The 56,529-nt window shown below is 41.7% G+C and carries 70 protein-coding genes (1 of these 70 only partly in view); 32 read left to right on the top strand and 38 right to left on the bottom strand.

Annotation, left to right across the window (positions count from 1 at the left end):
- Nucleotides 1-551: the 3' portion of a replication-relaxation family protein gene (locus tag BLU58_RS08615; protein ID WP_093291824.1), read on the top strand. The gene continues 388 nt to the left of window position 1, outside the view; the window shows 551 of its 939 coding nt (coding positions 389-939); the start codon falls outside the window, past its left edge; it ends in the stop codon at nt 549-551.
- A 184-nt stretch (nt 552-735) separates the two neighbouring features.
- Entirely contained in the window at nt 736-1,164 is a 429-nt protein-coding gene (locus tag BLU58_RS08610; protein ID WP_093291823.1) for a hypothetical protein, read from the top strand.
- A gap of 708 nt (nt 1,165-1,872) precedes the next feature.
- Here the strand turns inward: BLU58_RS08610 and BLU58_RS08600 are convergent.
- From BLU58_RS08600 to BLU58_RS08505, 21 genes are all read right to left on the bottom strand, one after another.
- A complete protein-coding gene (locus tag BLU58_RS08600) occupies nt 1,873-2,880 on the bottom strand; it encodes a peptidoglycan recognition protein family protein (protein WP_093291821.1) in 1,008 nt (335 codons plus the stop codon).
- Between the two features lie 60 nt (nt 2,881-2,940).
- Complete coding sequence (locus BLU58_RS08595; protein WP_255404666.1) at nt 2,941-3,396, bottom strand: phage holin family protein; 456 nt, start codon at nt 3,394-3,396, stop codon at nt 2,941-2,943.
- Between the two features lie 93 nt (nt 3,397-3,489).
- Nucleotides 3,490-3,813, bottom strand: a complete 324-nt coding sequence (locus BLU58_RS08590; protein ID WP_255404659.1) for a transcriptional regulator — start codon at nt 3,811-3,813, stop codon at nt 3,490-3,492.
- A gap of 13 nt (nt 3,814-3,826) precedes the next feature.
- Entirely contained in the window at nt 3,827-6,280 is a 2,454-nt protein-coding gene (locus tag BLU58_RS08585) for a phage tail spike protein (protein ID WP_093291819.1), read from the bottom strand.
- Nucleotides 6,277-7,701 (bottom strand): distal tail protein Dit, encoded by a 1,425-nt coding sequence (locus BLU58_RS08580; RefSeq protein ID WP_093291818.1) that lies wholly within the window; start codon nt 7,699-7,701, stop codon nt 6,277-6,279. Before BLU58_RS08580 ends, BLU58_RS08585 begins: the two co-directional genes overlap by 4 nt.
- On the bottom strand, nt 7,691-11,173 hold the full coding sequence (locus BLU58_RS08575) for a phage tail tape measure protein (RefSeq protein WP_093291817.1): 3,483 nt from the start codon (nt 11,171-11,173) through the stop codon (nt 7,691-7,693). Before BLU58_RS08575 ends, BLU58_RS08580 begins: the two co-directional genes overlap by 11 nt.
- A gap of 186 nt (nt 11,174-11,359) precedes the next feature.
- The gene (gpG, locus tag BLU58_RS08570) at nt 11,360-11,728 is read right to left on the bottom strand and encodes a phage tail assembly chaperone G (protein WP_093291816.1); all 369 of its coding nucleotides are present in this window, start codon (nt 11,726-11,728) and stop codon (nt 11,360-11,362) included.
- Between the two features lie 65 nt (nt 11,729-11,793).
- Entirely contained in the window at nt 11,794-12,384 is a 591-nt protein-coding gene (locus BLU58_RS08565) for a major tail protein (protein ID WP_093291815.1), read from the bottom strand.
- The gene (locus BLU58_RS08560) at nt 12,384-12,749 is read right to left on the bottom strand and encodes a tail completion protein gp17 (protein ID WP_093291814.1); all 366 of its coding nucleotides are present in this window, start codon (nt 12,747-12,749) and stop codon (nt 12,384-12,386) included. Before BLU58_RS08560 ends, BLU58_RS08565 begins: the two co-directional genes overlap by 1 nt.
- Nucleotides 12,746-13,138, bottom strand: a complete 393-nt coding sequence (locus BLU58_RS08555) for an HK97-gp10 family putative phage morphogenesis protein (protein WP_093291813.1) — start codon at nt 13,136-13,138, stop codon at nt 12,746-12,748. The genes BLU58_RS08560 and BLU58_RS08555 overlap by 4 nt, the downstream gene beginning before the upstream one ends.
- Nucleotides 13,131-13,457: a phage head closure protein gene (locus BLU58_RS08550; RefSeq protein ID WP_093291812.1), complete on the bottom strand. Its 327-nt coding sequence runs from the start codon at nt 13,455-13,457 to the stop codon at nt 13,131-13,133. Before BLU58_RS08550 ends, BLU58_RS08555 begins: the two co-directional genes overlap by 8 nt.
- Entirely contained in the window at nt 13,450-13,725 is a 276-nt protein-coding gene (locus BLU58_RS08545) for a head-tail connector protein (RefSeq protein WP_093291811.1), read from the bottom strand. The genes BLU58_RS08550 and BLU58_RS08545 overlap by 8 nt, the downstream gene beginning before the upstream one ends.
- Nucleotides 13,726-13,788: 63 nt before the next feature.
- The gene (locus BLU58_RS08540) at nt 13,789-14,958 is read right to left on the bottom strand and encodes a phage major capsid protein (protein ID WP_093291810.1); all 1,170 of its coding nucleotides are present in this window, start codon (nt 14,956-14,958) and stop codon (nt 13,789-13,791) included.
- 37 nt (nt 14,959-14,995) lie between these two features.
- Complete coding sequence (locus tag BLU58_RS08535; protein ID WP_093291940.1) at nt 14,996-15,619, bottom strand: HK97 family phage prohead protease; 624 nt, start codon at nt 15,617-15,619, stop codon at nt 14,996-14,998.
- On the bottom strand, nt 15,612-16,874 hold the full coding sequence (locus BLU58_RS08530; protein WP_093291809.1) for a phage portal protein: 1,263 nt from the start codon (nt 16,872-16,874) through the stop codon (nt 15,612-15,614). Before BLU58_RS08530 ends, BLU58_RS08535 begins: the two co-directional genes overlap by 8 nt.
- Entirely contained in the window at nt 16,875-17,066 is a 192-nt protein-coding gene (locus tag BLU58_RS08525; RefSeq protein ID WP_093291808.1) for a hypothetical protein, read from the bottom strand. It lies immediately after the preceding gene.
- Nucleotides 17,063-17,239: a hypothetical protein gene (locus tag BLU58_RS16400; RefSeq protein ID WP_176786576.1), complete on the bottom strand. Its 177-nt coding sequence runs from the start codon at nt 17,237-17,239 to the stop codon at nt 17,063-17,065. Before BLU58_RS16400 ends, BLU58_RS08525 begins: the two co-directional genes overlap by 4 nt.
- A 509-nt stretch (nt 17,240-17,748) precedes the next feature.
- Nucleotides 17,749-18,132 (bottom strand): hypothetical protein, encoded by a 384-nt coding sequence (locus BLU58_RS08520; protein ID WP_093291807.1) that lies wholly within the window; start codon nt 18,130-18,132, stop codon nt 17,749-17,751.
- Nucleotides 18,133-18,491: 359 nt separating this feature from the next.
- The gene (locus tag BLU58_RS08515) at nt 18,492-18,713 is read right to left on the bottom strand and encodes a hypothetical protein (RefSeq protein WP_093291806.1); all 222 of its coding nucleotides are present in this window, start codon (nt 18,711-18,713) and stop codon (nt 18,492-18,494) included.
- Nucleotides 18,714-18,912: 199 nt separating this feature from the next.
- On the bottom strand, nt 18,913-19,218 hold the full coding sequence (locus tag BLU58_RS08510) for a hypothetical protein (RefSeq protein WP_093291805.1): 306 nt from the start codon (nt 19,216-19,218) through the stop codon (nt 18,913-18,915).
- Nucleotides 19,219-19,273: 55 nt separating this feature from the next.
- Nucleotides 19,274-19,825 carry a recombinase family protein gene (locus BLU58_RS08505; RefSeq protein ID WP_093291804.1) on the bottom strand — a complete coding sequence of 184 codons (552 nt, stop codon included), beginning with the start codon at nt 19,823-19,825 and terminating at the stop codon, nt 19,274-19,276.
- Nucleotides 19,826-20,044: 219 nt separating this feature from the next.
- On the opposite strand from BLU58_RS08505, the gene BLU58_RS08500 reads away from it, so the two are divergent.
- The 3 genes from BLU58_RS08500 (at nt 20,045) to BLU58_RS08490 (ending at nt 21,458) form a co-directional block, all read left to right on the top strand.
- Nucleotides 20,045-20,200, top strand: a complete 156-nt coding sequence (locus tag BLU58_RS08500) for an AbrB/MazE/SpoVT family DNA-binding domain-containing protein (protein ID WP_093291803.1) — start codon at nt 20,045-20,047, stop codon at nt 20,198-20,200.
- Nucleotides 20,201-20,242: 42 nt separating this feature from the next.
- Nucleotides 20,243-20,851: a type II toxin-antitoxin system PemK/MazF family toxin gene (locus BLU58_RS08495; RefSeq protein ID WP_093291802.1), complete on the top strand. Its 609-nt coding sequence runs from the start codon at nt 20,243-20,245 to the stop codon at nt 20,849-20,851.
- Nucleotides 20,852-21,224: 373 nt separating this feature from the next.
- Nucleotides 21,225-21,458, top strand: coding sequence for a hypothetical protein (locus BLU58_RS08490; protein ID WP_093291801.1), 234 nt, complete (start codon nt 21,225-21,227; stop codon nt 21,456-21,458).
- 48 nt (nt 21,459-21,506) lie between these two features.
- Here BLU58_RS08490 and BLU58_RS08485 read toward each other — a convergent pair whose 3' ends face one another.
- The 5 genes from BLU58_RS08485 to BLU58_RS16395 form a co-directional block, all read right to left on the bottom strand.
- Complete coding sequence (locus BLU58_RS08485; RefSeq protein ID WP_093291939.1) at nt 21,507-21,800, bottom strand: hypothetical protein; 294 nt, start codon at nt 21,798-21,800, stop codon at nt 21,507-21,509.
- Nucleotides 21,801-21,946: 146 nt separating this feature from the next.
- Nucleotides 21,947-22,150 (bottom strand): hypothetical protein, encoded by a 204-nt coding sequence (locus BLU58_RS08480; RefSeq protein WP_093291800.1) that lies wholly within the window; start codon nt 22,148-22,150, stop codon nt 21,947-21,949.
- A 132-nt stretch (nt 22,151-22,282) separates the two neighbouring features.
- Nucleotides 22,283-22,825 (bottom strand): endonuclease domain-containing protein, encoded by a 543-nt coding sequence (locus tag BLU58_RS08475; protein WP_176786575.1) that lies wholly within the window; start codon nt 22,823-22,825, stop codon nt 22,283-22,285.
- A 64-nt stretch (nt 22,826-22,889) separates the two neighbouring features.
- Complete coding sequence (locus BLU58_RS08470; protein WP_093291798.1) at nt 22,890-23,282, bottom strand: hypothetical protein; 393 nt, start codon at nt 23,280-23,282, stop codon at nt 22,890-22,892.
- A 12-nt stretch (nt 23,283-23,294) separates the two neighbouring features.
- Nucleotides 23,295-23,447 (bottom strand): hypothetical protein, encoded by a 153-nt coding sequence (locus tag BLU58_RS16395; protein WP_176786574.1) that lies wholly within the window; start codon nt 23,445-23,447, stop codon nt 23,295-23,297.
- A 166-nt stretch (nt 23,448-23,613) separates the two neighbouring features.
- On the opposite strand from BLU58_RS16395, the gene BLU58_RS08465 reads away from it, so the two are divergent.
- The 5 genes from BLU58_RS08465 (at nt 23,614) to BLU58_RS08450 (ending at nt 27,195) form a co-directional block, all read left to right on the top strand.
- Complete coding sequence (locus BLU58_RS08465) at nt 23,614-25,119, top strand: TcaA 3rd/4th domain-containing protein (RefSeq protein WP_093291797.1); 1,506 nt, start codon at nt 23,614-23,616, stop codon at nt 25,117-25,119.
- A gap of 91 nt (nt 25,120-25,210) precedes the next feature.
- Nucleotides 25,211-25,579 carry a VanZ family protein gene (locus tag BLU58_RS17305; protein ID WP_143123744.1) on the top strand — a complete coding sequence of 123 codons (369 nt, stop codon included), beginning with the start codon at nt 25,211-25,213 and terminating at the stop codon, nt 25,577-25,579.
- Nucleotides 25,525-25,755 carry a VanZ family protein gene (locus tag BLU58_RS17300; protein ID WP_143123743.1) on the top strand — a complete coding sequence of 77 codons (231 nt, stop codon included), beginning with the start codon at nt 25,525-25,527 and terminating at the stop codon, nt 25,753-25,755. Before BLU58_RS17305 ends, BLU58_RS17300 begins: the two co-directional genes overlap by 55 nt.
- A 116-nt stretch (nt 25,756-25,871) precedes the next feature.
- The gene (locus BLU58_RS08455) at nt 25,872-26,876 is read left to right on the top strand and encodes an amidase domain-containing protein (RefSeq protein ID WP_093291795.1); all 1,005 of its coding nucleotides are present in this window, start codon (nt 25,872-25,874) and stop codon (nt 26,874-26,876) included.
- Between the two features lie 31 nt (nt 26,877-26,907).
- Entirely contained in the window at nt 26,908-27,195 is a 288-nt protein-coding gene (locus BLU58_RS08450; RefSeq protein ID WP_093291794.1) for a hypothetical protein, read from the top strand.
- A gap of 71 nt (nt 27,196-27,266) precedes the next feature.
- On the opposite strand, the gene BLU58_RS08445 is transcribed toward BLU58_RS08450, so the two are convergent.
- From BLU58_RS08445 to BLU58_RS08415, 8 genes are all read right to left on the bottom strand, one after another.
- Complete coding sequence (locus BLU58_RS08445; protein ID WP_143123742.1) at nt 27,267-27,578, bottom strand: ParB N-terminal domain-containing protein; 312 nt, start codon at nt 27,576-27,578, stop codon at nt 27,267-27,269.
- Nucleotides 27,559-27,732, bottom strand: a complete 174-nt coding sequence (locus BLU58_RS16385; RefSeq protein WP_176786573.1) for a hypothetical protein — start codon at nt 27,730-27,732, stop codon at nt 27,559-27,561. Before BLU58_RS16385 ends, BLU58_RS08445 begins: the two co-directional genes overlap by 20 nt.
- A gap of 23 nt (nt 27,733-27,755) precedes the next feature.
- Nucleotides 27,756-28,166 carry a NucA/NucB deoxyribonuclease domain-containing protein gene (locus BLU58_RS08440; protein WP_093291792.1) on the bottom strand — a complete coding sequence of 137 codons (411 nt, stop codon included), beginning with the start codon at nt 28,164-28,166 and terminating at the stop codon, nt 27,756-27,758.
- Nucleotides 28,167-28,316: 150 nt separating this feature from the next.
- Nucleotides 28,317-29,198 (bottom strand): replicative DNA helicase, encoded by an 882-nt coding sequence (locus tag BLU58_RS08435; protein WP_093291791.1) that lies wholly within the window; start codon nt 29,196-29,198, stop codon nt 28,317-28,319.
- A 70-nt stretch (nt 29,199-29,268) separates the two neighbouring features.
- Complete coding sequence (gene dnaB / locus BLU58_RS08430) at nt 29,269-30,618, bottom strand: replicative DNA helicase (protein WP_093291790.1); 1,350 nt, start codon at nt 30,616-30,618, stop codon at nt 29,269-29,271.
- On the bottom strand, nt 30,618-31,541 hold the full coding sequence (locus BLU58_RS08425) for a helix-turn-helix domain-containing protein (RefSeq protein ID WP_093291789.1): 924 nt from the start codon (nt 31,539-31,541) through the stop codon (nt 30,618-30,620). Before BLU58_RS08425 ends, dnaB begins: the two co-directional genes overlap by 1 nt.
- Before the next feature lie 544 nt (nt 31,542-32,085).
- The gene (locus tag BLU58_RS08420; protein ID WP_093291788.1) at nt 32,086-32,409 is read right to left on the bottom strand and encodes a hypothetical protein; all 324 of its coding nucleotides are present in this window, start codon (nt 32,407-32,409) and stop codon (nt 32,086-32,088) included.
- The gene (locus BLU58_RS08415; RefSeq protein WP_176786572.1) at nt 32,410-32,886 is read right to left on the bottom strand and encodes a helix-turn-helix domain-containing protein; all 477 of its coding nucleotides are present in this window, start codon (nt 32,884-32,886) and stop codon (nt 32,410-32,412) included.
- Nucleotides 32,887-33,030: 144 nt separating this feature from the next.
- On the opposite strand from BLU58_RS08415, the gene BLU58_RS16910 reads away from it, so the two are divergent.
- The 9 genes from BLU58_RS16910 (at nt 33,031) to BLU58_RS08380 (ending at nt 37,464) form a co-directional block, all read left to right on the top strand.
- Nucleotides 33,031-33,156 (top strand): hypothetical protein, encoded by a 126-nt coding sequence (locus BLU58_RS16910; RefSeq protein ID WP_255404658.1) that lies wholly within the window; start codon nt 33,031-33,033, stop codon nt 33,154-33,156.
- Between the two features lie 13 nt (nt 33,157-33,169).
- Nucleotides 33,170-33,517, top strand: coding sequence for a hypothetical protein (locus BLU58_RS08410; protein ID WP_093291786.1), 348 nt, complete (start codon nt 33,170-33,172; stop codon nt 33,515-33,517).
- Nucleotides 33,504-33,809, top strand: a complete 306-nt coding sequence (locus BLU58_RS08405) for a hypothetical protein (protein ID WP_093291785.1) — start codon at nt 33,504-33,506, stop codon at nt 33,807-33,809. The genes BLU58_RS08410 and BLU58_RS08405 overlap by 14 nt, the downstream gene beginning before the upstream one ends.
- Nucleotides 33,810-33,931: 122 nt before the next feature.
- A complete protein-coding gene (locus BLU58_RS16380; protein WP_176786571.1) occupies nt 33,932-34,105 on the top strand; it encodes a hypothetical protein in 174 nt (57 codons plus the stop codon).
- Nucleotides 34,102-34,347, top strand: coding sequence for a hypothetical protein (locus tag BLU58_RS08400; protein ID WP_093291784.1), 246 nt, complete (start codon nt 34,102-34,104; stop codon nt 34,345-34,347). Before BLU58_RS16380 ends, BLU58_RS08400 begins: the two co-directional genes overlap by 4 nt.
- A gap of 183 nt (nt 34,348-34,530) precedes the next feature.
- A complete protein-coding gene (locus BLU58_RS08395; RefSeq protein ID WP_093291783.1) occupies nt 34,531-35,091 on the top strand; it encodes an NUMOD4 domain-containing protein in 561 nt (186 codons plus the stop codon).
- Complete coding sequence (locus BLU58_RS08390) at nt 35,088-35,609, top strand: hypothetical protein (RefSeq protein ID WP_093291782.1); 522 nt, start codon at nt 35,088-35,090, stop codon at nt 35,607-35,609. The genes BLU58_RS08395 and BLU58_RS08390 overlap by 4 nt, the downstream gene beginning before the upstream one ends.
- Complete coding sequence (locus tag BLU58_RS08385; RefSeq protein ID WP_093291781.1) at nt 35,560-36,135, top strand: hypothetical protein; 576 nt, start codon at nt 35,560-35,562, stop codon at nt 36,133-36,135. The genes BLU58_RS08390 and BLU58_RS08385 overlap by 50 nt, the downstream gene beginning before the upstream one ends.
- A gap of 528 nt (nt 36,136-36,663) precedes the next feature.
- Entirely contained in the window at nt 36,664-37,464 is an 801-nt protein-coding gene (locus tag BLU58_RS08380) for a hypothetical protein (RefSeq protein WP_143123740.1), read from the top strand.
- 179 nt (nt 37,465-37,643) lie between these two features.
- Here the strand turns inward: BLU58_RS08380 and BLU58_RS08375 are convergent, their stop codons facing one another.
- Together BLU58_RS08375 and BLU58_RS08370 are read right to left on the bottom strand one after the other, a co-directional pair.
- Nucleotides 37,644-38,132 carry a hypothetical protein gene (locus tag BLU58_RS08375; protein WP_093291779.1) on the bottom strand — a complete coding sequence of 163 codons (489 nt, stop codon included), beginning with the start codon at nt 38,130-38,132 and terminating at the stop codon, nt 37,644-37,646.
- Complete coding sequence (locus BLU58_RS08370) at nt 38,104-38,889, bottom strand: ParA family protein (RefSeq protein WP_093291778.1); 786 nt, start codon at nt 38,887-38,889, stop codon at nt 38,104-38,106. Before BLU58_RS08370 ends, BLU58_RS08375 begins: the two co-directional genes overlap by 29 nt.
- Nucleotides 38,890-39,293: 404 nt before the next feature.
- Between BLU58_RS08370 and BLU58_RS08365 the strand changes: the two genes are divergently transcribed.
- The 12 genes from BLU58_RS08365 to BLU58_RS08310 all read left to right on the top strand — a co-directional run bounded on the left by BLU58_RS08365 (nt 39,294) and on the right by BLU58_RS08310 (nt 52,662).
- Complete coding sequence (locus BLU58_RS08365; RefSeq protein ID WP_093291777.1) at nt 39,294-39,761, top strand: hypothetical protein; 468 nt, start codon at nt 39,294-39,296, stop codon at nt 39,759-39,761.
- Between the two features lie 337 nt (nt 39,762-40,098).
- Nucleotides 40,099-40,914 carry a LysM peptidoglycan-binding domain-containing protein gene (locus BLU58_RS08360; protein ID WP_093291776.1) on the top strand — a complete coding sequence of 272 codons (816 nt, stop codon included), beginning with the start codon at nt 40,099-40,101 and terminating at the stop codon, nt 40,912-40,914.
- Between the two features lie 69 nt (nt 40,915-40,983).
- On the top strand, nt 40,984-41,787 hold the full coding sequence (locus BLU58_RS08355) for a conjugal transfer protein (protein WP_093291775.1): 804 nt from the start codon (nt 40,984-40,986) through the stop codon (nt 41,785-41,787).
- Between the two features lie 12 nt (nt 41,788-41,799).
- Nucleotides 41,800-42,060 (top strand): hypothetical protein, encoded by a 261-nt coding sequence (locus BLU58_RS08350; protein ID WP_093291774.1) that lies wholly within the window; start codon nt 41,800-41,802, stop codon nt 42,058-42,060.
- A gap of 9 nt (nt 42,061-42,069) precedes the next feature.
- A complete protein-coding gene (locus tag BLU58_RS08345; protein WP_093291773.1) occupies nt 42,070-42,432 on the top strand; it encodes a TcpE family conjugal transfer membrane protein in 363 nt (120 codons plus the stop codon).
- A gap of 3 nt (nt 42,433-42,435) precedes the next feature.
- The gene (locus BLU58_RS08340) at nt 42,436-45,048 is read left to right on the top strand and encodes an ATP-binding protein (RefSeq protein WP_093291772.1); all 2,613 of its coding nucleotides are present in this window, start codon (nt 42,436-42,438) and stop codon (nt 45,046-45,048) included.
- Between the two features lie 4 nt (nt 45,049-45,052).
- Complete coding sequence (locus BLU58_RS08335; RefSeq protein WP_093291771.1) at nt 45,053-45,502, top strand: hypothetical protein; 450 nt, start codon at nt 45,053-45,055, stop codon at nt 45,500-45,502.
- On the top strand, nt 45,499-47,346 hold the full coding sequence (locus tag BLU58_RS08330; protein ID WP_093291770.1) for a hypothetical protein: 1,848 nt from the start codon (nt 45,499-45,501) through the stop codon (nt 47,344-47,346). Before BLU58_RS08335 ends, BLU58_RS08330 begins: the two co-directional genes overlap by 4 nt.
- A gap of 4 nt (nt 47,347-47,350) precedes the next feature.
- Nucleotides 47,351-47,911, top strand: coding sequence for a hypothetical protein (locus BLU58_RS08325; RefSeq protein WP_093291769.1), 561 nt, complete (start codon nt 47,351-47,353; stop codon nt 47,909-47,911).
- Entirely contained in the window at nt 47,892-48,971 is a 1,080-nt protein-coding gene (locus BLU58_RS08320; protein WP_093291768.1) for a peptidoglycan DD-metalloendopeptidase family protein, read from the top strand. The genes BLU58_RS08325 and BLU58_RS08320 overlap by 20 nt, the downstream gene beginning before the upstream one ends.
- Nucleotides 48,972-48,989: 18 nt before the next feature.
- On the top strand, nt 48,990-51,716 hold the full coding sequence (locus BLU58_RS08315; RefSeq protein ID WP_093291767.1) for a type IV secretory system conjugative DNA transfer family protein: 2,727 nt from the start codon (nt 48,990-48,992) through the stop codon (nt 51,714-51,716).
- A gap of 4 nt (nt 51,717-51,720) precedes the next feature.
- Nucleotides 51,721-52,662 (top strand): hypothetical protein, encoded by a 942-nt coding sequence (locus BLU58_RS08310; protein WP_093291766.1) that lies wholly within the window; start codon nt 51,721-51,723, stop codon nt 52,660-52,662.
- 875 nt (nt 52,663-53,537) lie between these two features.
- Here the strand turns inward: BLU58_RS08310 and mobQ are convergent.
- Complete coding sequence (mobQ, locus tag BLU58_RS08305) at nt 53,538-55,553, bottom strand: MobQ family relaxase (protein WP_093291765.1); 2,016 nt, start codon at nt 55,551-55,553, stop codon at nt 53,538-53,540.
- Between the two features lie 333 nt (nt 55,554-55,886).
- Here mobQ and BLU58_RS16375 point away from each other — a divergent pair, with 333 nt between their 5' ends.
- A complete protein-coding gene (locus tag BLU58_RS16375; RefSeq protein WP_176786570.1) occupies nt 55,887-56,060 on the top strand; it encodes a hypothetical protein in 174 nt (57 codons plus the stop codon).
- A 26-nt stretch (nt 56,061-56,086) separates the two neighbouring features.
- Here the strand turns inward: BLU58_RS16375 and BLU58_RS08300 are convergent, their stop codons facing one another.
- Nucleotides 56,087-56,404: a hypothetical protein gene (locus tag BLU58_RS08300; RefSeq protein WP_093291764.1), complete on the bottom strand. Its 318-nt coding sequence runs from the start codon at nt 56,402-56,404 to the stop codon at nt 56,087-56,089.
- Nucleotides 56,405-56,529: the final 125 nt, after the last annotated feature.

Below are 56,529 nucleotides of genomic sequence, written 5' to 3'. Positions count from 1 at the left end.
GCATCCGTTACGAAGATGGAAAGCCCGTTTTATCTCAAAAAGTCCACCATATCATTCAAGTGAACAATATGGAAATTGTTATTCGGGAGGTCGCAAAGGAATTAGGTTGGAGCATCGCGAAAACTCCAGAGGGTGAAGAACTTTGGTTCTGCGAAGCGGGGAACAGAATTGTTCGACATGAAAACAAACTAAACCCCGATGTATACGCGATCTTTCAGAATGACCGTACAGGGGATCTAGTTCATACATTTTTTGAGTATGATACCGGAAGCGAAGATCGTGGCTATCGGCACACCTTCCCTAAGCTATCTAAGAAGTTTGATATGTATAAAGAGGTAAAGGAATGGAAGGATTGGTATAAGAATCCGATTACTAATTATGTAAAGAATCCCTTTCCAGATATCTTCTTTGTGACCGAAGAAAAGAAAAGATTTCCAGAGTTTCCAAGGGTGTTAAAATCAAAAAAACTAGATGTAACATGCTGTTTAAAAAAGGATTTCGAAACCAACATAAGAGAATATTTTAAACAGATGGAGGTGAGCGATCATTAGAAATCATCAAGGGTTCGTTAAACATTTTCTAGCTTGGATCGACCACGAAAAAAAGAATCTGAAACAACTAGGGATTACTCTAAAGTCGCTAAATTTCTTTAGGCAAAAACATACCAAGCTTGTAAGCGATTCTTTAGTCGACATTGATGACCAGATTTTTTCTAACCAAGATATCCTAAAGCTGGTGTATTATCAAAATGATTGTCCATTAAATCAACCGGATCTCACACCAGAACAGAAAAAGGAATTAGAACCACGGATAATAGGAAGTCAGCGACCAATCAAAAAGCGTAACCAAGAAGTGGAACTGAGGTACTACTTCACGGAGGTTCGAGAGGATAATATTATTAGTTACGACGCTGTTTTGAACATTGATATCTATGTACCAGAGGATTTACTTCGCGTCTATGTACCGCATGTTTCCTTTTTTGGGCTGGTAACTGGTGAAAAAAAAGCATATCGGAATTATGTCATTGGTGATTACATCGAGAAGTCCTTGACACTGTTAGGATACCGAAACATAGGTAAGCCCAAGTTAGATCGCTCTGACCAGCGAAAAGGCGAGGAGATGGCTAAAATAACCATCACCGCCAAAGTAGATATAGTAAAGTAAAAAACCTATCGCGCGATAGGTTTTTTGTATTTTCAGTTATCTATCGTTTGAAAAATGTGATCATCCGTAAAATCATTATAAGTAAGAAGATAGGAACAATAAATTTCATAAATACGATTACGGTGGGAATTAAGACCCCTAGTAATGTAACAAGGATTCCGCATATAAGCAAGTAAACCGAACTATAGAATGCCCATTTGTGAGATCTGGTTATGTTTGTTGTCGGCTTCGTATTGTAACCCAAAACTATTACAGACTGTTTCGATAATTGAATCGCTTGTTGTCTGGTTCCATCTAGCCATGTAAAAACAAAGAGCAGAACAACAACGTACAAGTGAACACGAAACAGAATAACAGCCGATAGAATTGATACAAAGCCCCACTGTGTACCCATTGATAATACATGATTTAGAAACAAATCTGAGAAGATATACTCTAGGAACCCACCTTTGTATTCTGTTGACCTAAAAGAACATCTAGCTAGAACAAATCCGATTAAGACAGAAAGGAAACAAATTTTCACAAATTTACTTTTAATGCCCTTGATACGATCACCTCCTGCTAATCATAGTATACTCTATTTTGATATCAAAAACAATGTTTTGATATCAAATATGCATATTTGATATCAAATGCAGGTTTATCATATCAGTTTGAAATAAATAAAAAGCCACCTCGTAAGAGATAGCTTTTTATTTATTTTATGGTTTAAAACATCGCCGCCCAAGTCTTCGGGCCAACCTTACCATCGACAGATAGTCCTTTTCTACGTTGAAAACTTTTAACAGCGGCTTCAGTTTTCGGGCCAAATATTCCGTCTGCCCGTACACCTAGTTTAGACTGGATCATCTTTACATACCCACCCCTAGAACCTTCTTTCAAGATGGTTCCGGGGTACTTTAGGGATGTTTTCTTCACACCATTAAGCGCGGCCCTCGTTCTAGCTCCAACAATACCATCAACCGCCAAACCTTTCGATCTTTGGAAATACCTTACTGCTTTATCGGTATCAGGACCGAAAAGACCATCCGCTTTAATACCTAGCAATTTTTGAAGCCTAACAACATCTTCGCCGCGCATCATAGGACTTTTATATCTAAGAGTACGGGGAGCAGATGATCCCGATGTAGTTGGAGTTGATGGTGATGTAGCTGGTATAGTGGTACCTGATCTACACAGTCCTACAAACCAATCATAATCTACACCTGTCCCGGGACAGGTTTTAGGTGCTTTTCCATTGATTGTACATTGACGATGGAAACGAATCCGCGCACCTTTGCCTAATAAATATCTACAAACCTCTACGGCTGATTGAAGCTGTGAACCTTGTAGTACATCGTGTCCCTTGTCAAAGTTTCCTACCATCTCGAACATAAACGGATGTTTGTTATCTGGATCAGAATCGTTGTAGCCTGTGGCACTAGCTGGTGGGATATTTGGATTCCGACCAGTCATGATATTACCATCTGGATAGATGGTAATATGTTGAGCTATATCAGAAAATCCTCTCACATTCATGTGATGACTTCTCATTGAATTCTGTCGGGCTAAATATGCGCCTGCACCATGTTTTTTTACATCACTATTCCAATTCGCATGATTAGGTGCGGCGGTGTGATGGACATGTGTCTCTGTGATAGTAGCTCTAAGATTATCGTTTAAGTATGATAAAAAATCGCTTGCTGAATTAAATAGTTTTCCATATGTCCATGCCATATGCTGTCACCTCTAGTTGATTTTTTGAACATAAAAGAGAGCCGAAATCGACTCCCTAGCCTAAGCAGATTTATTTTGATTCGTTGGTGGTTCCGTTGGCGGCGGTATATCTTCCTGCACTTTCTTTTCCCGGTTTTTCACGTTTTCAATCGTCCTAACGAGGATATCAGGCACAGGAATGCCCATCCGCGAAACATTTTCGATTATAGATATCAACTCATTCACAGCGTAAAAGACTATCGTCCCATCACGTAGGTATTTTCCGCCATCTCCCATAGCCAGCTTCCCAACCCAATAGGCCGCTCCAACCACTATGAAAATAACTACTTTTTTCATTATTCCTTTATAACCAGTATGAGAGTTTAATTTACCCTCATGGATGGATGCAGACATACCCGTTATATAATCAAACACAACTAGGACACCTAGAGCCTGCATGGACAAATCCCATCCACCAAGCAGGTATGAGCCTATCACACCGATAACAAATACAAAACCTGCGTAAAACTTATCCATTTCCAACACTATACTTCCTCCTGATAAACCAATCTAAGCTATAGGGGTAAAAATATCACCTTCCTTCTCGTTGAAACATTATAGGGAAATGAATTAAGAATGTTCAATCCGTTCTATTTCACTCCTAATATAATCTATTTGTTTCCAGTATTTATTTAATGCATGTAGTCCCTGTGGAGTAATGCGCACAGAGGTTTGAGCCTTCTTCTTTTGAATAAATGATTTTTCAATATGGACATATCCGGCTTTCTCCAATTTAGATAGATGACTTGATAAATTGCCGTAAGTCAGGTTTATTAATTCTCCCAAAAGCAAAAACTCCAGCATTGAATAGGATTTAAGACAACTCATAATCGCTAATCTAGCTGGTTCATGTATCAATCTATCTAATTGGATCATCTCATTGTAAGGCAACATAGGCGGATTCCCCTTATTTCTCATAAGTGATTCTCAATTTTACATCAGATCCACCACCGAAAACCATGTATGGTTTCCCATCCCCATCATAGACGGCTATTCCTTTCGCTTCGCCGTCTCGTATCCGTTCCCCCACACTTATTGGAGCAGAAAACCAATCTTTTTTGGTAACACCATATGAAGCCGCATTCGCTTTCACAATAGTCAATGAGGGATTAGTCGTACTCTTGCTAGTGGCATTATGTGTGTACAAATTTAGAGATTGAGGTGCAATTATCCCACCTTTTTCACGAGACAGATATATATCAACGGATTTGATGATTGATCCAGCTAGATCGTTTTTTATAGATGAATCAAAAAAGGCGACCCCTTTCCAATTCCCGAACCCGTACTCACCTTGACGCACACTATTATCATCGGTTCTCCAATAGTTTTTGTTTGTGTTCCATGATCCAGTAGAGGAAGCTGTCCACGTACTGGTATAGGTTTTTTTAACTGGTGGTTTTTCCGGCTCTACAACTGGTGGATCATCTGTTCTAAAGCTAACCCCACAATAACCGCCGTAGATAGTAGTAACACCCGGTTTAGGGCAGTACGATGTATTCATTCCGCCTAGCGTTGAACTAAAGGAAACTAACGCCCCGAATTTGCCGCCTGCTCCTTTTAGACCTTCCCTATAAAGGTCTCCTCGCGCCCCGTATTGCAAACACAATTGAGCTTCTGATCCGTTATAGCTTTCGGAATCCTCTATGCGTACATATGAAGATTGAACAAGAATCCCATACATCAGATTGCTTTTCGGCATAGAGTCAATAAATACATTCCGCATAAAGACGGAAGCCGCATTATAAATATTGAGCATCCCTTCGGCTTTGGCACTTTCAAAGACTGTTTGATTTTGATAGGTTATATCATTCAGATATAGTGTGTTTGTACAATTCCGAATGAACATACGACCCATAAGCTTATTACTTTTACCAACATCAATTTGGACCCTTCCGCCGCCCGATATCCCTTTAAGCTCTGGATTCTCATAGATGATTTGATTATCACCCAGTACCTGAACAGTTATAAAAGCATCGTTATATCTAGGTACGGCTTGAAACACCGCGGATAGTGTTCTTTTCGGCGCATGAATTCCATTATTGATGTCATCCCCATTTACGGGATCGACTTTAAATACAATATCCTCATCTCGATAGGAAACAACCGAAGGAGATATTACTTCGCCTACATAAAGTGTGCTAAATCCAGCCTGTGCAGCATCCATTTTATCGAAAGCCGATTGAGTGCTTTCACTTGCTTTTGTCCAAGCCTTTTCATTGCGCTGTATAATGGCTTTCAGCCGCTGGACTTCACTTTGATAGGATGCAGGAGACGTATTTATTACCTCTGACAAAGTAACGGTAGATTTCTTTTTATCCTGTAGGCTACGCGTCCACACGCTTACACGCGCTTGAGCTAGTATTCCATCTCCACGGGCGTCAATTCGAAGGGAATCCCCAAGGCGTACACGATGAGCTTCTAGCCCAGAAAGCTCTTCCAGTAAAAATACATTCAAGGTATACGAGTCTTTCGGTTTGCTAATTTTTTTCAATTCCTCTAAACCATTTATAAACAATTCGGCTTGAGATTGAGCCTTATCATCTCTGTAGATAAAGAACCTATGTTTCCCATTTAGATGATAGTTTTGGAAGGCTTCTAGACTCCCGATCCATTTATCTCGCTTCTCGTACCCGTCCTCAACATAGGTAGGGTTGTAAGTTTCCAATGTCATAGGCTTATTGGCCGAATCGCTTTTACCAATGGGGACAATAGCCGTAAACAAAGGAATAGAGTCCTCATTCACTTGAATTTCTTCTATGTCCTGTCCCACACGAAAAACCTTCCCGGTACTTTCGCCCCGTCTTTTCACCATATGGACTATTTTTCGATTGATATGTAAACCATCGAAAACTACCTCATACTCTATCTCCATTCCAAATGTTGTTGCCAGTTCTTGAATAGCTGCAAAGCAGTTAGGGTGATCGCTGAAATCAATGTCTCTGATCCCCGAATACTCAATCTTACCTACGGTCCAATCAGTCCGTGACAGAACCGTCTTTAAGCCATTTTCAAGAGATGTTGCGATAAGGTTAATAGGATCAACATAGCTACTGATTAGGTCGGTGGATTGCGCGCCTTCACACCATACATCCATCCTCTTCGTTTTCGTGTTCCGCTTCCTCTGTTTGATTCGAAAAAGAAATCGTTTCCCATCTTCCGCCGGAACAATAAGCAGATGTTCCTTTTGGATAATGGACGATTGCGCGTGGTCCATTGGAACGCTAAACGAAAAATCCATATAGCCAAATTCTAATTTTGTAGTAAGAACCTCGTCATAAAAACGAAGCCCATCTGTTAGGCGATTATCCATCACGCCTATAGCCTGCTCTTGTTTATCCAATACATATATCGTCGTTGTCACGATCTCCACCCCTCACGGTATCGGATATGTGCTTCTTTGACGATATCGGAAGGGGCTATCGTGAATTTATTTGAACCTTGCTTTAGTACTGGAAAGGTAGAAAAACTATCAAAAGTCCAAAAAGGATCATCATTTTTCGTAACAGTTCCATTCGTGGAATCGACTGTTAGCCGATCACCCGGAACAAAAATAATAGGAACTTGCTTAACAGGATCAATGTGGTTTTCTTCGAAAAAATAAACTGATTCGATACCACAAACATCTATAGGCTTTCTCTTTCCATACGCGCCTATGTGGACCTGTATGTAAGCTATAGGCTTCATGTTCTTACCATCAACATCGTAATAGGAATCGGATGTGCGCCCGTGTATTATGTTTCGCTCAACATCTCTTATTCCGATTTCGGCCCACCACTTCCGCCCAATCCGTTGTAGTGTTAGCCGACCATAGAAGCTAGGGGCGTATCTCCCTCTACGAACCTTCTGCGATGACTTCATGAATAGATTTGATCCGGCTCTCGCTTGAAAGACAGGATCATTTATATTGGTTTGCACATCAGATAGACCGATTTTTCCAACCCGGTTGTTTTTTTCATCAAAGAGATAAGCTTCAACACATCCCATTTGCTCATTGTGACCTGCGGCAAATGACACAAACATTTGAAAGGTGAAGTCCTGAATCTTTCTATCTCCAAGATTTTTCGTGAGGGCGGGGCCATGCCATCCGTCACTTTCTCCATAGGAATTAGCGCGAAATTGACCATTAGTAGAAATCATTGTACCCATTATATCTCCATCGATACTCCGCCCTTGTCCCCATCCATTTGTTGTATCCATCGTGTCCCCTACTATCAAAATTTGTTGCGGCTGAGGAACAATAGACCCCACTTCTTCCGGCTGTCCAAACACCATTTGATCGTCATCGGTTGCTATCGCAAAAATCGTGGAGGACTCCGAAAAGGTAAAGTCTATGATAGGACATGACGGTATATCACCGTTATTCGAAACAGTGTTATCAATCAAAAGGTCCTGTTTTTTCTCTAATGAATATACGTGTGGATCGGTACAAAGAAAATTAATTACTCCTTTACTTACACGGTTCCGATCTGCTTTCCCAGTATCTCCGGTGACTTTGGCAAGATAGATTTTACCCGGATCGTGGAGTAGTTCTAAAGGTTGGGCGGTCTCATAATAGAGCCACTTTCCGAACTCTCGACATTTGACAGCTAGATCATCTTTATCAGTATAGGTAATCCAATACTCAAAGGTTATAGGGAGATTCCCTAATGAATTCCCTGAATCAATGCTACCTGATTTCGCTGGAACTGTAGTAAGTGATTGAGTTATCGGTGGCAACAAAGGACGACTCACAGTCCCGCCTACAAACGAGGGTAAATCCTTATTCGCGAACTTAATAGCCAACGTTCACCACCCCCTGAGATCGAAGTTTTAAAGATTGTGCGCGTTCCACTTCCGCTACTAATTTTTGAATATCTTGTTCTTCCCGTATCACAGGATGATTAATCGTGATATGTGTACTTGGCTGTATAGTTGAAATAGGCGATGGTTGGGCGGAAGAGATAGAGGTTGTACTATTTCTCATCTCCATTGGTTCAGCTGCTTTCGATAAGGAAACCGCTGCGTTTTGGACTATGCCCACATTTCGAATCATCCCCAAGGCGAACCCTTCACTCACCCCTGCCCCGATTTTCATGAACTCCTTAGAAGGCGAGTTAATTCCTAGTACTGATTTCATCTTTGACAATGCACTTCTAGCTATATCAATCGCCGAATTGATGACGCTAGATCGACCGCTTGCAATGCCACCCGCCATACTTCTAGAGATGTTAGAACCAACACTTGACGCATCAAATGATAGATTAGCTTTAACATCTCTAGATAGTCCTAAAGTTAATCTATTTATAGCTGAGGAACCACTTTGTAGCCCACCTTGGTAGGTCCTCATTGTCTTCTGTCCTTCTGGTGTCAGCTGTAGATTAGCTTCGGTTTTCAATAATTTTTGGACACCGACTATAAAAGTGGACACTCCGATTTTTCCAGACTGTAGGCCCTCAACCAAAGATTGTACAGTATGTTTCCCCTCGCTACCCAAATCCACCTGAACGCCGCTTGAAATATCTAACCCTAATTGTGCGGCCACACTATTAACACTAACCGATCCAGCTTTTAGGCCGTTCGCAAATGACGTGGCTGTTCCCATTCCCTCAAGTGTAAGATCGACTTTTGCGGATTCCCGTAGGAGTAAACCTTTTTCGTTAAAGTCTGTCACCATAGAGTCATAGCTCTGTTTTGCGGCATCAGTAGATTCCTTTGTTTTGTTACGCATATCATCGAAATATGCACTCCATAGGGCCTTTCCTTCTGCCAATCTCTCCGCAGCAGGAACGGGAACAGCTTGATTCCCGTATTGTTTCCATGTTTCAAGCATCTCACCAGTTTTGACATTAACTAAAAGTGCTTCCTGCGACAATGACGATTCTAACGCGGTTAGACCTTCCGCTCGCACTTTCTGTACAGTCGCAATCCTTTGACGCTCCAAATACTCCACGGCTTTGAGTGAAGCTTCGCCATCACTTGGATTCATTGCCTTTGAAGATACAAGTTGCTCAATGGTTTTCCTCTGTTCAACGGCCCAATCTTGCGCGGCTTTTTTTGCGCCTTCATAAGTGGATTCGATATCCCTAACAAATTTCTTCGCACCATCAGCCGAAATCTTTCCAGACTGTTCCTGAATTTTCCCCATAAAACTATTGAGGTCGTCCATTTTTTGCACGAATACACGCGCGCCTTCGTTTAAGTCATTAAGGGCTTTTTTAAACTCTGCGGCGAAACTACTAGACATCTTTGATGTATCGCCCTGAAATTTATTTAATCCTTCATGTACTACTTTTAACGAATCTAGTATTTGTTTCGTTTGGGCATCTATAGTAAACTTGGCTCGTTTCTCAATGTTATCGATTGCCGGTTTTACTTCACCCGGTAATTCCGCCAATAAACCAGCCATTACACGCTGTAAATCTACTTTACTTTTATTAAGAGCATCAACAATCTTATTGCCCATCTGTGAAAATATGGCGACCGTTTCATCAACAACCTTTTTCGCTTCCGCTCCACTGGCTGAACGTAGTTGGGACAAATTGAAAATGGCCTGATCTCTAAGGACAAGGAATCCGTCAGCCGCTTTCCGTGTTCCTTCTGAGACACCGATTCCGAACCGTCTTGTATTTTCCTCCGTTTGCCGCATATCTTCGTTGGCTTTATGGAAAGTAGCCGCGATTCCTCCGACGGCAACACCAATTCCCACGACGGCCCCCACAAAGGGGTTTGCTATGGCTATGACCCCAGCAACAGCTGCACCGAAGCCCAACACCGCGGCCGTAGTTCCTACAAATACACCGATAGCTTCCTTAGTAGTAGGGGATAGCTTACCGAACCAATCTACTATACCCTTCATTCCTTGTGCTAGATTTCGGACCGTGGGTAGAAAAGCTGAACCCATTTGAATTTGAAGGGTTTCAAACGACCCCTTCAACTCTTCTATCGTCCCTTTTAAATTATCCATCTTGGTTTTTGATATTTGCGCGGCAGTCGTCTTGCTCAACTCTCGATTCATCGTACGCACACCCTCGGCTCCTGCCGTAAATGCAATATTTGCCGCACGAACGGCATCCGTTCCGAACATCGTCTTTAGTGCTAGGTTCCGCTGTTCATCGGTCAACTTCCCTAACTTTTTATGCAAAATCTCTGAGACATCCGCAAACGATTTTACATGCCCCTGTGCGTCAAAAAATAGGTTTCCATTCTTTTTTGTAATAAGACCTAGTTTACGCATTTCAGCCTCGGCTTCCTTGGAAGACGGGGTTAAATTTAGCAACATTGTTTTTAAGCTGGTTCCAGCATCGGACCCTTTGATTCCGTTCTGCGCAAATACCGCCAGTGCTGTTGCAGTGTCGCGAAAAGAAAGTCCCGCGGAAGCGGCAACAGCTGAAACCTGCGACAAACCTTGGCTCATCTCTTTTACGTCCGTAGCGGAAGCCGCGGCCGCACCTGCCAAGATATCCGCGGCTTCCGCTACGCTAAGATTATCTTTTCGAAAAGCATTCAAGACAGTAGATGCCACTTTTGCGGCCTCGGAAAGCTCTATTTCTCCAGCAGATGCAAGGGCTAACGCCCCGCTTAGACCACCATTTAATATTTGAGTAGTCGTTAATCCAGCCTTAGCTAATTCGGTTTGTGCTTCGGCTGCTTCGGAAGCTGAATACTTCGTTGCCGCGCCCATCTCTAGAGCTTGATTTCGTAGCTGTTCCATCTCATCAGCGGATGCATTGGTAACAGCTTTCAAGTTAGACAATTGTGATTCAAAATCAGCCGCCTTTACAATAGTGCTTCCGAATGCTACGGCAAGAGCCGCGGACATGACACCTAAGGCTATGCCTGCTTCGATGGCTTCGTCGTGAACTTGAAACAGTTCGCGATTAAATTTTTTTGCTGTGGCGGCGGTTCCATCTAATGCCTTTTGAGTACGCATGAGTGCGCCTTCCATTTCTGTTTGTGCCAATTTCGCCCTATGTAATTGAGTTGCAAGAAGTTCACTTTCCTTGGAGTGCCTCCCGGTCTGACCCGCAACTTCTTGGTAGCGTTGGGACAACATCTTTACTTTTTGTTCCTGTAAATCAAGTCGTCTATTTAAGGAATCCGCTTGAACATGAAGTTCATCTTGGCTTTTCCCAAACGCTTTAACCCTCGCCGCGCTTGAATCAAACTCACTTTTTGCTAAACGTAACTTGCGGTTAACCTCGTTCATGCCTTCCTTAAAATTATTTACATCAAGGACCACCTCGCCCCTGATTCGTCCTAATACTTGATCTGCCAATCAGTAGACCCCCCTTCTAAAAAACACCTATTTGATCTATGTAGACTGTTCCTGAGCTTTGTTTTTGCTTATTCGATTTCAACTCATGAGCGCGCAGCACCATGTAGTACTGAATGTCCATCTGATCTATCTCATGAAGTTTCCAGCCTTTTTCGATGAGAGAGAGATAGAGGTCGTGAAGGAATGCTAACGGCTCGTCAATGTCTTTTTTAAATCGTCTTCCTCACTGGCCAAGCTAGATAAAGGTTCCAATGTTTGCCCGATAATCCCATGAATGATAGACCACGATTGATCCGCTATTTTTCGGGCATCTGTGCCTTCCTCATACTGTTCGATACTAAATTGGTTATCAAACACCTGAGTGATCACTGAAAAGAGTTCTTTGACGATCTGGTCCTGTTCAACACGGTCTAATTCCTTATGTTCCAATGCTTTTTGCAAGAATTTATTCCGTCTGTCATCTAGCTCTAAAGATTTTCGAAACATCCGGCCCGATATAAAGTCAGTAGAAAAAGTTTTCCATTCTTTGTCTAAATACAATTTAATTTCCCACATATATAACTCTCCTATCTAGATAAGGAGGGACCTTAATCCAAATAGATCAAGGTCCCTCGATGAATTTAATTATCTCTTTTTTCTGGAGTTGGTGAATCCGTAACAGCCACAACTTGAACTTCTTGAAACCAGTTAGAAGCTTGCGTAAATCCGGTTTCATCTTCATCCCCGATTGCTTGCCAATGTCCATCAAAATCCCGTTTAACAAACGCCCCTTGAATGCTTGGTGTTTGGAAACTTGGTGAATCTTCTTTGGTTTGATATTCACTTTCAGGGGTTGTGAACTTCCCTTTGTACAACCAGATATAACGATAATGACCGTTTGATTTCATCGACTTAAATCCGATGGCAACATAAGGCGGTGTATCTTGCGCACTCTTAATCAAGATTCCGTTTTTCATTTTGTGTCCTAATAGTGATGCTTGGACAGAGAGAGGAAGGTCCGCCATATTTAACTCAACACTGATTTCACCTAGTGCTGTGGCCACTTCGGACGGTCCATCGTCAGCGTATAGAGTTTCGGTGTTACTTGAGGGGGAAATCTTCGCACTTATCGCGCCGCGTATTGGCACAGGTTTTTCGTATACAATCCCTGTTACATCATCTTTCGTTAGGATCGCGTAATGAACATCTTTTAATCCTACCTGAACAGCCATTATAAAACCTCCAATTTTCGATATCTCATAGGACGATGAAAAATCTGTGTATCTTCCTCGTAAAAATCAGTAGAAAAGATACGACTAAATCCCAGAGATTTCATAGATAAATCAATTTGATTCCCTAGTAAAGATAGGTGTTTTGCTTCGTCACTCCATATAGATATCTGGAACATGATGTGACTTGATATCGATTGATCGTCCGCAAAACCTGCATCACGATTTACTAGTTCAAAGTAGGTAATTCGTGGAAACTCTGTTTTGTTTGGAGCCGTCAATTGATAGATGCGATTCCCACCCAACAAAGAAACAAGCTCTTGATTTCGCTCAAGAGCTTGTTTTATCTGTGGCTTTAAATTAATCATGGTATTTTGATACCATCCCTTAGTTCATCCGCCATAATCTTTAAAACACGTTCCTTCGACTCATCAATAGATGGGCCGATAAATGGGTAGGGGGACATTTTGGATGTCCCGAATTCCAAGAAGTACGAATAAAATGAGCCTCTTCCCGGCCCCACCTCGACCAATTTTCCTCGCTCATCTTTTTTAACTCGCCCCATTTGGATATTATCAGGAAGATGAACTTCCCTTTTTTTGTTAGATGGACCCGGCGCATGATGTGACATTGATTCCCTTAGCTCTTCCCCTCCAGACCGGACCGCTTTATTTTCGGCTCGATCCGTCGAAATACCAAGAGCACGGATATTGTTTATCATTTCTCCTATGCCATCAAATCTCATATCACTACCCATTTACAACTTCCTTTACCGTAAGATGTAACTCTCTATGCTCTGAATTCCAATCAACCACAGACTGTATATCATACAATTTTTGATTAAACTGGACTCTCATATCCGTTGAGATATCAGCCCTATAACGAATACGAATTTTGACATCATTTTCAGATTGAACAGCAGCAGCCTGATAATATTCTCGGCCACTCAATGGATTAACTTCTGCCCAGAGAGTAACCTTGGTAGTCCAATCTTCGATTGGACTACCTTCATCATCTCGCGTAATAACCCGGTCTAGAATCCGGATGCGATGCCGCAAGTCATTCACATTAAGCATCTGTATCACCGCAGTATTGAAGTTGATAGATCATAGCCTTTAAGGAAAACGGAACTTCATTTACCCATCCATTAATAAATATATTTCGGTTATCAAACCAATGAGTGACTAACAACTTCAAGCATAGCTTGTACAACTCACTTGATTCGTTTACCTCTCCCGCTGCGTTTCGGATAAACTCCCGACCAGCCAATATCATTCCCTCAATTATTGCATCCTCGTCATCGTGATCGATTTTAAGGAACGTTTTCATATCTTTAATGTCCATTCGATCAACCTTTTTTGATTTTGTAACGTTATTTGAAATAAGGGTTAGAGTAAATACATTACCCTATTTATCCCTCAATGTAAGTTCTCCATAGACTGTTGCCGCGGAATCCCATAGCTTCACGTCTTCGCGTTGAATCACACGAATATCGGTTGAGTTCCGTTTGAACGAATCCCCGCCAACATTCGTTGATGTAACAGAGTACTGCTGACGATCAAACAAGGCGACCGTCTCATCTAGATTTCCAATGATAAACGGTGCTTTCGTCCCCACAGAAGGCAACCAACGATTAGCTAATACTACAATGCGATGTGATCCAAATAATAATTTTTGTGTTGGCTGCGTAACATCTGGTTGAATAAGCGGGCGACCGTTTCCGTCCATTTGCTCATCTAGCCACTGAAAAGCGTCTTGATTGGTAAAGATAGTGGCTGATGCAGATAAGGCCGGGTCTAAGTCAACGTTAATAACTTTTTTGACCGCCTTAATATCTGTCAGGCTCTTTTTCTCTAATGTTGCTAACACGTCAAGGATTAACTTGTTTCGTGTGAAGACAGATTTCCGGGCAATCCACTGAGCTACATAAGATAATAGATTTTGGTCTGTATCGGCTAGAAGTGTGTTAGAGATCGGCAAAATACCACCGCGTTCCTTAATCGTATAGCTAACCGGAACAAATTTCGGGTTATCCATATCAGGTATGTTGGTCATCTCTGCAAACTCAACAAATGGAGTCATGGTTGCTAGTTTCTCTAGCGTTCTTACCCCGGTACTTGTTGTTACATCTTCAACGTGAACAAACGGCTCTAATGATACATATTGCCGTTTCAACTCATTGATCTTGGTATCTAAATCTTTAGGAATGATATAACCGCCGTCCTCATTCGATCCCGAAGTCATGGCTCTTTTTTCCTCTAGCAAATCGAATTCATTTCCACTTAGAGTACGATTCCGTAGAGTTTTGAGGAATACACGATTATAATTCTCATCTGAGGAATCCGTTGCTTTTCGTTCTGTGATAATCGCCGGAGCAGACACCGAATTTGTATTATCCAAGGCCATACTACCTTCATACTCACTGAATTCCTCTAACAATGTAATCTTTCCACGTATTTCTTCGGCTTCTTGTTTACGTTGGTTGGCTTCCTCAAGCTTCCCATCAAAAGCAAGCTGTTTTCCTTCTTTGACTTTAGACTCCAGCTGCTGGCGTAATTCTCGTAATTCTGGACGCATATATAATTCCTCGCTTTCAATATAAAAAGGACCTTTTTCATACAGATAAAAGGTCCAGCTCCATTAATATCTTTTCTCTTTCAGTCGGTAGGCTTCGCTTTAATTCCAGCTCTTTTACTCGCTCTCTACTACGAGAACTAACTATAGCTTCCGTATCAGGATAAGCAGGATAGGTTACAACTGATATGTCATATAGATTTTTGATTTTATTTATTCGACGCTCATAGATTTCATCATTATCGTTGTATGTCCAAGTTTCCGCATCCTTTGAAGAATGGTCAATCGAAAAAGCAAATGAACACTGGTCAACAACTCCTGCCCGGACATTCTCCAACAAATCCCGTGCAAAAGTAGTGTTTGTTGGCGTCAGACGAAACTTTAAACCAATGTCATCCACTGTAAGCTCTAGTCGTCCATTCTCCCCTGATACAGTGCTACGCGCTAGAGGAAAGTCTTCCCGATGGTTAAACAGTGCCACCACATCAGCCATATTCGTATCAATCAACGAATCGCGACTAATGATCTCCCTAAAAGGCGTAAGGATTCCCATTCTCTCCGACCATTTTTCAAACTTGAGTGCGTATCCCTCTATATACTCACTTTCGCTTTGATCTGTACGAATCTCTACCTTGCTTTGCAAGTATCGGATTTCTTTACTCATCGGTTCCATTTTTGTTTTTCTCACCCCCTTTAAGTAGGCCCGCTCTCCCGGCTTGATACTGCTCAATCATATCTAAAGTCGTAAAGTTTAGGCTCATATAATGCTTATCCCCTACATCACCAATACGATCTAACTCTTCCAATGCTCGAACCTCATTAACTGTATAGACCCCAATAGATATCATTTCCCGGTAATATTGCGCCCTCGCCTGACTATCTCCACGCAATTCACTGGTAACATTGAACTTACAATAATATCGCTTCTGGTCCTGCAGCGTGAAGAGTTTATAATTTATCTCTTCCTCCCAATTAACTACAATGGGCTGGATAGTAGACTTGATGTAATCAAGGCTTTGTTGCTCGACATTATTATAGGTAGACTTATCAAGCTGACCTAATTTATGTGGTGGGATTTTATAAATTTTGGCGATCTCTGAAATGCCGAACTTCTGTGTCTGAATAAACTCGGCATCTTTCAATGGCATAACTAAATTTTGAAAATCCATCCCACCATCTAAAACAGCTACCTTTTGATAGTTGCTCAAGCCACTATTCAATTTTTGCCATTCCTCACGGACTTTTTCCTTCGCTTCTCTTTTTAATGGAACAGGTACTTTTACGACCCCAGAGGATGCGGTCCCATTCGCATAAAAAGAGCCTAGAAACTTGTCGGCGGCCTGTTGAATCCCGATCCTCTCCCGGATTGCTGCTATTGGACTAATCCCCTTAAGCCCACTTTTCGATAGCATTTTAATATGTAACATATCGTACCAAGGAATTTTTCGTTGCTCTCCGCCCGGCGTAGTTGTGACATACCAAAGCTCACCCGTAACCTGATCTAATCTAACATCAGTCAACGAGGGATCAAGTATCCAAAGTGCCTTCGGCTGTCCGTTCCAATCCCAGTCTATATAGGAATATGCGTTACCCCAACAAATACAGTGTACTTGCATCGTTTCTTTAAATGTGTAAGCCGACATATACGGATTCGGACGGCTTCCCAATAATTTCGCGACCGGATGGGATTCCTCATACTCAATTCCACTTTTTCGTTTGCGGAATGTTTGTATAGGGAATTTCCCAATGTCGCCCGCCAAAATATTAGCGCATGTATAGACATTGCTGTTAGTAATCGCTGAATCACTGGTGACGGACTCCCCGCTGGCGGTCGGCTGCCCTCCAAATAATCTTTTCAACCAAGATTGAGGATCGGATAGGTCCGACTCTTCTAAGCCAATCAAGCTCCGAAAGAACATCTATTTCCCTCCCTTTGCAGATCGGCGCGCAATCAGATATCCAATGAAACAAAGTACGATACCCATGACGTAATAGCCTGCGATCTCATGTAACATAAAGCTCGCCTTGATGATAAAAAAGAGTCCCAAACAGATTAAAAAATCCTCCGATAGTAATTGGAGGAATCGAACTATTTTTAGTCTTTTTTTCATAGTAATTTCTCTTTATTAGCAGAGACAAATCTCCTTGTATTTTCCGTTGCTTGTTCTAAAGCCCCTAGAATAAGGACCCACTCTTGTAAGTATGATTTATTTATGTTTGCTGTTTCTACGTGTGCCGTCATCGTTTGTGGATCAATAACGATCTGTACATACTTCTTATCCATTAGTTAGCTGACCCCCAACCATAAAATATGCAGAAAAGAACAACTAACCATTAGGCCTAAAAGGAGCGAAGGCTAATTTTGGGGACATCTAGGAAATATCTGGTGGTTCAGTACAGGAAAGTTCCTAGAATGTATGGAGTCGGCACTAATTCGTCTCGACTAGCACTTAAACACGATATATCTAAACTGACGAGAGCAAAAAAATTACTCAAGTTCCAATTTCATAGTGTTTATCGGTACTTTCCGTAACTCAATTTCCATTTTCTGTTCAGATGGCCCCAAAATCGCCGTTCGCTCCCTCTGCCCCCATTAGAGGGTTAGTTGCTCTACAGTACATATTTTTTTATTTATGGCATAAACAAAATCGTACTGATTTCGCTGGTTTCCTTCATTTTTTGATCATAGAAGCTGGTAACCCTTTCGTTTGCTGGTACTAGATCTGGATGGCAACCAAAAGCGAAATAAGGGGCCATATGCAAATTTATTCCAATTTTCATGTCCGATAAGGTCTATTCCGCTGTTCCGTTGCTCCCCATACCCCACATACGACTACAACGCGGGCATAATTTACGCCCGTCTTCCATGACCATATATAACTCCGTAAGTTTCGTGCATTTGTCACACGGTTCTCCTTGCTCCTGAATCATCTCTGGCAAAACGCCTGTGCTTTCGTAATCCGAATTCAACAACATATTTAGGGTAGAAATTGCCCTATCGATATCATGCTCGTTGATAATCCCACGATTATCAACAAAGATAGCCCATGAACCTTCAGGATAGCCGTATAAAACATCAATCACTTTATTTTCATAACACAATCGACGAGGATTTCCTCTTTTAGCTGAATTCAAAACATCGATTATGTATGCTTTGTTTACAACTACTTCTTTCATTTTTTATCCCCTTTAAGTCAAAATTCATTAATCCAAATATCGTAACAGTTAGAGCATGCGCGAAGTTCGTTGTTATATTCTGTTCTTATACCGCAGTATGAGCAAGGTATGATCTCAGGGGGTCTTTCTTTTAGCTTTTTCATTGTCTTGTTGCAATATTTGCATATGTGAGGGTCAGGTTCGAAAGTAAAGGTGTTTGTTGACTTATGTATTTCACAAGTCGGACAGTACCAATCAGTGAATGTATGTGGCATTTTAAACACGCTCCTGTGAGTGAATTAACTTACGTAGGGGTACAGTCCAATGTACGAAAATGAATCAAATCTTACAGTCACTAAGTCAGCTACTAAGGTCACTTATCATCCCTTAGTAGTGTAACGCACGTCAAACTTAACCATGCCAGCTAGATCTAGTTTTTCTCCACTCACCAAGTCCATGATGGGTAGGATTTCGTTATTTGAAATGAATGATAGGGCCATTCTTGCATCCTTATCTTCAAGGTGAGCGATTTGACCATTTTCAAAGTAAATTTTCATGAGGGTTACGCCTTTTCCAGCTAAATAAAGGTTGTTTGTATTCATTTTTCGTTCCTCCTAGTGTTTGTGTAGAAATCCGTTTTCACCTTCCAAAACATGCCCCTGCGAGCCTGTATGAAAGCTCATTTTTGATTCTGAGTGTCTTTGTATCAAAGAAGATAATAAATCCTACAAACAGGCTTGTATTCCGTCTCGTGCTACTTATCCAAATAGCGATAGACTGTTGGTCTTGATAGAGATATAGCTACTTTGTGCGTTTCATCTTTTCTTTCTCTCGATCCCATGCATCTTTAGCATCTATAAGCAAACTTCTTTCCGTAAAATCAAACGATTTAATCAATAGTTCCCTAAGGGGTTTCAACTCATCTTCTTCAATCTTCAGGTATTTTTCTTTTTCCTTGCTATCCTGATCAGAGTACGATATTTCTTGAAATCGATCATGTAGCTGGAGCAACATTTGTGCATCAACATAGCGCTTTAAAAACCTTTTATACAAAGCTTCTTCTATCAGCATGAGATCCTCATCCGAAAATTTAGGTGTGTTTGACATTTTTTCTTCCTCCTAAGTTTTGATGGCTATAATCGCCTTGATATCAAAAACATGACTATGTGTCTAAATAGCTATATACCGTGGTTCGTGATATATCCAGCATCTCGGCGATGTCTTTGATGGGTGTTCCATCCTTGGCAAGCGTTCGGAGCATATCTACCTCTTTGGGACTGAGCTTCTTAGGTCTGCCACCCATTCTACCCCTCGCTCGTGCGGCGGCTTGTCCAGCTGCTGTTCTCTCACGGATCAGATTCCGTTCAAACTCTGCGAACGAAGCGAACAAGTGAAACATGAGCTGGCCAGTAGCATTCGATCGATCCATCGTGATGTTTTCCTGAAGACTATGGAAGCTGATCCCTCGTTCATTTAGGCCGTTCACTATCTCGATGAGGTGACGCATAGTCCGTCCAAGCCGATCCAAACGCCACACCACTAAGGTATCCCCTTCCCGAACATACTCCAAAGCCTCATCCAGTCCCTTTCGCCTCTCCTTGGCTCCAGACACTTTGTCCTGGTAAATCTTTTCGCAACCATACTCCTTCAATGCATCAATCTGCAAATCCAAATTCTGGTCGACAGTTGATACTCTCGCATAACCTACCTTCATACTTATCACCAACACCAATTATTTTACACATCAACCTTTACATAGATATCTTAACACAGTTTATTTACACAACCAAGAGGAAATTCTGTCATTTTTGAATCTAATTTCGTGTGTTCAGAAACTGACACTTTTCTTTACACATAAAGAAGGAGCTATTGCCTGTTCATCGAATTAATAAATTATAAAATTATGAATCTAATACAAGGGTAGGTGATATGTATGTGGACCTCTCGTGTCTCTAAACAAGGACAAGCAAGCATCCCAAAGGAACTACGGAAGCTATTGAATATTGAGGAAGGAGATATCGTTGCTTTCACTCAAAAGGACGGGAACATCATCATTCAAAAGGCTACTGTTGTAGTGGAGAACAAATGAATTGAAAAAGCTCACACTCTCATACTGGAAGGATTGTCGTGATTGGATAACCAATGGAACCTTAGTGAAGCTCTTAACGAGGAAGACTTTTTAGAACTGATAAGCGATATTCAAAATGGGATCAACGATCTCTTACATAGTCGTCATCTTAAAGCTGCGACAAATGAAGATCCGTTTGATCTACTCAGACAACAAATTCACATGCTGGATCATTTGGATTGGCAACGACAGAAGATCGAGGTAAATAAAAGACCACAGCAGACTCAATTCCCTCTCATCCGGGGCGGAGTATACTGGGTTCTACTCGGTTACAATGTCGGTAGCGAGTACAATAAAAGGAGACCTGCTGTTGTTGTGTCTGCAAAGCCCGGCTCTCCTCTTTGTACGGTTATTCCTCTCACATCCAAGCGGAAAAACGATAATCTTTGGTTTCATATAGACTTAGAAGAGTATGAGACAACGGCTGCATGTGAGCATTTGCGGATTGTAAGTCGTTCGAGGATCCATGCGCCCTATCGTCTAAAGAATCAGGATGTAGGAAAGAAAGAGAAAGATGGAAAACGTAGTAAGCGGAACCGAATAGCTACGATCTCTGAGAGTGATAAGAAAAAAATTACCAAGGTACTCAACACACTTTACACCTTTGAATAGGCACGATATAATGAATGTACATTAAACGTCCCATAGCGATCGTCGCTATGTGTATGAATTTCAATTACGTCCCAAAAAGCAGTCTTCTTATGAGGATTGCTTTTTGTGTTTATTGCATATACTAATACTACATAACGTCCCAGTATCTTAGATACTGTGTAGGGGAGGTGGGGAAACCCACCTTCTCATATTACTTGGTGACTATCAGAGGTGGGAAAGGTTCCCCATGCGCTGCTTCGGCAGTTACCAGAGATCCCGGATACGCCGCCCGGGCTGGTAGTCAAATCGTTTAAAAGGGTTTCTCTTCACAGGGAAACCTTTTTAGCATTTTCGGGCATACTTAGACCATCTCACTGTGAAAGGGTGTAACGATTTGATCTTCAAAAACAATTCGATTGCAATGATGGTCATAAAAAAGGTTTTCTTTTGGATGTCGCTATTCATAGGAATCATTACACTTGTTCTTTATCTATTTGATATTGCCACACCAAGCATATATATTGCGATTGCAGGCTCCCTAGTAGGGATGTTAATTGCTCTTGGTTTGATTTATTTACGTCGCAATGAGATTGATGAGTTCGTACTTGGAAAAAGGAATCAGGATTGATAGATCGAGAGACAAAAAACTGACCCACTTCATAAGTAGACCAGTTCATCAAAAGATAATTCCACCAATTGGATTACCATCATATTTACCTTTGATTTCCACCTCTGCTTCAATAGCAGTTTCATCTTCTTCCGGATTTTCCTCATCTACATATTTACGACATTTCGCATGCAACCATATATTCATCTCTCGATTATTCACAATCTCAATCTCATCAAAATCGTAACCACGACTAAGCAAATATTCTTCAATGATTTCGTCTAAGTCTTCCTCATTAATCTCGATCTTTCGTTCCACAAATCCTTCATCGCTATAGTATTTTGTAGGGAATACGTCTCTCATCTGCATGCCTGCTCTCTATGTAAATTTGACTATTCTAAGCAAGAAATGACCAGGCAATGGAATCGCCCAGTCGTTACATGCGGTTCATATATTATTCTACAACAAATCATTTAATTGGACGCAATAACTATCTAATGGGATATATTTCAAATCCAATACACCTGTTCAAAGAGTTCTTGAAACTGTTTCTTGCCGAAAATACAGCCTCCTAGCATCATACCATCCACCGCTACAACTCGATCAAATGATACTTGTATCTTCCGCTCTGTTATAGCTTGAATTGTAGCTGTCACTCCCTCATAGGCTGTTCCGATCCGTCCGAACCACACATCATTTATCTTGAACTCCATAACACTCTCCTTTTTTAGTGTCCCAAAAGTACCAAAATGGGGTAGGGGGTCTTGAAAAAATCCCTGTGTGTTCTTTGAAGCTCCCCTCTCGGTCCCCACTGATCAAAGGTAGCTAACTCTAACAGGAGGGGGCTACTGACTGCTTGCTTTTACCCGTTCTCTCTCAACCTTCATCGCATGTTTCAGGATCCGCTCAACCGCTTTCGTACGTCTCTTTTTAATGTCGTTATAGCTGAATCTCATGACCTTCCAGCCCTTACGGTACATGTAAGCATCTCGTCCTCGATCGTGAGCCTGTCTATTCTTATGATATCGCTGGCCGTCCAACTCTATCACCAACATATACTCAGGTATCGCGAAGTCCGCCCAGTATGAGCTGATGGGATATTGAGGAACGATCTTCCCTTTGAACATCTCCACTCTTCGCAACTCGTAGTACATCCACCGCTCTATCCTCGAATCAGTCAGAAACATATTTTTGTCCAGCCCTGGAAGATGGCCTCTCCCGATCTGCTCCAAAATGAACTCAACGGCTAGGATAGGTGAGAAGATCCATCTGACGGTCTGCTTGACTTGCTTTTTCCTCTCGATGTATTGCCTGCGAGTTTTACGGTAGACTTTTTTTAGCTTCTTCCATTTCCGCTGCATGCTGGCTATCAGCTTTTTGACTCGCATATAACTCTCTCCCCATATAGTTGAAAGCACCATCCATATAAGGAATGATGCTCACAATCGAGATTTATTTACTATCATCAGGTGGTACAAGCGGATTATCTTTAAGCGCATCAAATCTTTCTTTATAGAATCCGCCTAGTTTGTAATACTGTAAAACCTTGCGTCCCTTGCTTTCGGGCAATCCTCGTGATTCAAGGATATCTAGTAACACTTCTTCACTTGTAACATCCTTGTGATTTCCGGATTCAATCTCGTCAAACAGTTCATCGACTATCACAATTTCATCTACAGAAATAAAATCATACTCTTCCCATATGGCTCTAATAGATGGTTCCATTCCATGTTGTAAGCCGTAAACATGGTGATCCGAACACTCATTAGGAATACCTAAAGCCTTTTGGATTCGATATATCTCACCTAATAGCTTTCCATACGCCACCTTTTTCTGGATATCCATTTTAAATTCCCCTCACTTCTTAGGTGAAAGAAACTTATCCGCCTTTGTTTTAAATAACGTTTCCACAGGCTTCTGATTCTCGTTATTCGTCCATCCACTAGGATTTTCACCCTTCTTTGCTTTCGTCCAGTCTCCACGTTTTCCACTCGCCTTTAACCAAGACATATGTATCTCCCCTTAAATTTTTATATAACTGTTAATTCTGTATTTTTTGTCGAAACTCCTGTTAACAATAGGAACCAGCTTCCGTTCACATTGACAATCTAATATTTTATCTTAAAATACAGAATAGAAACTCGCTAGATCAAATATTTTTCAGGGGAGATTATATATGCATTCACAGAAACCCGATCAACTAGACTTCTCATCATCGTCTTTGCAAGAAGGAAACGGATCTCCCACACAGAGTCAGCCACCATCGAATGAACACCAAACTCCTAGATGGCCTGCTGGCATCCTTTCGTTCGTGAAGCGTATTCAAGAGCGAATCGGAAAAAAAGGACTCATCGCTGGACTGGTATTGGTTCTTTCAATTAGTACTCTCTACATAGTAGGAGCCGTTACCGCTCAAGATCCACATACTCTAGTAAAGGAATTTGAAACAGCCGTCTATGAAGGGAACACAGAGAAACTAACAAAAATGCTGGTTTCAAACGATTCCAAGGTGAAAATAGATGCAGAATCGATGAAAAAACTGATGGCCATTATGAAAAAAGAGCCGAAGTATCAGAGTATCGTTACTTCGAGTCTTCGATCCGCTGCCGATCTATACACGAACAAAATACAGGGTACGGATGATTTTGTGGAAGAGTATGACAAAGTGAGCGATGGAAGTGAGGGTTATCGTGGCGATATCTACCTCCATCGGAATGAGATTCCTTTTTTCTATGACACGTATGAGATTCGCATTCATCCTTACCAGGTTGCGATCACGACCAATGAACCCAACACCAAGATCATCTTCAACGGAAAAGAAGTATTTCAAACCAACTCCAAACAACTTACTCATGTGGAAACGGTTTTACCTGGAGTACACCATGTCAAAACTGCTAAAAGTTATGATTTCTGGGAGCTAACAAACGATAAAGAAGTCGCTGCTATTAATGAACCTACCGGAAAGGTAGAAGTCAGTCTCGAAAGTAAAGGGGAAACGGTTAGTCTATCATCACTCTTTCCCCAAACTAAGTTAGTGATAAATGGGAAAGACACGACCAAACTGGTTACGGATTATGAGAAGTTTGGACCAGTAGCAAAACAGAGCGGAATGACCGTTCTAGGCGAAACAGAGATGCCCTGGGGAATCGAAAAAAGCTATGAAAGGGAGTTTCAAACAGGTACCGAGAAGTATGATCTAACCCCACAGACATTAAGCACTAAGGAGGCACGTACACAGGTTACAGAATTGATTAATACTCATGTGAAACAACGTTTGCGTTCCATGGTGGAGGGAAATCCAGCCGTATTCACTCAGATTTCGGATACATTACGCAAGGATTTGGTAGAAGATATCCAATTTAGTAAAAGCTCTCATGAGTATTCGGGACGGGTTCAGGATTGTAAGATTGACTATCATCAAGTAGATTATCTCCCTACAACCAATCCGAATATCATTCTTTTCACTATCCCGATTATTGAACATCGAACGATTACAGATAAAAAATCTTTCTTTTCGAAAGATGCCCAAGAGGAATTTAACGAAAAGCTGGTCTCGATCCAGTACAACAAAACCACGAAAAAATGGCTGATTAGTAACCTTGTTGATGATCGAAAATGGGAGCGGAATCGTGGAGACGATTATATGAATAATCCTGATGTAGTGAAAACTGAATTTAAATAGTTGTTGAAAGTCCTATTATCTACCCGATAACAGGACTTTCGTTGTTTTAAAAGGAATCTCTTCAGTAAACTTTGTGAGGAGAGATTTCTGTATGGTTATCGACTTTGAGTTGAATTATGTTGCTATTCTACTAGTCCTATTTCTTGCGATCCGCTTCAGACAAGTTTCTTTCGGAAGACTCATTCTGGAATCAGTCTTCCTCAGTTACCTCACCATGGTAGCCAGTTACACTCTATTCCCGATCTACATACAATTCGAGGATACCAGGTTTCCTTGGTACCATACCGTCAACTTCATTCCATTCGCTACGATCCCAATCGATTCATCGTCTATTCATATTGCAAAGTGGTATGTAGGCGGCAATCTCATAATGCTTATGCCATTTGGCTTTCTAGTCCCGTTTATATGGAAATGGGTCAACACATTTCGAAGAGCATTCATCGTATTCTCCTATGTATGAGTTTTGCTATCGAAATCCTGCAATTTCTCTCAGGTACTCGAATCTCAGACGTTGACGATGTCATTTTCAATACAACTGGCGCTTGTTTTGGATATAGCGTGTATCGTGTGTTACGGTGGGCTTTAGCCAAATGGATCTATCGGAAACGTCATATCATGTCAGGTGAATCGCTATGAAACTTGGTACGTACTTCTTCCATGTTGTTTCATGGTAAATCTAGAGGGAAAAGAACTATTTATACGGAAGGTTGAGTTGATATTGTTCAAAAATAAATAATAGGACGTGAAATAACATGGGCAAAATACGCAGTCATATCACCGACTCATCACTTGTAACTAAAGATGTTACAGCAGGAGATCCATCTAACCACTATATAGAGCAATATTTGAAGGGGAAAGAAAACGGTACGGTAACATTTGATCGTGATATAGTAGATCCAGAAGTGGAAGACATGATTATCAGAGAGACTTTATCGACTTATTTTCAGGCAGACTTAAAAGTTGGCAGTATTCTCACGAATCACTACACAGATATAGACATAATTGAGAATGCTGTATCTACAAAAAAAGATCCAAAACTAGAGATAATACAAAAGATAATAAATGTACATCCAGTGGTGTCAATCCAAGATCAAGAAATATTACTAGGCTTTCTTAGTCGGTACGCCTACAGCTTAGAAAATCAACAAGCTATTTCCTTTCTGGAATCGAACGTACAAGACGAAACCGTAAGTCCTTCCGCCGCTTATGATGGTGACTCTGCTGGAAATTGGGCCTATAAAAACTACAACAAGTACCGAACAGATTATCCTAGATTCACAGGTAAATTCGGCACAGATTGTACGAATTTTGTGTCTCAGGCAATGCACATCGGTGGTGGTAAGCCGAAATCAGGAAACTGGAGTATCTCAAGAAAAAACACTAGATATTGGGTCATCAATAGCGTAGAACAGTTAAATTACAGTTGGAAATTGACAAATCCAAGTCCGTGGATTGCTGTGAGAACCTTTGAAAATTATTGGAGACCAAAATCTAAAACTCATAGCATGTCCACAGATTATTATCGTAAGAATCATAAAACAATCTACAACAGAAGTATTAGCAAGGGAGACGTTGTCATTCTTCATAAGGGTGTCTCTGGCGTAGTCACAGTACCATCGCATGTTATGATTATCTCTGAATATGATTCAAATAAACATGATTTTAAGCTCGCAGGTCATTCAGTTGAAAGACAAGCTCATCCGTTATTAACGGCAATCGGGTCTTATGCTCATCTACAAATATTAGAAATACCATGATTCTATTTAGGGGTCAAAGGAGATTTTTAAAATGAAATGGAGAAAGAAAGTAGTAAAATTCTTCATATCTGTTATCGTTATCATTCTCCTCATACAAATTCCTTTTGTACAAAAGGGAATCGCAACCATTTCGACCTATGCATATGTCACCACCAAGTACTATGACCAAGACTTACAGTTTCAGTCCACTGAATTCGAGCCCCATTTTGATGATTATTTTGTTCATTATAAGGACAAGAAGGGGGAGTCTGTGTATTTTACAGTCACACCGTATTTCTTCCCAGTTCTTGTCATTTATGACCCACTTGACCCAGAATAATTATGCTGACATATTCCAAGGGAAAAAGAGGCCATTCCTTCGAGAGTGGCTTCTTTTTCTATAACCTTCTCCTACCTCCAATACAATCCGAATTCTCGTAGATTGCCCCATCGTACAGGAACAGAAGCTATCCCTCTCTCTTTTGCGACAATGTATCTGGTATAGCCATCTACTAGCAACATCGTTTCTTGATGGACAACTATGCACGTATCTAGCTCACCTGTTTTCTCTAGGTGCTGCCGAATCCGATCAAGTTTTTCCTCTCGTGGTTTAGATTGCTCCAGCTCGAATGGAATCTGAATTCGATCAAGCTCAACCATTGCCATTGCTTTTGTAATCATTTGTTCCAGCTCCCCTGTCGTCTTAATTGCTCTCCACTGCACGCTTAATATACTCTTTTTGAGTGATCTCGCCTCTCGCTCTGGCTAAGAGTAACTCCATATCTTCCTCTATCAGATCAAGTCCTTCAAAGGCCATAGTGGCTTGTACGTTCGGTAACTTCGCTGATATCTGTTCTTCAGTCCATTTTCTTTTCATAGAAAGCTCTCCCTTTCTTCTCCCTATCTCACCGAAATCCTTACCCTTTGGCCATCTTTGTATCGTTCAAGTTTGTTCCCGATGTATGATCCAGCTCCCCTGTTATCTTTGGGACTCACATATTTTATGTCTGCACCTTTTCCGCCCTCAGAACACAGGGCCATTGGAAATTCATCTCGATCATACCCCTTCTTGGTGGGTATCCCCTTGAGAGATCCCTCACGCCGCTTCTCTGCTCCTTTTCGATCGATGGTACAAGTATCCGTCTCTCCCTTCTGAATGGCTTCCTTGATATGCTTGGCCGTTTCTGGATAGCGGTCAGAAGGTAATTCAATGGTGGCGACTACAGAGTCTGCATTCGCTGGCTTCTCTTGAATCTGGCAGCCAACTAGCAGAAGTATCGTAGAAACTACTAGAATGAGAAAACGCTGCACGACTCCCACCTCCTATTGTTCGGTTTTATACAGAAATATGCATCTGGATCCAGAAGGAATGTTAGGATATCTGTTTTATCCTCTTGTTGTGATTGCGTGGTCTGGAGAACAAACTTTTCTGCTGTCCATACCACGCCTATTAACCACTTGTTAATCAAGTTGTAAAAACTTGCTGTACTTTCTCAAGAACACGAATTCGACTGTTCCTAATGGACCGTTCCGATGTTTGGAGATCATGACCTCGGCAACATTTGGCTTTATTGAATCTGTATTGTAATAGTCGTCACAATACAAGAAGATAACTACATCTGCATCGTCTTCTAAGCATCCTGAATCTCTCAAATCCGATAAGATAGGATGTTTATCCTGCCTTTGTTCAACCGTACGAGATAGAGCAGTAACTGCAACGATCGGACAATCTAGCTCTCTGGCTAAAAGCTTTAATGATCTTGCAATATGACTCGTTCGCTCATAAGAAGATCCGTTTGGTATATCAACATCAATCAATTGGAGCGAATCAACTACAATCAGTCCGATTTCGCCTGCCTTTTGTTTGAGCTCCCGAACATCTGACTGAATCTGTGACAAACTAAATGAATCCTCAATGATCCGGATGGGTGCTTGATTTAAAGACTCAATCGCTTTTCCTACATGCTCCCACTCATCCTCGTTCAATTTTCCAGATCTTATAGCGATAGAATTAATGTTTCCTACCATTCCAACCATCCGCTCTGCAATTTGAGTCGCTGACATTTCGAGACTGACAACAACTACTTCTTTTCTCTCTAACAATGCAACATTGGTAGCCAAGTTCAGTGCAAATGTAGATTTCCCCATGCCAGGACGAGCAGCAAGCACAATCAAATCTCCTTTGTTTAAGCCACTCAATGTATGATCTAAGTCTGTATAGCCTGTTCGCAATCCAGATATTCCGGTCTGTTCATAGTGTCTTTGCTCAATCTGTTCAAACGTTTTTGATAGCACGGTTTTAATATCCTTAATTCTCTCGTTTACTTGATCTTTTGTGGTCATATGTCTCTCCTAGGTTGTATTATGGGTCTGGAAAACAAACCGTTCTGCTTTCCAGACCCCCCATATTCTGTTATTCATCACGCTTAGGCATCAGATTCTTGTCTAGCTGAAGAAACTTTCCGTATTTCTTCAAGAAGAGAAGTTCAATAGATCCAACTGGACCATTCCTCTGCTTAGAAATGATCACTTCACAGATATTCTTCCTCACCGATTCCTCATCGTAGTAATCATCACGATACAGGAAGATCACCACGTCTGCATCTTGCTCGATAGATCCAGAATCCCTCAAATCAGATAGCATAGGTCTCTTGTCTTGACGTTGTTCTACAGCACGAGAAAGCTGTGAAAGTGCAATTATCGGACAATCTAGTTCGCCAGCAAGTAGTTTTAGTGAGCGAGATATCAGACTAATCCGTTCATTAGCATTGGCAAAGTTCCCTTCGACATTGATGAGTTGCAGATAATCAATAATGATAGCTCCAATCTCTCCATGCTTACGCTTAAACTTAATCGCATTGGCTCGAATCTGATTTAGGCTACGTGCTTTATCATGTATCTTCATAGGGGCATCATGGAGCGTACTAATCGCATCTGTAAGCTTATCCCAATCTCCCTCTTCCATCTTCCCAGTACGAATGGATTGTGAGTCTATATTTCCCCACATGCTTAGTAGACGCTGAGAGAGTATTCCTGCCTGCATCTCAAGGCTAAATACGACAACTGGTTTCCCCTCCCGAACAGCCACATTGGAGCCGATATTGAGCGCAAAGGCAGTTTTCCCCATTGCTGGACGTGCTGCCACGATCATGAGGTCGCCCGAATTTAGCCCATTCAGCATGTTATCCATGTCGGCATATCCAGTAGGAGTTCCAGAGATGCCCGATGGATCCATAGAACGCTTCTCAATCAGATCAAATGCTCCCATGAGTAATGATTTTAAATCGGTTCCCTCTTCATCATCAGACACAGTCCGTTCTTGAATCTGATGGATTTTTTCTTGCGATGAAACCATAATCTCCTCAATGTTTTCCACTCGTTGAGCTTGTGACACTAATTGTTGACCTTGGACCATCAAGTCTCTACGTATTGCCTTTTCTCGGACGATTCCTGCATAGTAATCTGCATTGCTAGCTGTGGGGACAAAGGAAGCCAATTCGGTTAGATAAGCTACTCCGCCAGCTTCCTCCAACCAATTCTTTTTCTGCAATTCCTCTGTAAGTGTCACCATATCAATTGGCTTCTTGTCATCTCTCATTTCACACATGATGGCAAACAATCGCCGATGTCCGATCCGGTAAAAGTCGTCCGTATTCACCTGTCCACGGACTTGATCCATGCAACTAGGTTCTAAGATGATTGCGCCTAATACCGATTGTTCTGCCTGCTCGTTGTAAGGTGCGATCATGGTTTCATTTTCCATTAGTAGCCCACCGCCTCTGGATCAATTCCTTGTGCTATCAAGTTAGCCTTAATAAGCTCCAAATCTGTTGGATCTTCATCTGCTTGCGTGGTAGCTTGTTCTCTTTTGGCTGGAGGCTCAACATCCCATCCATTTGTAATGGCGTACTGAATACCACCATAAATACTTCTCTTCAAGCCTACAGCATCATGGTAATCTTTTGCATTCTGGATACAGTCACTTATATCAACATCATTCTGTTCAGCTAAGGTCAAGAGATCCTTGGCTTGTTTAGGTCTTACTTTCTTTCCAAACTTCTCATTTATGAGATCAACAACGACAACAACGTTTTTATCTAGTTCTGTATGTTGTTGTTGTTGTTTATTTAATTCAATATTATTTGTGTCGCAATTTGAGACGGGGCACGTCTCATTTTGAGACGTCTGGGGAGGGGTCTCAAAATGAGACTCCCTAGTATTTTCAATGGGAGTCTCATTTTGAGACCCACTTTGAGACTTGGAAGATTTTTTTGTTCGCTTTTTCTTTGCTTTAGCAATTTTCTTCTCTTCCTCTTCCATCCGAACAGCAGATCTTAGTAACTCGACAAGCTGATCTGAGATATCGTGGAACTTAAATACGTTAGACTGGTTAGGACGATGAATGATGGTGATGAGTGGAATCGTAGGATTTGGATTTTCTGTAGAACGGATAAAAGTCTTAATGGCCCGGTTGTATGTTGCTTTGGAAATATGGGCCTCTAGACAAACTGTAGAGACAGCAGGCATACAACCTTGAGGCAAACTGGCATATCTACGAAGAATACCATAAACTATCTTTTCGGTAGGTGTCAGTACAGTCGAAGTAAGAATGACATTTGGAATCATGGTGAAACCTAGTCTTTCATTTTCAGATTCAAATACTGCTTTATCTTGTGTGGTTGACATATATTTAAATTCCTCTCCTCGATCGACCACCAAGGAAGAGTCTGCTTATCTACACAATTAGCCAAAATTCCCCTGTTGTTTTTATTACAACAGGTATATAAAATAAGAATAATAGTAATTATGGATATAGCGACCTTCCTTGTTCCTTTCCCAAGGTTTTGGTTGAGTCGTTTATAAAACGACCTTTCCTGGTCGAATAATAGCAGAGCTTTTACAGTGGCAAACCGGCCAAAGTTAGACACTGTGAAGGCTCTTTTGCTTTTATTAAAAACAAAAATCCTCCCTAGACCTAGGCAGGATCGCTCGCTATTTTATATATTCGAGTAAATTTGTACACACATTATTGACCCAGCAATAAAAAGTGAATACAATATACCTGAATATATTATTTACAAGTATCTGTTGGTAGCAGATACTTGTAACCCTAATCTATAGGGACAGCGGCGACCTGTGCGTAAGGTCGTCTTTCTGTTTTTTGTTGGTTCAAGTCTACCATTGTGTTTTGACTATTACAAGAATAATAGTTTTGGCTAAGCACCTCTATTTAGTTATTAGGGGTGCTTTCTAATGCCTTTTTCTTGAGTTTCCTCATCTGCTTATCATAATCGTGAAGTCTATCAGACAGAGCCAGTTCCCCTTCTCTGAGATCGTCCAATTGATTTTCGACTGTATCCAATCTTACTCCCATGTCGGATTTAAATTCCGCAATATCCTCGCTATTTTTGATGACCTGTTCTTTTGTTGCTCTGACCTCCAACTTGATCTCATCTAATTGGGTATCAATACTATCAAAACGCTTCTCTACACTTATTTTCATTTCATTAAAACTCTTGAGAATCGTTTCCAAGGTCGCTTCCATGTTATCCATTCAGGTGCCCCCCTTTTGTGTTAGATAGATCGTTGTTAATTCCTCAAACGACTCTTTGAGAGATGGATCGGTGGAATGCTGCATTGCTTTTCTGAGTCGTTCATACTCCCGATCAAAAACAAACTTAACATCATGACTCTGTCTTGGATAATCAACAACACTTGAACGAAGAAAGTTACATTGCTGGATTAAGCCTAGATCCAAGTAATGGTGAAGCTCGTATGGAATGTTTACTTCTTTTTCCACTTTAGGAACGGATACTCCCTCTACCTCAAAGAGTTCACCAGGAGTTACTTGTAAGTAGACACATACTTTCCCGATTATTTCTGCATTGAAGCTGGAGGCTATATTTTTTGCTATACGTCGCAACGATTCATATGACGTATCACTTAGACCAATGTCGGTTGCTATCTTTCTAAGGGACAGCCCACGTTTTTTAGCAATTTGTTCTAGTTTGCATTTCATTACAGGCGTCATATTTCGTCCTCCTGCTACCATTATAAATATGCCAACTTAATTAATCAATACTTAAATATTATTAATTAAATTAGTAATTAATCATTGACTAACTAATATGTTTAGTAATATGATGTGTTTAGATACAACAAAGGAGGCGATCACATGATAATCCAACCTCGAAAATGGTTAGCAAAGACCAAAAAGGAACAGATGGAAATTTTGTATGGGCTGGCTGAACTCACCAGACAGAAAAACATCTTACTTGTTGAGATTCAACGAGTCGCTTAGGAGGTTGTTATTGATGGCAGTGAAGACGATATATCGTGAGATTTCAATTGATTGTGATTCCTGTTATATGAAGTACGTCATTGGAGCGAAGATGAATGACTTGGAAGACTGGGCAAGATGGGAGCCTGTTGAGGATGCGTCCTGTCCCTGCTGTAAGTCAGAGAACTTAGATGAACTATATGGATTAGTTCCCTACTACCAAGCAAAGCGCATTGGAAAACGGGCATATGTTCATTCGAAAGAATCAGCAGAATGGAGTAATTTCCTTGATTTTTGTTACGAAGTTGCGAGGCTGACTGACTATACTTTGGATAAATTGATCGAGATCATTGAAGAGGAGAGCCTACATGAAAATATGTGAGGAGTGTCAGACGAACCGAGCCACTCACTCAAGAGAAGTCAGCGAATCTGGCTTACGAAGGAAGAGTCTCGTCTGCTGGAGTTGCTTAAAGCCCTACCATGATTACACGGACCAGACGATCATTCGCCTGGCGGATGCAAAGAAAGTCAATCCTGCTACTTGTGATCTATGTGGCTTTTCTCCAAGCAACTATTTATGGGATGAAAAGCTCAGGGAAGATGGAGAAACAAATTTTCATTGCAAGAACTGCGGAGACTTGATTGGATCATCTGGAGATGAATGGAGGAAATAGTGTGAACGAAGAATCGAAGTGTTCATCTTGTGGAACCGAGTTGTACCAAATCTATTGGGGTGTATGGGTGTGTCCCTATCGCTTTTGTAGTCTCAATACTGAACGGGAAGCGAGGAGAAGAGATGAGGAACGTCGTTCAACTAGATACTAAGTCGGCCAACGCAATAAAAGAGTTTCTGAAGGTAGTCGAAACTACTCCAGAAGCTCTTGAAGATTGGAAAATAAACTACTGTGATCAGGTTTGCGCCCTGGATCACTCCTCCATCCTATCACAAAGCTGGTGGAAGTTGAAATGATCGATGCAGTACGTTTCATTCAACTAGAACTTTTCCTGGTCGATGGCCAGCAGCTGTATCTCAATCCAGATTGCCTTCCCGATCTGAACAACATGAATCCAATGGTGGAGCAATTTGGATCTACTTGGATCGCTGTGACTTGTGGTGATTGTAGCTATCTAAGCGGATCCACATGTCAGAAAAGCAATCAATCACACGATTCATCATGGAATGCATGTGGTCTTATTAAGCTGAAAATTTGAATGTTTATTATAAATCAATCTGTCGAGGGGTCTTTCAAGCAAGTTCACCCCCTCTCGACTAACTTTTCGTCAGTGATGATACCTAAGCAGACTCTGCTTCCCTCCTCTACGTACACTACCCATTAAAAACCTTGATTTCGCTGGTTTCAGAGGAGGTTGAGCAAGAAGAGAGGGGACACAACCATGATTGAATTTTCACTACCCTCTTTAGAAAAAATGAGGGAATGTTGGAGAGATATCCCTTCATATGAGGGATATCAAATCAGTAGTTTTGGTCGTGTTATACGTAAAAGGCAAGTTAAAAAAGATCGTTATGGGAATCGCCGAGTACTTCAGGAGCTGGCTATCAAGTCGTTTCGTACCAAACGAGGATACATGTACGTGAACCTTCATCAAGAAGGAATGAACAGCAAACCTTACATCCATCGTTTGGTTGTCTCCAGCTTCTTTCCTGAAGCTCTGGATGAACCTGTCAGGCACAAAGACGGTAAGAGAGCCAACAATCGCTTGGACAATCTCGAATTCTTTCTGTCTCGTGAAGATTTCATACAAAGTCCAATCAGGGAGCGAGAGTTAATCAGGGAGTTAACAGCTCATTCCTCCTCCCTGCTATCTCATGAAGATGAGGAATTTGTGAAATACATTCATCGATCTGGTTGTAAAGAGTTCGGTATGGCTGTCCTAGCTAGGGAATACGGAGTTGATATCAAAGAGATCAAGCGCATATTGGAGGTGGCTCAATGACCACTAGTTACGGCGGTTGCTCCAAAGAGATGTATGAGCTATTAGAGGATATGAGCAGAGAGAAAGACTACTTGGAAAAGGTTAGAAATGTTGAGAAGGGCCTCTTTGGAAAGCCGAAACAGAAGAAAAAGCAGTTAGTTTTCGAACGTCAACAAGTCCTATGCTCATGCAAGAAAAAAATGCACAGGGTCGAGCGTGGTAAAAAAAGATCTTGTGTAGATTGTTTTATCAAACAACAAATTTTTGATGAGGAGATCAAGAGAGCAGGGAGAGCAAGAGTACCAGTAGGCTACTTGATATTAAAAAATGACATGGTGATCCCGTTTGTATGGAATCCCGATATTGACTATCTCACAATCAAAGAGCGTCGTAGGAAATCTGGCAAATGCTTGGGAGTAGTGGGGCTAGAAGGCCAGATGAAATACATTCCAGCCTCCCTGATAGTGAAGATCGAAGGAGCTGACGACGATGAATTGGCTTTCGAGGATTGTGACCAAATCGCCCTGGATCGAGGATAAGATTTGGAAATGGATTGAAAAGGATCGCCATATGTGGGACGACGATGATGATTGGAAGCAAGAACCCTACTATGTTATCCAAGGCGATGGCTCCTCCCTTTCCATCAAGATCAATCATGATGAAATTATAGTACACGAACATGATGATTCCATGTGTTTTGAATGCAGGCAGGCTCAAGCTACACATGGGATCAATCAAAGAGGATTTTGTCAGAAGTGTGCATTCCAGTTAGACGTTATAGAGCGAGAGACAGAGCGAGCTAAGAGAATGGAATGGTATCCGATCGGCTTCTTTGTTTCAAGGTCTAGAACTACGTTTCCCTTTGTTTGTAGAGACGGAATAGACTATGAAAAAGTCTATGTTCGGGCGTTGGAGCAAGATAGAGATATGAAACTGATCGGCCTTGGTGGAAAGCTAGAATCCTTATCAGCCCGAGAAATGATCATACTGGAACGTCCTCAAGATTGTTATGTTTTGTTAGATAGTGAGATCATGGAAAAGATCACAGGTGATAATCGGCGTTAAGAGAAGACCCACTCCCCTCCTCCCTATAACAATGAAAAGGATGGATGAAATGGCTTGCAAATACTGTGGTTCTGACTATGCTACTTTTGAATGGAATGGTGTAGAATTGTGTATATATAATCCTGCTTGCCTCGACGATGCGGTGTGTGATTCTTGACCGTGTGCAAGTAGTCAGAATTATGACGAGGAATAATAGATGACTCCACAGGAATACAGAAAAAAATATACCTGTATTCCTGTAAAAACGTAAATACATTTTGACAGGTAGAAAGGGTGATCTAGGTGCAACAAGGCAAAGCAACAATGGTGAAAGTTAATGTTATTGCAGGTTGTTTGATTGGACTATGTGTGTTGATCCTTTCGTATATGCATACTACAGCACTTTTTGATCGAGCTGGCTATAAAGGAGTATTCTCACACATAGGAGTAATTGGTTTTGAGCTTACTTTTGTACTGGGTACGGTTACGGTAATCTGGTCTAGATGGATCGATGAGAAAGTTGGGAGATCGGCGAGGTTTGTTTTCTGGTTGGGGGTAATAATCAACGTCTACTCCAATGTAACATCGGGTATAGCAAAGAATGGAGAACCTCTGGTGTTTTTCAAAATTGGAGGAATTGTAGTGGATGAAGCTGTTTTGATTGGAGGTCTTATTCCACTTCTAATAGTTGCGGCGGAGATGGTTGTGCAGGATGCTCTCCTCCACCAGAAGCAGAAAAAAGAAGTGGAAAATTCTCCACTTACTCCAGTGAAAATTGGAGATTCAATCTTCACAAAGATAGACGATTCCTCCAATAATGTTATAGTCGTTTCTCCAGGAGAATTAGATGGAGGGATCGTTGGAGACTCCAAGCCATTCCATATAGAGATAGACGATCATATCAAACAAAATAGAGGACTGGAGGAGATTGCATACAAGCAAGAATCGGAGGATTTGATTCCTCCAATCAAGGAGATAGAGAAGATATCTCTCATGAAGGAAGAGGAAATCACCCCTCCAGTTATACAAGAAACTCCAGAAAACATCTCTACATTCTCCAGTCAATATGGAGACAATCAGGAGGAGTCTCCAACGGAAAACAGTAAAGAATCCTCCAAGATAGTGATGGAGAAACCTTCCAATCCTCCAGCTAAAAAGAGGAAGATCTCCAGAAAAAAAGTTACATCAACTCCCTCCTCCAGCCATGCAAAGTCTCCATATGAAATAGCCCTCCAGCTTTACAAAGAAGATGGAGAAGTACCCGGGAGAGGAAAACTCCAAGAAGTAGCTGGATGTAAAGAATGGCCAGCTCGACAAGCTATCAAACAACTAAAAGAGAATATTGGTTGAGTGGGAATCCGTATAACCAGAAACCTGTAAAAACATACTTACAGGTTTCTGGTTATACTTTTTTTAGTATTCCTGTCTAATCAGTTTTGCAAAATTCCGTAGATCAGTATTACTTGTTTTCAGCTTAACCTGTTTATCCATAACCACCAAATAAAAAACAAGCAGATCGGGAATTCGACCTACTTGTTTTTCTTTAGAGTACTTGGATCAGGAACGCCCAATTCGTCTAAGTGTATTTTGATTGCTTCTTCAGCGATTTCGTATTCAAAGCGATCAAACAAAACAGATGCTAGTTTTAAGCGATTTGCCAAAGACTTTTTGAATTCAAAAGTCTTTTTGTCTCTACCTTCTTGACTGGATTCCTGTCTAAGTGGCTGTACAAGAGACTGGGTTCCTTTGTTGCTGGCTTTCTTCTTAACAGTATTTCCGGCTTCCAGTTTTTCAGGAATTACAGGTTCTTGGCTCCCTGTAATTACACTTTCTTGGACATCAGGTTGTACAGGCTTTTGTATTTCTATCTCCTTGGCTTCCTGTATTCCTGTATAAATAGCTTCTTGTAATACTGACTCAACAGGAATCATCTTTTGTGTCTTTTCTGTTTCCTGTATTTCAGGCTTTTTGACTTCTCCCAGCAAATCCTCAAATAGCTTTCGCTTTGACTTTGACACGGTCTAACAACTCCTTTACCAACGAGATATAAGGCTGCAATGTTGCCTGATCTCTAGTCACAGCTTTTTGAATACCCGTTATAGAGAACTCCTTGATCCTTACACGTCGTTTGATTACAGTAGTGAACATCTTTTCTCCGAATTGCTTACATGCTTTCTGATAGATGGCTTCATCAATTGTTGCTATTGAATCCATCATAGATACAATTACACCTAAGAAATTCATATTTTGATTGATTTGTTCCTGAACTAATTCGACTGTCTCTTCATAACGTAACAAACCATCATAACAAAATGGTTCGGGTTGGAAGACAGCGATAGAGAAATCAGAGGCCGCTAAGCCGTTTAATGTGTGATCTCCAAGGTTAGGAGGGAGGTCGATCGTGATGAAATCATAAGCATCCTTTAGTGGCTGTATGGTTTCAGCTAACAGAGTCATGGGATTGCCACTATAGTCTCGATAAATGTATTTGGATAGGTATGCTAGGAAATCATCAGCAGGGATGAGATGAAAGTTATCGCTGATCGCATGGATATAGGGAAGAGCATTCTTTTCTTTTAGTGCTTCAAGGATAGTCCTTTCTTCGAAATCAAAAAGGCTCTTTCTAGTAATCATTTGCGTGAGATTCCCCTGGGAGTCAAAGTCTATTGCTAGAACTTTGTAACCAGCGTTTGCTAGTAAATCACTAATGATAGCACAGGTTGAAGTCTTTCCAACGCCGCCTTTACCCATGCCGAACGATATAATATGACCCATATTCTTGTCCTCCTTGTTTTACATTTATCCGTAAAACTGGGTTGTTGGCTATATGTTATACAACATTTGGGATTTTGTACAACCAGAATCCTGTAAAACAATATTTACAGGTCAGGAGGACGAAGATGCTGATAGCCGAAACCATTATAGGAGCCGTCTCCGCTCGTCTCCCAAAGAAAACGGAGACATAGAAAACAGGAAAGCATTCTGCTATCTCTCTTAAAAAAGAAGGGAGGATAGAGGGATGCTTTTTTTGCTATTTGTCCTGGTCAAATCCTTGACGATAGTCCATAAAAAAGTCAGTATGTAGACTATTAGTTAAAAATCAACTTGTTAAATAGATGTTAAAATACATTAGAATTGATAATCAATTTAGAACGAATAGGAAGGATAGGGGGGATGGAATGGAAGCCAACCGATACATAAATGGAAAAGAAGCTGCACGAAGGGCTGGTCTGGATGTCAGCTATGTTGCAAGTCTAGCACGGAAAAGCGCAGCCGAAGGAAACCCGTGGCCGATCAAGAGGCGAGTAGGGAGTAGAGCACCGTGGGAAGCTCCACCTGAAGAATGGGAAAAAATTTTACAGCCGATAACAAAAAGGAAGAAGAAATTGAAGCCTCGTAATACATTGGGAGCTAGAGAACAAGGAAGTATTGAAGATCCCGATGCACAGGTATGTTATTCGGCAAGACAGGCAGCCAAGATATTAAATGTTGCTGGATCATGGCTGTCTGTGCTTGGAGAACGGTGTATCAAACTAGGACGAGAATGGCCACAAAAGGAAATACAAGCAAGGATTGCACCTCTGGAAGAATGGAGAAAGATACTGAAAGACGAAGATTTGAGAGCATGGACACGGAGAAATTTTTAAAAATAATTATATTTTCTTTCAAATCACACTTGAAATACAGTTTAGTATTGGGTTATTATGGTATTGCAAGGGGAAAAGGTGTTCTCTTTGTTTTAACTTAGTGCAGGCGGATCTCAATCCCGTAAGAGATCACAGAAAACTGCCAATAGTTCTCATCTCCCGATTAGTTAGGAGAAAGATGATGAATAGGTGCCAAAATCCTTTTGTAGGATAACGGGAGTTCTACAAGTGTTGTGCGGCGATCCGATAGGGGAGCCAATACATAAGGGGAGCATCCGAAGATTGTCTACAAAGAGAACATACATCATGCATCTATAACGAGGAGGTATGTGTTTTTATGAAGAAATTAGCCGTGTCTGCTCTAACACTTACTCTATCAGCAACCTTAGTAGCTCCAGCATTTGCATCTGAGGAGCCGAAACCACTTGTTCCAGGGAAAGAAGGTACAGTTGAACAGCAACCAGCACAACCTAAGCCTAAGCCAGAACCACCGAAAGAGGAGCCGAAACCCGAACCAAAAACGGAGCCAGCGGTTATCAAACCTCAACCAAAAGAAGAGCCGAAGTCTGAGCCGTCGAAACCTGAATCAAAACCAGAACCTCCTCCAGTCAAGGCGGAACCAGCGAAGCCAGATCCTAAACCTGATTCAGATCCAGTTGGTTCACAACCGGAAAAGCCTACCAAGGAAACTAGTCCGACGAAGCCAAGCGAATCAAATTCTTCCGTAAAGCCAACGACAACACAACAATCTCCACCAGCTAGTCCTAAAGTTGAGAGAGGAACCAAGGTAGCAACTGGTGGTAGTAGTAAATCTGATTCCAGCTCATCTGATAGCACAGACGGTTCAGAATCAACTTTACCGCCAGTCGTACCATCCTCTCAGTTACCGTTACCACCGCTACCAGCTGATGTAGCCAAGGATAGGAATACTACAAAAGAAGTAGCAGCGGATCTTTCCGAAAAGACATATGTAGTTAAAAAGGGAGATAGTTTGTGGAAGATTTCCAAGGCACTTTTAGGAGATGGGAAAGAATGGAGTCAACTGTGGAATCTGAATAAGGAACAACTGATCCAACGTGACAAGAGAAATAAGAAGGATGTTGGAGATTGGATTTTTCCAGGTCAGATTTTACGGTTACCAGTAAGCAAATAGCTGAAAATATGAGAATGAGTCGGGCTTACTTGTTGTAAGTCTGACTTTTTTATCGAGAGGAGTCATTACATGAGTTGGAAGAGAAAAACAAGATTAGCAGTAACCACAACTCTACTTGTGTCACTGGTTGGCCTTGGAATCTATAGAGCGGTTCATCCGGGTCCTACAGCAGTTCAAGCGACTAATGAGAAGCTACCTGTGTTCGTAGATACATCGAAAGGAGCAGAGAACTATGGAGTGTACTTTGTTAACTACTGGCTCGCTGGAGACTTGGAAGGAGCTAAAAAATACGCTGCGTCTGGATTCAACGTACCTAGTGACAGAGACATCCCAAAGCAGAAATTAGAGGGTACTGGGCCGTGGGGGAGTAGGAAGTTGGACGATAAAACAGTAGCCATCATCGTCCGGGCCAAGATTGAAAAAGGAAATGCAGTATTCCTTGAAGTTCCTGTGATGACGGATGAGGGGCGGTACGGGGTGGTAGGAGTTCCGACTTTTATACCAGAACCAGCTCCTGTTGTCATGAAGGAAAAAGATTCCCTTGAAACAGTACAGGATTCCGCTACTCAAAATCAGGTGAAGCAAGTAATGGATTCATTTTTCCGACAGTACACGTCTGGAAAGCCTGTTGATTTAGCGAACCTCTTTATTGATGGAAAGCAGAGGAAGGTATTGGGGATGAGCAATGTCGTCTATGAGAGTTTAGATTCGGTCCAGATTGGCAAGCCAGAGAATGATCGACTGATAGCGAAAGCTACAGCCAAACTAAAATACGACACTCAAGTCATACCTCAGCCGTTTACCTTTACGTTCAAGAGAAACGGTAGTAGCTGGCAAATAGAAGCTACTAATCCGTATATATCAACACCGTAGGAGAGTGAGAGAATGAGAGATTTCATGTTGCAGATCGTCTTAGCATCAGGCCTAGATGAGTTTGGGAAGAGGATATGGGACTGGTTGTACCCCAACTTGAAGCAAGTGTTCACCCTCGTTGGTATTGTTGCGATCATGGCATGTGTAGGCATTCGTAGAATCCGACCAAATCTACCCGTTGTCATCTTAGGCCTTGCCTTTGTAGGCGTGTTTGTTTACAAACCAGAGTTTTTTGAAACATGTGTTAACTTTGTCTACGGACTATTGAAGTAGGTGAGATCCATGAAGGAGTATGTAAAATCGTATTCGGCTGCTTGGGATTCCTCGCTCCGAGTCTACGTGAATTTTTGGAAATTGTCGTTCTGCTTGAGTTTACAGGAGTTCATCTTTACAGCTTTATTCTGGGTGATCATGGTTGGCCTTGATTGGATCGGGCTTTCATTCGCTCCACTTGTGCATTATGGTCTTATTCCGATCGGTGGAGCCTACTTAGTTTCAAAGATCAGACCAGAAGGTATTCCTTTACACCATTGGCTGTGGAGTACAATGGTCTTTTTATTTTCTAAGAAATATGTGAGTGGAAATTTTGAATCAGTCGATCTTGAGAAAGATAAGCTTCAAATATTAAGAAGAAGAGGTGAGTAATCTTTGAAATCTCCAACACTTTTTCGATCAGGGAACATGATTATCACAAAAGAAAGAACGGGACAATGCTTCTTTGAGATTCCCCAGGAAAACTACTCGTTTCTATCGGATGAGGAGAAATTCGGTCTGAGGAATCATGTGGCAGCGTTCAAAAACGAATTTCCCTATACCATTACATGGATTCAAGTCCCCGTTCCTTATTCCTCTAGGGAATCCGTTGAATTTGATCTATCAAACGTACCGGAACCGCTACGTGAGACAGCTAAAGATGTTATGGATGAAACAGAAACATATATCCAAGAGAAGATCCCTACTAAATACAACCTATACCTATCTGTAAATATGGAGCCAGTTGCTGGAGGTTGGCTCCAAGAATTGGGGAGAGGGACGTATGAGGTCATACGAGATCCGATCGTACTCATTGATGATTTCATGGGAGGGGACCATTATCGGCTTCCCTGGACAGAATGGAAACGCTTTGAAAGTGCAGAGTATGAAATCTATGAGTGGATTCGCCAAAAGTTACATGGCCAAGCTAGGCGGCTTACAGAGCAGGAAGTTGTGTGGTTGACCGAGAGATCCGCATCCCGTGGTTACAACCCTAGCCTACAAGAAAGTGAATCGGAACTGATAACAGAGAATGGCTTTGTATATGGCTCCTATATCGATATGGACCAAGGGCTACATGACGTTGATCTCACGTTTAACAGACCGATCGGTATGATTCATTGGTCAAAAGACACACCAGATGGTTTGAAAAAAGGCTACTTTTCTATGATGGCTGTCTCATCACTCCCTAGTGAGATCGAATTCCCTGGATCAGAGGTTTATAACAAGATTAGAGAACTCGACTTTGAAGTGGATTTGCTCATACGAGAAGAGCCAATCCCGGTAAGGGAGGCAAAAAGTGAACTTAAGAAAAAGCTTGAGTTGATCCTTGGTCAAGTGAAGCACACCTTCCGGAATAAGTATGATGAATTAGAAGGAACAGAAGACCTTGAAGGAGATTTGTTGAAGCGAGAGGTTAATAAGGAGCTACAAAAGAAAATTACAAGCGAAAAGATCCCCATCTTCAAGACTCAGATCATCTTTGTGGTATGGGCTGATACACCGAAAGAAGTACAGCGGAGACGGAGAGATTTGCGAGAGAAAATGAGCGAAATTGATCTACGAGTAGAGATTCCAAGAACTTCTCAGAAGGTGCTTTATCACGATACCTTACCAGGAGCAATGTCGATCGAAAAACACTATATCGTGCGTACAACGGGTCAATTTCTCTCATCGTTCATGCCGTTGGCAACTACCGAGGTAGGGGATCCAAGTGGAATTTATATAGGGAATACTGTGATGAACATCCCTGGGACTTCCGAGAACTCTTTAGGACGTGCGCCTGTCTTTCTGAATGTGAAACGGGCAAGGGATGAGCTATCCATGACATCTAGTAGCGTCTATGCTGGATCGTTGGGAGCAGGGAAGTCTATGTTGACTGGTTCGATTGTTTACTATGAACTTTTGCGTGGAGTCCATCAGCTACTATTACAACCCAAGGATGAGCTTTGGGCATGGCCGTATGAGTTGAAAGAATTAGCACCAATCACCAACATAGTATCGATCTCAAATTCAGTGAGGGATAAAGGTAAGTTTGATCCCCTAACGAGAGTACCTGACGATCCGGAAGAGAGAATGAAAGCGAAGAAGATAGCCACTAGCCTACTACTGTTCATGGCCGAGGAGAAGCCCAAAACTTGGGCAGGGCAAGCAATTCAAGGAGCAATTGATTTGGCCATGAATCATGAGCAACCTTCCATGTTAAGAGTGCTAGATAATATCGAGCTATTTGTAAATAGAAAAGAAACTTTTGGTCTGAACTATGAGCTTGCCCAAGGAGAAGTTGAACGCATGTACTCATTCCTTCGTCGTCAGGCAACAGAGACACAGGCTCAATTATTCTTCGGAGACGGAACCGAGGAACCGATTGATGTTTCAGCACCATTAACGATCATACAAATGCAAAACTTGGGCGTTCCTGATCCGGGGAGAGAGGACTACAGATTGAATATGTCTCTCTTTATTGCTATCACGGATTTTGCCCGAAGATTTGTAAACCAACGTGGAAATGTAGCAAGATCAGTGCTTTTCGAGGAACTACACGCCATAAATCAGAGCCACGAGGGGCAACAAGTATTGCGTGAGCTAGTTAGGACTTGTCGATCCAAGAATGCGGACCTGAAGATGGTTGTCCATAACCTCCGAGACTTGCGGATCGGTAGTGAACATAAAGCGGATGGTGAAGACGGCGGAGAGGAAATCCGTTCTAATATTGGCTACCGTTTTGTATTCCGTATGAGAGATGATGCCGAAGCGAAGAAGGCATGTGAGCTATTGGGGATTGAGCCATCGGATGAGAACGTCAATCAAATATTGAATCTTAGAACGGGTGAATGGCTCATGGCTGACTTAGACAGGAGAGTATCGAAGGTGAGTCTTGATCTGGATGAGCTGAACCCGCGCTTATTTAGATCGCTGGATACTCGTCCCGTTGCAAACGAACGAAGAGAACGAGAATTTGGTCATATGCGTTCGATTACGACTAGCACAGTTTTAATTGGAGGTTGAGAAGATGGAAGCTTTAGTAATGAAGAAGAGAGCCATGTTTGCTTTGGTGGCTCTCTTACTATTGGGTGCTGTTTTTGGAATATACCAATTGCTATCAAAACCTAGTCTAACAGATGCTGAGAAGGCGGCCATCGAATTCTATAGTGCCTTGGAGTTTGATGGTGATGGTAAGACAGCAAATGAGTTGCACATAGGTGATACTGATTGGACTGAGTTTGTTACGAAGAAGCCTAAAGAAGTCCTAAAAGTATCAATATCACCAATGATACCAAGTACTGATACGAGGGTACAGGTGTTAGTTTATACTACCAGTGATGATACTGGATGTATTTTGGACATGGTTAAGGAAAATGGTTGGAAAGTAAACAAGTATAAAAATGAAAAAGGTTTGTATAGCTATATGGCATCTACATTTTCGATGCGTGAGGCTGATTGGAAGGAAGTGCAACCATGAGGAAGAGTATCAAAAGCATTGTACTAGTGTTGCTGGTTGTTTGTCTGTTTATTCCTAGTCAGGCTTCAGCTGGAACTATTGAAAACATGCTTCCAAAGAAATCGCCGATTAATGGCGATAACTCTATCACAGAGGAAATATACGAAATCTATGATGTAGACAACTATAATTTTGATGATTTGTATGGACTGTCACAGTTTTTCAATGAATCTCTTAATGCAATGATGGGTTTTGTCTTTGTAGCTGGATCATTTGGTTTCAAGCTAGGTCTCTATATTTTTCAATGGAGTATGCATTTTCCATTATTCAATGATCTGGCGAGGTGGACATCGAATGCAGTAGGATGGGCAGGAGGAGATCTATTTAGGAGTTTTCTTAAAATCGTATCCATCTTGGTATCTGTATGGGTTTTAGTAGAGCTCTTCCGTCGGCGATATGCGGATTCCGCCAAGGCACTTGGTATATCAATACTATTTCTAGGGCTATCGATGACACTATTCAACAATATGTATACGGTTCTGACGAATGTAAACGATGCATCGAATGCAGTCTCTTCCGCTATCCTCTCTATTTCCCAACCTTCAGGAGATCGGGACAAAGGAGAAGTAAACAAAGAGGTTGTAGCTAAAGTAAGTAATCAAATCTGGGAGAACTACATTTTAATTCCGTGGCAGTTCGGCGAGTTTGGTCAATCCATGAAACCAGGAACAAAGATAGAGAAAGATAGTAAGGATTCTATCGCACAAGATACACATGCACTCCTTACTGCAAATGCAGATCAAAGAGAAAAATTAGTAAAAGGGTGGGAAAAGAAATATCCCTCACTTACGAGTGATTCAGGTCTGGGTGGGAGGTTTGTGATTAACATAACCCTGTTCGTGACGAACACGATCTTCCTTCTGTTCTTAACTACATTGGCTTTGTACCAATTATTTTATAAACTAGCTTTCTTAATTTTGGCTTTCCTGGCTCCGATTGTCTGCTTATTTGCGGCTTGGCCACGCAAGGGAGTATGGACGGTTATCAACTGGTCCCTAACGTGGCTAGGAGCTGGCTTTTATGGAGTAGTAGTATCCTTTCTCTTAGCCTTCTATTTAGGGATTAGCACACAACTTTATAAGTTGGTTCCAGACTTAGGTTGGTTTATGGGAGGAGTTCTACCACAATTAGTTTTAGTACTGATGCTGGTAGTGTTCAGAAAGAATTTGATCCAAGTCTTCCGATCTCCACTATCTCAAACTCAAAGAGCGGTCGGTCAAATGAACGATTACTTTAATAAGGGAGAACCCCTACAAAGTTCAAGCAAGCGTTTCTCTAAGATCATGGATCGGGTTCATGATAAAGCAGAAGGGGCAATGGGTTTAAGCTCTACATCGAATGCAAACGCCAAAACACGAGGAAGCTTAAACAAACCGTATCTGCAAAAGATGCTACAGCCTCAGAATTCAAATGATGAGGTGGCTGCTACTTCCGAAGCACAGCAGGGCAAAGCAAAATCGAAGCCAGGTACAGCCCAAGGTAAGTTAGCCCTGGTAAAACAGGCTAAGAAAGATCAGAATAATGATTCCAAAAAGAAAAATATGAACAATAAGCTTACAGATGTTACGGAATCATCTAAGAAAAATCCGTTTCCAGATCAACCACAACGAGGCCGGATTAAAAATCGCCAGTTTATACCGCATCAAGAACCATCAAGCAGTACAAAGGTTCCTCCATCATCCAGCACTACAGCCAAGAAACTAAAAGTGGGTGAGAAGCAGTACAAGATCGATAAGAAAAAGGCAACATTATTAGCAGCTAAAACAGCGGCAAAAATCTATATAGCGAATAAGCAGAAGGGGTGAGGACGTGTTATCGAGACTATCACGAGAAAAGAAGTTTTTGTTCTTTGGCGGAGTTGTCTTTCTAGTCTTGGTTGGCATTCTTACCTCCCGATGTGAGGGGGCATCACAGAAGGCAGTGAAAGAGAAGTCTCCAGTTAAAACGGTGGAGCCTTCAATACAAGAAGATTCAGTTGAGATCCCCACAGAGTCAGACAAGAATCAAGCAAGAGGGGTAGTAGATAAGTTTATTCCTCTCTATACCACCTATCAGATCGAGAAGATGGGGGATATGGTCAAGGAAATCCAGCCCTTCGTTACAGAGCAGTTTTACAAAAACGAGGCATCAAACATAGGACTAGTAAGACCAACCGCAGAGATGATAGGCTTCCAATTTTCCAAGATGGAGAAGCCCATTATGGGAACAGACGGTGAGGAGATTACCTGGGCGAACCGAGTGACAGTGGAGCTTATCAACGTAGATAAGAAGAAGACAGCCGTAGACTATAGCTATATCATCAGGCTTAAAAAGAAAAAAGGAGAATGGCGCATCTCAGAGGTGAACTTCCATGAGTACCACGATGAGTAACAAAAAAAAGGGAAAAGGCAAGAAGTTTCTTCTCGCTCTTGTATGTGCAGGCATTGTGGTCTTTCTCATGGTCGCTATGCTTTTTTTCGTGATGTTGTCTGGAATGGGTACCAATCTTCTCCAACAACAAAAAAGCAACACAGATCTGGAGTGGGTTTTGTCTCCTGACGGCAAGAAACTCATTCCAGCTCAATATATCCCTATTTATCAGGAAGCTGGAAAGAAATACGGGGTACCATGGCCATTGCTCGCTGCCATTCATAAGGTAGAAACTGATTTCAGCCGGAACTTGAGTGTTTCTTATACTGGTGCACGTGGTCATTTTCAGTTCCAACCATGTACATGGGTAGGGTGGTCATATAGCGGATGCAAGGGAACCCTTGGGAATCTTCCTAACTCTGTAGACATAACGAATACCGCTTTGATTGCAAAACATGGCGGATTCGGCGTAGATGCCAACGGAGACGGGAAAGCAGATCCATACGATATACATGATGCTGTACACTCAGCGGCTAGATACCTATTTTCTAATCATCAAAAGGGCGAAGATTGGTTCGGTCCAAAAGGTCCTGTTTGGAACTACAACCACGCACAATTTTATATCGACAAAGTGCAAAGATACACGAATTTATTTGCATCCGCACAACAGAGTGAAAGCGGAGGAGCAACCTATACAGGAGGGAAATTTGTATGGCCAGTTAAGGGAAGAATCACAGGAGTATTTGGCGAATGGAGAGGAAGTCATAGCCATGGCGGACTTGATATTGCCGCACCACTAGGAACTCCCATATATGCCGCCGCTGATGGTGTTGTCTATCTAAGTAAAGCAAATCCGGGGGGATATGGCTGGTATGTGGGCATCGATCATGGTGGTGGAGTTGTGACATGGTACGGGCACGTTTACCAACATCAGGTCATTGTCAAAGTCGGCGACAAGGTAAAGCAAGGGCAGAAGATAGCGGTCGTAGGAAATAACGGGCGTTCATCGGGTCCCCATCTTCACCTAGAGGTGCATGTGAAAGGTCAGAAGCAAGACCCCTTGAAGTGGTTAAACAAGTAGAGAGGAGCAGTATTTCATATGAAAAAGAAACCAAATGGATATAGTCCTGAAGCAATTCTTATCTCATGGATTGTTCTTGGTTTATTAGCAGTAATCGTGATAGGGAAGTTCCTAAGTAAATGGATTGAGTGGGGGGCTAATCTCGTACCATCTTTGGATATCACTATATGGCTTTGGATCGCTTCTATCGTTGCGGTTACTTTTCTTTCTCTTAAACTATTAGGAAGAAATATATATAAGAGGAAAGCACATAGAGAGATCCGATGGAAGCGTATCATTCTGCACGTCGACACGCTCCACGATCGTAAGAAGGTAGAGAGATTTGTCCATGCCCTATGGCAGGGGAAGCGTTCTAGCATGTCTCGACTATTGAAGGGTAGAGAGTGGTTTCAACTACTAGCAACCTCTGTAAAAGGAAATCATCCAGACGGAGACATTATGCTTTATATTGGCTATCCTCAAGACCGAGAGAGTTATATCCAAACTGAGATATTCAACACATACCCTAACGCTGAAATGGTCGCTGTACCCCATGATGAGGTTCCTATGCCCTATCTAGGTAAAGGATATGGTGGTCGGTTAACTTGGCAGTATGATGGCGGTTTGCCACTAAAAGAATTCGATGGAAATGACCAGATAAGTACAATCCTTAGTCACTTGAAACCGGGGGCATTCCTATCTATTGCCTTTAGTCCCGTAACTACTAAGAAGATGAATCAGATAGAGAAAGATATGAGGGATTCCACTGTTCATGATCGGAAAGGTGGATCTAGATTTCAATCATATATTCATGCAGCTATCCAAGCATCGATCCGGTTCTTCCAGCCAAATCCACCGCAACAGACTTTATCTCACACAATGGATACAACAGGAACATTCTCACACCTCAAAAATCGCTTTAGAGGGGCTATAGGTTTTGATGTTAATATCTCTGTATGGCATGAAGAAGAGGAGCATCATGTAGTCCATGCTCTCGTGAACAGTCTTAATACGGCTATCACTGGCGAAAACGGTTTAAGACTAATCGCAACAAAAACAAGTCCGATCCAGTTAGCACCCTATCCAAAGGATTCCAAAGTCATGACATGGGTAGGAAAAGAGTTATCGAACTTGATCCACTTCCCCAAGGGAAAGACCAAATGGGAAAAGGAGAATCGAGTCCCTCATGTCTATGATCGGATTCCCCATCTCATACAGGGGCAGAATTCGATCAAAGCGGATGATTTCAAGAGCGGTGTGCCATTTGGATACTTTGTTCATCCGGCTTTCGCAGAAAAAATGCTTTATATTGCTGAAAAAAAGCTTCGAAAAATGATGTTGGTCCTCGGAAAGATAGGATCAGGGAAGACCGCTTTGATTCTTATGATGATTCGGCTTCATCTCATCTGGAAACTAGTGAAGAAAGAGCCGATCGGTGGGCTTACCTTCATTGACCCTAAGGCGGATGCGGTCTTAACTGCACTCACTTATATAAGAATGATTCGAGTACAAGGACATGAGTTTGACGAATCAAAGGTTCATTACTTTCACATGATGTCAGAAGAATATTGTCCTGGTCTCAATCTATTGGAGAGATTGCCTGGTCAGGATGAGGAAACCTTAATTACCAATGTCATTGATATTCTTCAAAACGCTTATCAAAATGAATCGGCATGGGTGCGGAAATATGCGAGGCCCACAATCAAAGCATTGCTTAGAGACAAACATGAGACTCATACTATCCTCGCAATCCCAGAGTTTCTACGGAAAAATAGCCCATTGAGGCTACGTATCATGTACCAACTCCAGCAAGGAGATATGGAAGACCAGGCCCTCTTCCGGAAGCTATCGGATCTATCCGATAAATGGGGTGGACATGAGACCGAACCACTCTTGAATCGTCTCGATGAGCTTCTAGAGAGTCCTGTAACACAGCGCATTTTTGGTCAAAAGAAAACGAACCTAGAAGTGCTGAAATATATGGAGGAAGGACACCTTGTTTTTTTCAATGTTGAAGGACTTAAAAAGGAAGCCATGAAATTGGTAATGGGATATATTGCGGTACTCTATCACCAAGCGGCACAAGTACGAAATAACAAATCTCTCAATCACTACCTCGTGATCGACGAAGCACATGAAGTTCAATTACCTGTGTTATATGAACAGATCATACCGAAAGATCGCTCGAAAGGACTTATTGCAATTTTGATGACCCAATTCCTCGATCAATTTATAAAGCCTCTCAGAATGGCGATCACAGAGGTGTCAGGTCACATATTTAGCTTCACCTGTGGTGCTGAAACGGCTACAGAAGTACAAAAATTCACCGGGAATCGCTTCAAGGCTGAGGACATCATCAATCTAAGAGAGCTACATGCAGCCGTCTATACCGAATCAGAGTCAGGAGAGAAAGTGACATTCCAGATTCGCTCAGAACCTCCATTTGTTATGAATAGGGAAGGGAAACCTACCTATTTCGGTGAGGACGAAGAGAGAGGAAATCAAGAGATGAGAGAAGCCTTCCAAGAGGCTTTAGACGAGCTTGGAAAGCCGTGGATGAAGAGAGACTGTCTATCTGTGCAAGAAGTACAAGATCAGATCAATGCATATCGTGAAAAATTGTGGAGTATGGATGAGAAGCTTGTTGCATGGGGTATGAATCAGGAGCAAAGTAAGTCCAATTCTTCGGTCCAGGTGAACCCTACGTTTATCCCTGAATCGTTACCCGATGAACCTTATCATCCAGCTAGAAGATGGGAGGAATAATCTTATGAAAACATTAATTGATATATTGAATCATCCCTATTTAAAGCGTACAGAGGAGCTTCTAGCGTGTATTCACTTCACACGCATGTGTTCCCCATTGCAAGCATCCAAACTGATGGATTGTAGTCTCTCCTATCTCTATAAATTGAGAGCAGAACTGAACGCAAAAGGAAACATGATCGTTTCTCATGCGCCAGGGAAGCGTACCCGTGCGAGTGTAGCCTTTGGATATGATTACAAGGTGGGGCCAAGGATGTATACACTTGGTTCCGCTGGACGTCCAATTGTTGAGCAGATAATCGGAGAGAAGATATCCTCTAAGCAATTAACCGATTTCCAACGCGGTCATTTCTACGGCATCAATGAGATACTCATACGTTCCCTCAATCGTATTACTGAGGAAGAGACAGGACCACATGCAAGGTCCTCAGCCCTGGATAAGATGCAATGGCTCAATACCGCACAGACGACTGACTTAATCCTATATCTTTGGAAGAAAAAATTGGAGCCTGCTAAGTGGAAGGGAAAGGAACAGGAGAGACAGGAATTCATTGAGGGTTTGGTTTATCCCGATGCAAGGCTAACGATTAAAGGGAAGCCAGCATGGATCGAGTATGACAACTCATCCGAACAGATTGGAAATAGTGAGATGGAGACCAAATATCATCTGACCACGATCGAAAATAAGCTAAATCGTTATATTGATACACTGGGACCGATCGGAAATCGGGATTCTGTGGTATGGGTCATTGCAAGCCCTACGAGAAGAGATAACATCCGAATGTGTTGGAAATCAATTGTAAATTCAGAAGATATTTGGAAGAAGAAAAAAAAGGTTGAGCAAATGGGAGGGAGCTTTTTTGTACCAGAAATGTACTTCTGTTTGCCAGAAGAAGAGCAACAATTATTTCGACAACTAGAAAATAACCCAACGCTGGTCAGGTAGATGCCTGACCTTCTTTTATATCAAAATATTCCTAAATATAGTGTAGATCAAGGTATAAATGAAATATATTCTCATAGTAGATTACACTGTAGATTACAGTAGAGAATACAGTATTTGCATTTTTTCAGAAAAATGCCGAAAATCCCTTGATATCAAAGTGGTTCACGCTCCATTCGTCACTCCTACTAGATAAGATATCATCTTATCTTCCTCATTCGCACTCGCTATTCGCTCACACTTACTCGTCATCCATCTGCTCCTTATCTCCGCTGACATCCGCCAGCTCGCCCTCGGCTATCTTCCACCTGTCAGCTCATCCCCTTTCTGATTGCTAGGGAAGGGGACTTTTTCTTATCAGAGGTAAGAGAATTCCTATTAGCCTTTATCAGGGGGGAGGGTTATTTACTTTCTATTCTGATATATAAGGATAGAGCAGGGGGCTTCCGGATCGGGTCGCCCTCGCTCTTATTCATGCTGGACAGGCTATTTTATGCCGAAATTGCCCAACCCCCGAAAATGTACATTAGCGTCTGCATGATTGGGAGTAAATGTCATATGGCCTCTTATTTTGCTTTTGGTTGCCATCAAGTACACGATTTGCTCTCTTCTGTACGACGATGCATTAGGTTGGTTTAGCATTAGCGTACACCCCCCGAAAAATGGTCAATTGGCTGGCTCATTTTTAAGGAGCCGAAAAAGTAGTGTGTTCCAGAGAAACAAGTCCCGAATTTCAAAATACGTCTATCCTATATATACCAATGGATTGCACCACTTTCCATTCATATCAATTGCCCCATCTCCTACCCTATCAATTGACACATCAATTGCCCTATCACCTACTCCATCAGTTACCCTATCAATTGATCATTAAGTGACTATCGCTCCATACCCATACTTCGATTCTTTGCACGGATCTTCCGCCTCTTCTCATTCTCTAAAGCTTGGTGAATGTTATTCGCTTTTGGATCATTTTTCAAGAACGTGCTGATGGAAGAGCTGATTGCATCCATGATAGCCATGCCTTCCTCGCTGTACATCCGTTGCTGTTCCTCTCCCCTAACACTCCATTTAGGTGCCTGCTCAAAAGTTTCAATCTCACCCAAGTCCACAGTCCGTCCTTCTTGTTCATTGAGCTTCAGGATCCCACGCACCAGCTTCATTTCCATGTTAGACAGATCGTACTCCGGGTACGCCTTATGTAGCTCAGATTTCATTACTTTATCCACTACACCCAGCGATATCTTGAGCTGATCTATCCGCTCTCGTAATACCCGACGCTCGCCTGCAATCTCTTGCAATGAGATTTCTGCCTTTTTTGGATCTGTCTTCATTAGGAATTTAGCTTCTTTCTCTAACCGCTCTAGCTTCTTTTTCCAGTTGGATAGATAGCGAACTTCCTTATTTAATCGATTGTAACTACCTTCCCAGGTTGGAGCAGATCGGATTTTCTGTGATCTTGAATCAGAAATGAATGACTCAACCTTTTCAAACGGAATCGCATGTCCAGTTGTTAAATAATTATCCAACAAACGATAAGAGTCTTCAGGAGGTAGGTAGCGAATCTGATCTACCTTGGAACCGTAGACCTGCTCTAAACTCTGCCACGTCAAGCGTTCTAAGGTTTTGATAGCTTGATTCACTTTTTCAAGCCCTTCCGCTGCTATCTCCTGTTGCTCCTTGTTTCGCTTAAAATCTGCTTGGAGCTTATGAACCTGACTCGTCAATTCCTGTTTAAAATCATTTACATCAAACCCTTTGCGTTTCAGCTCTCGTCCGATACGGTTCTGTTCAATCGTTCTAGGCTCTGCCTTCCAGTAATCTTGATACAGTTGTTTCGCTTCTTTGAGCATCGAGTAATTTTCGCTAATTCGTTTTTCTTCCTTCTGGTTCGCTCTCACAAATCGATTCAAGGAGGCTTTGCACTCCAAAGCCAATGGCAAAGTAGCGGACTCTTTCATCCGCTTAGAAACAAACTGTATTGACACCTTTTCCACATCGCTCAAGCTATCCCAGTAACTATTAGTTTTAAGCTGATAGCGTATGTCTTCCTTGCGCTCTGCTATCTTCTTCTCCAGAGAAATAACTTCAGATTGAGCTTTCTCAACCTCTTGATTAATCTTCTTGATCTCATGATTTAAGCGACCGTACTCCGTTACAGGTATGTACTTATCACCATTAGCAAAGGCTTCCTCTTTGGCTTGCTTCTCCTTTTCATGATCGGACGATCCTAGATGTTGAGTAGGAACCCGATCAATCCCCTGTGCTTCCAAGCTACGATGATCAATTCTATCGGGGTAATCAGCTCTATCCAAGGCACGATTGGCATAGTCCGCCCATGTAGCCCGAATATCAACAAGTGAATCCGCATCTTTAACAAAGCCCCTAGTCTCAAAATCGTGACTTGTTCCACGATTAGCAAATACGGGGTTCCAGGAGCGATTTTTGAGTCCAAATCCAGTCTCATCAATATCTCGCATGGTCAGCATCAAATGAAAATGAGGGTTCTTCGGATCGTCTCTGTGAATGCCAACGTCAGCAATCATTCCTCGTGTTACGAATACATCATATACAAACTCTTCAACCAGTTCCCGTTGCTCTCTGTTGCTCAATTCACGAGGCAAAGCAACGTTCATTTCTCGTGCTAATTGTGAGTCGACTCGCTTCTCTTTGTGCTCTACTTCATTCCAAAGACGTTCCCTATCATATACCCAATCAGGAGTATTCATGGGAGCCAGAATAAACACTTCAGGAGGTGTGTCTCTTGGATATTCTTTTGTTCGATTTGTGGTTTCGCAAAACAATCTTTCTCCCGATCGATAAGCCGCTGCGTAAATTGCATGATGCCCTTTTGATCTTGAGATAATTTGCATACTCAAATGATAAATAGCCAAGTTCCACACCTCCCATTTTCGATAATCCAACCAGCAAAATGTTGTAAGCCCCTGCGGGAAAAAACAAATTTGAGAAATAGCATACAGCGATAGCGTTTATGATATTTCTCAAACCACCGATCCAGAGATCGGTTCGCACACGTTGGTCACAACGTATAAGTGCGCTTCATCACTTTCGTTCTTCAGACATTTTACCATAGTTCGCTCTCACAAGTACGCAAAAACACGCTCAATATAAATAGTTTTATGACAAAAGTACATACTTGTTTCATGAGTTTTATTTTCCGATCTAGGGTATATGATATGGACAAAATTGAACTTGGAGGTTGAAAAATGAAGTCTCGTTTTGATGTATTCAATGCAAACGAAATTGAAGCCCTGCAACAAGCTATGTACCTGTTTTTAAAAGATGCAGATTCAAGGGAATCACTTGGAGTGGCTGGCACTCTTCATGCTGAGCTTTTTGTGGCTAGAGCTGAATCAATAACTAAAAAAGAGAGTTGCTAACTTTCAGCAGCTCCCTCCCTATTGGTTCATGTATCATTCGATCTCTGGCAAAATAATTGTGTGGCCATCTCATAAGCCTTCTCTGGATCATATTCGGACATATAGACTTTGGCTCTATACATACACTCATCAACAGTCCTTTGATCGAGACCAGCGACACAAAGAGCTAGATATAAGTAAGCTCTCGCCTGTTTTGGAGTCATTGGTTTTCCTTGAAACCGCTTCACTCCACTTCCTCGTATGGCTTCCTGGAGGCGATTAATGACCTCTGGTGTAACCTCACGATCTTCTTCAAACCCGTCCAAGTCTTTTTTTCCTGCTTTAATAATCTCCTCTAGTTTCATAAGATCAAGCCTCGCTTAGATTTAACTCTAGGATCAAGTTGTCCCACGCTTCATACACATTTTCTGCCTCGATGTATTTGTAATCTTTTAATCCATCGAGTGGTCTGAATTGATATGCTCCAGCA

The organism is Thermoactinomyces sp. DSM 45892, from assembly GCF_900107305.1.
Taxonomy (GTDB): domain Bacteria; phylum Bacillota; class Bacilli; order Thermoactinomycetales; family Thermoactinomycetaceae; genus Baia.
This window is presented reverse-complemented; position numbering and strand designations above follow the sequence as displayed.

Bases quoted from the DNA above. Each gene is read 5' to 3' on its own strand.
- BLU58_RS08600 (WP_093291821.1), bottom strand. From the start codon at position 2,880: ATGGCATGGACATATGGAAAACTATTTAATTCAGCAAGCGATTTTTTA.
- BLU58_RS08595 (WP_255404666.1), bottom strand. From the start codon at position 3,396: ATGGATAAGTTTTACGCAGGTTTTGTATTTGTTATCGGTGTGATAGGC.
- BLU58_RS08590 (WP_255404659.1), bottom strand. From the start codon at position 3,813: ATGTTGCCTTACAATGAGATGATCCAATTAGATAGATTGATACATGAA.
- gpG (WP_093291816.1), bottom strand. From the start codon at position 11,728: ATGTGGGAAATTAAATTGTATTTAGACAAAGAATGGAAAACTTTTTCT.
- BLU58_RS08565 (WP_093291815.1), bottom strand. From the start codon at position 12,384: ATGGCTGTTCAGGTAGGATTAAAAGATGTTCATTACGCGATCCTAACG.
- BLU58_RS08560 (WP_093291814.1), bottom strand. From the start codon at position 12,749: ATGATTAATTTAAAGCCACAGATAAAACAAGCTCTTGAGCGAAATCAA.
- BLU58_RS08555 (WP_093291813.1), bottom strand. From the start codon at position 13,138: ATGGGTAGTGATATGAGATTTGATGGCATAGGAGAAATGATAAACAAT.
- BLU58_RS08550 (WP_093291812.1), bottom strand. From the start codon at position 13,457: ATGCTTAATGTGAATGACTTGCGGCATCGCATCCGGATTCTAGACCGG.
- BLU58_RS08545 (WP_093291811.1), bottom strand. From the start codon at position 13,725: ATGGACATTAAAGATATGAAAACGTTCCTTAAAATCGATCACGATGAC.
- BLU58_RS08540 (WP_093291810.1), bottom strand. From the start codon at position 14,958: ATGCGTCCAGAATTACGAGAATTACGCCAGCAGCTGGAGTCTAAAGTC.
- BLU58_RS08535 (WP_093291940.1), bottom strand. From the start codon at position 15,619: ATGAGTAAAGAAATCCGATACTTGCAAAGCAAGGTAGAGATTCGTACA.
- BLU58_RS08530 (WP_093291809.1), bottom strand. From the start codon at position 16,874: ATGTTCTTTCGGAGCTTGATTGGCTTAGAAGAGTCGGACCTATCCGAT.
- BLU58_RS08525 (WP_093291808.1), bottom strand. From the start codon at position 17,066: ATGAAAAAAAGACTAAAAATAGTTCGATTCCTCCAATTACTATCGGAG.
- BLU58_RS16400 (WP_176786576.1), bottom strand. From the start codon at position 17,239: ATGGATAAGAAGTATGTACAGATCGTTATTGATCCACAAACGATGACG.
- BLU58_RS08520 (WP_093291807.1), bottom strand. From the start codon at position 18,132: ATGAAAGAAGTAGTTGTAAACAAAGCATACATAATCGATGTTTTGAAT.
- BLU58_RS08515 (WP_093291806.1), bottom strand. From the start codon at position 18,713: ATGAATACAAACAACCTTTATTTAGCTGGAAAAGGCGTAACCCTCATG.
- BLU58_RS08510 (WP_093291805.1), bottom strand. From the start codon at position 19,218: ATGTCAAACACACCTAAATTTTCGGATGAGGATCTCATGCTGATAGAA.
- BLU58_RS08505 (WP_093291804.1), bottom strand. From the start codon at position 19,825: ATGAAGGTAGGTTATGCGAGAGTATCAACTGTCGACCAGAATTTGGAT.
- BLU58_RS08500 (WP_093291803.1), top strand. From the start codon at position 20,045: ATGTGGACCTCTCGTGTCTCTAAACAAGGACAAGCAAGCATCCCAAAG.
- BLU58_RS08485 (WP_093291939.1), bottom strand. From the start codon at position 21,800: ATGAGAGACGTATTCCCTACAAAATACTATAGCGATGAAGGATTTGTG.
- BLU58_RS08480 (WP_093291800.1), bottom strand. From the start codon at position 22,150: ATGGAGTTCAAGATAAATGATGTGTGGTTCGGACGGATCGGAACAGCC.
- BLU58_RS08475 (WP_176786575.1), bottom strand. From the start codon at position 22,825: ATGCGAGTCAAAAAGCTGATAGCCAGCATGCAGCGGAAATGGAAGAAG.
- BLU58_RS08470 (WP_093291798.1), bottom strand. From the start codon at position 23,282: ATGGATATCCAGAAAAAGGTGGCGTATGGAAAGCTATTAGGTGAGATA.
- BLU58_RS16395 (WP_176786574.1), bottom strand. From the start codon at position 23,447: ATGTCTTGGTTAAAGGCGAGTGGAAAACGTGGAGACTGGACGAAAGCA.
- BLU58_RS08465 (WP_093291797.1), top strand. From the start codon at position 23,614: ATGCATTCACAGAAACCCGATCAACTAGACTTCTCATCATCGTCTTTG.
- BLU58_RS17305 (WP_143123744.1), top strand. From the start codon at position 25,211: ATGGTTATCGACTTTGAGTTGAATTATGTTGCTATTCTACTAGTCCTA.
- BLU58_RS17300 (WP_143123743.1), top strand. From the start codon at position 25,525: ATGGAAATGGGTCAACACATTTCGAAGAGCATTCATCGTATTCTCCTA.
- BLU58_RS08455 (WP_093291795.1), top strand. From the start codon at position 25,872: ATGGGCAAAATACGCAGTCATATCACCGACTCATCACTTGTAACTAAA.
- BLU58_RS08450 (WP_093291794.1), top strand. From the start codon at position 26,908: ATGAAATGGAGAAAGAAAGTAGTAAAATTCTTCATATCTGTTATCGTT.
- BLU58_RS16385 (WP_176786573.1), bottom strand. From the start codon at position 27,732: ATGAAAAGAAAATGGACTGAAGAACAGATATCAGCGAAGTTACCGAAC.
- BLU58_RS08435 (WP_093291791.1), bottom strand. From the start codon at position 29,198: ATGACCACAAAAGATCAAGTAAACGAGAGAATTAAGGATATTAAAACC.
- dnaB (WP_093291790.1), bottom strand. From the start codon at position 30,618: ATGGAAAATGAAACCATGATCGCACCTTACAACGAGCAGGCAGAACAA.
- BLU58_RS08425 (WP_093291789.1), bottom strand. From the start codon at position 31,541: ATGTCAACCACACAAGATAAAGCAGTATTTGAATCTGAAAATGAAAGA.
- BLU58_RS08420 (WP_093291788.1), bottom strand. From the start codon at position 32,409: ATGGATAACATGGAAGCGACCTTGGAAACGATTCTCAAGAGTTTTAAT.
- BLU58_RS08415 (WP_176786572.1), bottom strand. From the start codon at position 32,886: ATGACGCCTGTAATGAAATGCAAACTAGAACAAATTGCTAAAAAACGT.
- BLU58_RS16910 (WP_255404658.1), top strand. From the start codon at position 33,031: ATGATAATCCAACCTCGAAAATGGTTAGCAAAGACCAAAAAGGAACAG.
- BLU58_RS08410 (WP_093291786.1), top strand. From the start codon at position 33,170: ATGGCAGTGAAGACGATATATCGTGAGATTTCAATTGATTGTGATTCC.
- BLU58_RS08405 (WP_093291785.1), top strand. From the start codon at position 33,504: ATGAAAATATGTGAGGAGTGTCAGACGAACCGAGCCACTCACTCAAGA.
- BLU58_RS16380 (WP_176786571.1), top strand. From the start codon at position 33,932: ATGAGGAACGTCGTTCAACTAGATACTAAGTCGGCCAACGCAATAAAA.
- BLU58_RS08400 (WP_093291784.1), top strand. From the start codon at position 34,102: ATGATCGATGCAGTACGTTTCATTCAACTAGAACTTTTCCTGGTCGAT.
- BLU58_RS08395 (WP_093291783.1), top strand. From the start codon at position 34,531: ATGATTGAATTTTCACTACCCTCTTTAGAAAAAATGAGGGAATGTTGG.
- BLU58_RS08390 (WP_093291782.1), top strand. From the start codon at position 35,088: ATGACCACTAGTTACGGCGGTTGCTCCAAAGAGATGTATGAGCTATTA.
- BLU58_RS08385 (WP_093291781.1), top strand. From the start codon at position 35,560: ATGAATTGGCTTTCGAGGATTGTGACCAAATCGCCCTGGATCGAGGAT.
- BLU58_RS08370 (WP_093291778.1), bottom strand. From the start codon at position 38,889: ATGGGTCATATTATATCGTTCGGCATGGGTAAAGGCGGCGTTGGAAAG.
- BLU58_RS08365 (WP_093291777.1), top strand. From the start codon at position 39,294: ATGGAAGCCAACCGATACATAAATGGAAAAGAAGCTGCACGAAGGGCT.
- BLU58_RS08360 (WP_093291776.1), top strand. From the start codon at position 40,099: ATGAAGAAATTAGCCGTGTCTGCTCTAACACTTACTCTATCAGCAACC.
- BLU58_RS08355 (WP_093291775.1), top strand. From the start codon at position 40,984: ATGAGTTGGAAGAGAAAAACAAGATTAGCAGTAACCACAACTCTACTT.
- BLU58_RS08350 (WP_093291774.1), top strand. From the start codon at position 41,800: ATGAGAGATTTCATGTTGCAGATCGTCTTAGCATCAGGCCTAGATGAG.
- BLU58_RS08345 (WP_093291773.1), top strand. From the start codon at position 42,070: ATGAAGGAGTATGTAAAATCGTATTCGGCTGCTTGGGATTCCTCGCTC.
- BLU58_RS08335 (WP_093291771.1), top strand. From the start codon at position 45,053: ATGGAAGCTTTAGTAATGAAGAAGAGAGCCATGTTTGCTTTGGTGGCT.
- BLU58_RS08330 (WP_093291770.1), top strand. From the start codon at position 45,499: ATGAGGAAGAGTATCAAAAGCATTGTACTAGTGTTGCTGGTTGTTTGT.
- BLU58_RS08320 (WP_093291768.1), top strand. From the start codon at position 47,892: ATGAGTACCACGATGAGTAACAAAAAAAAGGGAAAAGGCAAGAAGTTT.
- BLU58_RS08315 (WP_093291767.1), top strand. From the start codon at position 48,990: ATGAAAAAGAAACCAAATGGATATAGTCCTGAAGCAATTCTTATCTCA.
- BLU58_RS08310 (WP_093291766.1), top strand. From the start codon at position 51,721: ATGAAAACATTAATTGATATATTGAATCATCCCTATTTAAAGCGTACA.
- BLU58_RS16375 (WP_176786570.1), top strand. From the start codon at position 55,887: ATGAAGTCTCGTTTTGATGTATTCAATGCAAACGAAATTGAAGCCCTG.
- BLU58_RS08300 (WP_093291764.1), bottom strand. From the start codon at position 56,404: ATGAAACTAGAGGAGATTATTAAAGCAGGAAAAAAAGACTTGGACGGG.